51 protein-coding genes (2 of these 51 cut by a window edge) are annotated in these 57,671 nt (G+C 60.2%); 31 read left to right on the top strand and 20 right to left on the bottom strand.

The window, feature by feature from the left end:
* On the top strand, window positions 1-220 hold the final stretch of the coding sequence (locus DTP52_RS23270) for a mandelate racemase/muconate lactonizing enzyme family protein (RefSeq protein WP_109755440.1). The gene continues 950 nt to the left of window position 1, outside the view; 220 of the gene's 1,170 nt are visible here — the last part of the coding sequence; its start codon lies beyond the left edge, outside the window; the stop codon is at window positions 218-220.
* Window positions 221-322: 102 nt separating this feature from the next.
* Window positions 323-1,630: a C4-dicarboxylate transporter DctA gene (gene dctA / locus DTP52_RS23265; protein ID WP_109755439.1), complete on the top strand. Its 1,308-nt coding sequence runs from the start codon at window positions 323-325 to the stop codon at window positions 1,628-1,630.
* 103 nt (window positions 1,631-1,733) lie between these two features.
* Here dctA and DTP52_RS23260 read toward each other — a convergent pair whose 3' ends face one another.
* Entirely contained in the window at window positions 1,734-2,360 is a 627-nt protein-coding gene (locus tag DTP52_RS23260; protein ID WP_178082499.1) for a TetR/AcrR family transcriptional regulator, read from the bottom strand.
* Between the two features lie 100 nt (window positions 2,361-2,460).
* On the opposite strand from DTP52_RS23260, the gene DTP52_RS23255 reads away from it, so the two are divergent.
* Both DTP52_RS23255 and DTP52_RS23250 read left to right on the top strand, forming a co-directional pair.
* Window positions 2,461-3,219, top strand: coding sequence for an SDR family oxidoreductase (locus tag DTP52_RS23255; protein ID WP_109755438.1), 759 nt, complete (start codon window positions 2,461-2,463; stop codon window positions 3,217-3,219).
* 231 nt (window positions 3,220-3,450) lie between these two features.
* Entirely contained in the window at window positions 3,451-4,206 is a 756-nt protein-coding gene (locus tag DTP52_RS23250) for an NADPH-dependent F420 reductase (RefSeq protein ID WP_109755471.1), read from the top strand.
* Window positions 4,207-4,262: 56 nt separating this feature from the next.
* Here the strand turns inward: DTP52_RS23250 and DTP52_RS23245 are convergent, their stop codons facing one another.
* Window positions 4,263-5,180 (bottom strand): LysR substrate-binding domain-containing protein, encoded by a 918-nt coding sequence (locus DTP52_RS23245; RefSeq protein WP_109755437.1) that lies wholly within the window; start codon window positions 5,178-5,180, stop codon window positions 4,263-4,265.
* A 190-nt stretch (window positions 5,181-5,370) separates the two neighbouring features.
* Between DTP52_RS23245 and DTP52_RS23240 the strand changes: the two genes are divergently transcribed.
* The 5 genes from DTP52_RS23240 (at window position 5,371) to DTP52_RS23220 (ending at window position 10,398) form a co-directional block, all read left to right on the top strand.
* Window positions 5,371-6,120, top strand: a complete 750-nt coding sequence (locus DTP52_RS23240) for an SDR family NAD(P)-dependent oxidoreductase (protein WP_109755436.1) — start codon at window positions 5,371-5,373, stop codon at window positions 6,118-6,120.
* Window positions 6,121-6,214: 94 nt separating this feature from the next.
* Window positions 6,215-7,516: an MFS transporter gene (locus tag DTP52_RS23235; protein ID WP_109755435.1), complete on the top strand. Its 1,302-nt coding sequence runs from the start codon at window positions 6,215-6,217 to the stop codon at window positions 7,514-7,516.
* Window positions 7,517-7,533: 17 nt separating this feature from the next.
* Complete coding sequence (locus tag DTP52_RS23230) at window positions 7,534-8,382, top strand: transketolase (RefSeq protein ID WP_109755434.1); 849 nt, start codon at window positions 7,534-7,536, stop codon at window positions 8,380-8,382.
* Window positions 8,379-9,401: a transketolase family protein gene (locus DTP52_RS23225; RefSeq protein ID WP_109755433.1), complete on the top strand. Its 1,023-nt coding sequence runs from the start codon at window positions 8,379-8,381 to the stop codon at window positions 9,399-9,401. Before DTP52_RS23230 ends, DTP52_RS23225 begins: the two co-directional genes overlap by 4 nt.
* Before the next feature lie 52 nt (window positions 9,402-9,453).
* The gene (locus DTP52_RS23220) at window positions 9,454-10,398 is read left to right on the top strand and encodes an alpha/beta hydrolase (protein ID WP_109755432.1); all 945 of its coding nucleotides are present in this window, start codon (window positions 9,454-9,456) and stop codon (window positions 10,396-10,398) included.
* 55 nt (window positions 10,399-10,453) lie between these two features.
* Here the strand turns inward: DTP52_RS23220 and DTP52_RS23215 are convergent, their stop codons facing one another.
* The 3 genes from DTP52_RS23215 to DTP52_RS23205 all read right to left on the bottom strand — a co-directional run bounded on the left by DTP52_RS23215 (window position 10,454) and on the right by DTP52_RS23205 (window position 13,859).
* Complete coding sequence (locus DTP52_RS23215) at window positions 10,454-11,902, bottom strand: APC family permease (RefSeq protein ID WP_109755431.1); 1,449 nt, start codon at window positions 11,900-11,902, stop codon at window positions 10,454-10,456.
* Window positions 11,903-12,105: 203 nt separating this feature from the next.
* The gene (locus tag DTP52_RS23210; protein ID WP_109755430.1) at window positions 12,106-12,846 is read right to left on the bottom strand and encodes an IclR family transcriptional regulator; all 741 of its coding nucleotides are present in this window, start codon (window positions 12,844-12,846) and stop codon (window positions 12,106-12,108) included.
* A 44-nt stretch (window positions 12,847-12,890) separates the two neighbouring features.
* Window positions 12,891-13,859, bottom strand: a complete 969-nt coding sequence (locus DTP52_RS23205; RefSeq protein ID WP_109755470.1) for a helix-turn-helix domain-containing protein — start codon at window positions 13,857-13,859, stop codon at window positions 12,891-12,893.
* A 215-nt stretch (window positions 13,860-14,074) separates the two neighbouring features.
* Between DTP52_RS23205 and DTP52_RS23200 the strand changes: the two genes are divergently transcribed.
* The 3 genes from DTP52_RS23200 (at window position 14,075) to DTP52_RS23190 (ending at window position 17,614) form a co-directional block, all read left to right on the top strand.
* Complete coding sequence (locus tag DTP52_RS23200) at window positions 14,075-15,448, top strand: aspartate aminotransferase family protein (RefSeq protein ID WP_109755429.1); 1,374 nt, start codon at window positions 14,075-14,077, stop codon at window positions 15,446-15,448.
* A 42-nt stretch (window positions 15,449-15,490) separates the two neighbouring features.
* Entirely contained in the window at window positions 15,491-16,945 is a 1,455-nt protein-coding gene (locus DTP52_RS23195; protein WP_109755428.1) for an aldehyde dehydrogenase family protein, read from the top strand.
* Between the two features lie 105 nt (window positions 16,946-17,050).
* Window positions 17,051-17,614 (top strand): cytochrome b, encoded by a 564-nt coding sequence (locus tag DTP52_RS23190; RefSeq protein WP_109755427.1) that lies wholly within the window; start codon window positions 17,051-17,053, stop codon window positions 17,612-17,614.
* Between the two features lie 99 nt (window positions 17,615-17,713).
* Here DTP52_RS23190 and DTP52_RS23185 read toward each other — a convergent pair whose 3' ends face one another.
* The gene (locus DTP52_RS23185; RefSeq protein WP_109755426.1) at window positions 17,714-19,051 is read right to left on the bottom strand and encodes an alginate export family protein; all 1,338 of its coding nucleotides are present in this window, start codon (window positions 19,049-19,051) and stop codon (window positions 17,714-17,716) included.
* Window positions 19,052-19,288: 237 nt separating this feature from the next.
* Between DTP52_RS23185 and DTP52_RS23180 the strand changes: the two genes are divergently transcribed.
* The 12 genes from DTP52_RS23180 to DTP52_RS23125 all read left to right on the top strand — a co-directional run bounded on the left by DTP52_RS23180 (window position 19,289) and on the right by DTP52_RS23125 (window position 28,506).
* Window positions 19,289-19,672 (top strand): DUF6152 family protein, encoded by a 384-nt coding sequence (locus DTP52_RS23180; protein WP_109755425.1) that lies wholly within the window; start codon window positions 19,289-19,291, stop codon window positions 19,670-19,672.
* Between the two features lie 74 nt (window positions 19,673-19,746).
* Window positions 19,747-20,511, top strand: coding sequence for a hypothetical protein (locus tag DTP52_RS23175; protein ID WP_109755424.1), 765 nt, complete (start codon window positions 19,747-19,749; stop codon window positions 20,509-20,511).
* A gap of 44 nt (window positions 20,512-20,555) precedes the next feature.
* Window positions 20,556-22,052, top strand: a complete 1,497-nt coding sequence (locus DTP52_RS23170; RefSeq protein ID WP_249411853.1) for an alpha/beta hydrolase domain-containing protein — start codon at window positions 20,556-20,558, stop codon at window positions 22,050-22,052.
* A 21-nt stretch (window positions 22,053-22,073) separates the two neighbouring features.
* Window positions 22,074-22,556: a DUF6644 family protein gene (locus tag DTP52_RS23165; RefSeq protein ID WP_109755422.1), complete on the top strand. Its 483-nt coding sequence runs from the start codon at window positions 22,074-22,076 to the stop codon at window positions 22,554-22,556.
* A gap of 39 nt (window positions 22,557-22,595) precedes the next feature.
* Window positions 22,596-23,084 (top strand): DUF6644 family protein, encoded by a 489-nt coding sequence (locus tag DTP52_RS23160; RefSeq protein ID WP_109755421.1) that lies wholly within the window; start codon window positions 22,596-22,598, stop codon window positions 23,082-23,084.
* Window positions 23,084-23,818, top strand: coding sequence for a DUF6162 family protein (locus DTP52_RS23155; RefSeq protein ID WP_109755420.1), 735 nt, complete (start codon window positions 23,084-23,086; stop codon window positions 23,816-23,818). Before DTP52_RS23160 ends, DTP52_RS23155 begins: the two co-directional genes overlap by 1 nt.
* Complete coding sequence (locus tag DTP52_RS23150; protein WP_109755419.1) at window positions 23,815-24,747, top strand: metal ABC transporter solute-binding protein, Zn/Mn family; 933 nt, start codon at window positions 23,815-23,817, stop codon at window positions 24,745-24,747. Before DTP52_RS23155 ends, DTP52_RS23150 begins: the two co-directional genes overlap by 4 nt.
* Window positions 24,748-24,761: 14 nt before the next feature.
* Window positions 24,762-25,442 (top strand): metal ABC transporter ATP-binding protein, encoded by a 681-nt coding sequence (locus DTP52_RS23145; RefSeq protein WP_232200779.1) that lies wholly within the window; start codon window positions 24,762-24,764, stop codon window positions 25,440-25,442.
* Entirely contained in the window at window positions 25,439-26,344 is a 906-nt protein-coding gene (locus tag DTP52_RS23140) for a metal ABC transporter permease (RefSeq protein ID WP_109755417.1), read from the top strand. Before DTP52_RS23145 ends, DTP52_RS23140 begins: the two co-directional genes overlap by 4 nt.
* Window positions 26,341-27,327 carry a metal ABC transporter solute-binding protein, Zn/Mn family gene (locus DTP52_RS23135; RefSeq protein ID WP_256594276.1) on the top strand — a complete coding sequence of 329 codons (987 nt, stop codon included), beginning with the start codon at window positions 26,341-26,343 and terminating at the stop codon, window positions 27,325-27,327. Before DTP52_RS23140 ends, DTP52_RS23135 begins: the two co-directional genes overlap by 4 nt.
* A gap of 55 nt (window positions 27,328-27,382) precedes the next feature.
* The gene (locus tag DTP52_RS23130; RefSeq protein ID WP_232200777.1) at window positions 27,383-27,673 is read left to right on the top strand and encodes a hypothetical protein; all 291 of its coding nucleotides are present in this window, start codon (window positions 27,383-27,385) and stop codon (window positions 27,671-27,673) included.
* A gap of 8 nt (window positions 27,674-27,681) precedes the next feature.
* Window positions 27,682-28,506 carry a DUF4198 domain-containing protein gene (locus tag DTP52_RS23125; protein ID WP_109755415.1) on the top strand — a complete coding sequence of 275 codons (825 nt, stop codon included), beginning with the start codon at window positions 27,682-27,684 and terminating at the stop codon, window positions 28,504-28,506.
* A 37-nt stretch (window positions 28,507-28,543) separates the two neighbouring features.
* Here the strand turns inward: DTP52_RS23125 and DTP52_RS23120 are convergent, their stop codons facing one another.
* From DTP52_RS23120 to DTP52_RS23075, 10 genes are all read right to left on the bottom strand, one after another.
* Window positions 28,544-28,951: a hypothetical protein gene (locus tag DTP52_RS23120; RefSeq protein WP_109755414.1), complete on the bottom strand. Its 408-nt coding sequence runs from the start codon at window positions 28,949-28,951 to the stop codon at window positions 28,544-28,546.
* Window positions 28,948-29,934, bottom strand: a complete 987-nt coding sequence (locus tag DTP52_RS23115; protein ID WP_109755413.1) for an MDR family oxidoreductase — start codon at window positions 29,932-29,934, stop codon at window positions 28,948-28,950. The genes DTP52_RS23120 and DTP52_RS23115 overlap by 4 nt, the downstream gene beginning before the upstream one ends.
* Before the next feature lie 84 nt (window positions 29,935-30,018).
* Window positions 30,019-30,852 (bottom strand): oxidoreductase, encoded by an 834-nt coding sequence (locus DTP52_RS23110; RefSeq protein WP_109755412.1) that lies wholly within the window; start codon window positions 30,850-30,852, stop codon window positions 30,019-30,021.
* A 317-nt stretch (window positions 30,853-31,169) separates the two neighbouring features.
* Window positions 31,170-33,806, bottom strand: coding sequence for a M10 family metallopeptidase C-terminal domain-containing protein (locus DTP52_RS31500; protein WP_109755411.1), 2,637 nt, complete (start codon window positions 33,804-33,806; stop codon window positions 31,170-31,172).
* Between the two features lie 125 nt (window positions 33,807-33,931).
* Window positions 33,932-35,239, bottom strand: a complete 1,308-nt coding sequence (locus DTP52_RS23100) for a TolC family protein (protein ID WP_109755410.1) — start codon at window positions 35,237-35,239, stop codon at window positions 33,932-33,934.
* Window position 35,240: 1 nt separating this feature from the next.
* A complete protein-coding gene (locus tag DTP52_RS23095) occupies window positions 35,241-36,551 on the bottom strand; it encodes an HlyD family type I secretion periplasmic adaptor subunit (protein ID WP_256594275.1) in 1,311 nt (436 codons plus the stop codon).
* 19 nt (window positions 36,552-36,570) lie between these two features.
* On the bottom strand, window positions 36,571-38,286 hold the full coding sequence (locus DTP52_RS23090) for a type I secretion system permease/ATPase (protein ID WP_109755408.1): 1,716 nt from the start codon (window positions 38,284-38,286) through the stop codon (window positions 36,571-36,573).
* Between the two features lie 284 nt (window positions 38,287-38,570).
* Window positions 38,571-39,863, bottom strand: a complete 1,293-nt coding sequence (gene fabF, locus DTP52_RS23085; RefSeq protein ID WP_109755407.1) for a beta-ketoacyl-ACP synthase II — start codon at window positions 39,861-39,863, stop codon at window positions 38,571-38,573.
* A 52-nt stretch (window positions 39,864-39,915) separates the two neighbouring features.
* Window positions 39,916-42,996 carry an efflux RND transporter permease subunit gene (locus tag DTP52_RS23080; RefSeq protein WP_109755406.1) on the bottom strand — a complete coding sequence of 1,027 codons (3,081 nt, stop codon included), beginning with the start codon at window positions 42,994-42,996 and terminating at the stop codon, window positions 39,916-39,918.
* Window positions 42,993-44,102 carry an efflux RND transporter periplasmic adaptor subunit gene (locus DTP52_RS23075; protein WP_109755468.1) on the bottom strand — a complete coding sequence of 370 codons (1,110 nt, stop codon included), beginning with the start codon at window positions 44,100-44,102 and terminating at the stop codon, window positions 42,993-42,995. Before DTP52_RS23075 ends, DTP52_RS23080 begins: the two co-directional genes overlap by 4 nt.
* A gap of 207 nt (window positions 44,103-44,309) precedes the next feature.
* Between DTP52_RS23075 and DTP52_RS23070 the strand changes: the two genes are divergently transcribed.
* Both DTP52_RS23070 and DTP52_RS23065 read left to right on the top strand, forming a co-directional pair.
* A complete protein-coding gene (locus DTP52_RS23070; RefSeq protein ID WP_109755405.1) occupies window positions 44,310-45,770 on the top strand; it encodes an efflux transporter outer membrane subunit in 1,461 nt (486 codons plus the stop codon).
* A 44-nt stretch (window positions 45,771-45,814) separates the two neighbouring features.
* A complete protein-coding gene (locus DTP52_RS23065) occupies window positions 45,815-46,600 on the top strand; it encodes an SDR family oxidoreductase (RefSeq protein ID WP_109755467.1) in 786 nt (261 codons plus the stop codon).
* A 125-nt stretch (window positions 46,601-46,725) separates the two neighbouring features.
* Here DTP52_RS23065 and DTP52_RS23060 read toward each other — a convergent pair whose 3' ends face one another.
* The 4 genes from DTP52_RS23060 to DTP52_RS23045 all read right to left on the bottom strand — a co-directional run bounded on the left by DTP52_RS23060 (window position 46,726) and on the right by DTP52_RS23045 (window position 50,132).
* Window positions 46,726-47,997 carry an OmpP1/FadL family transporter gene (locus DTP52_RS23060; protein ID WP_109755404.1) on the bottom strand — a complete coding sequence of 424 codons (1,272 nt, stop codon included), beginning with the start codon at window positions 47,995-47,997 and terminating at the stop codon, window positions 46,726-46,728.
* Window positions 47,998-48,047: 50 nt separating this feature from the next.
* Window positions 48,048-48,872, bottom strand: a complete 825-nt coding sequence (locus tag DTP52_RS23055; RefSeq protein WP_232201563.1) for a thioesterase family protein — start codon at window positions 48,870-48,872, stop codon at window positions 48,048-48,050.
* Window positions 48,873-48,985: 113 nt separating this feature from the next.
* Complete coding sequence (locus DTP52_RS23050) at window positions 48,986-49,606, bottom strand: TetR/AcrR family transcriptional regulator (RefSeq protein ID WP_109755402.1); 621 nt, start codon at window positions 49,604-49,606, stop codon at window positions 48,986-48,988.
* A gap of 100 nt (window positions 49,607-49,706) precedes the next feature.
* Window positions 49,707-50,132 carry a VOC family protein gene (locus tag DTP52_RS23045; protein WP_109755401.1) on the bottom strand — a complete coding sequence of 142 codons (426 nt, stop codon included), beginning with the start codon at window positions 50,130-50,132 and terminating at the stop codon, window positions 49,707-49,709.
* 101 nt (window positions 50,133-50,233) lie between these two features.
* On the opposite strand from DTP52_RS23045, the gene DTP52_RS23040 reads away from it, so the two are divergent.
* The 5 genes from DTP52_RS23040 to DTP52_RS23020 all read left to right on the top strand — a co-directional run.
* A complete protein-coding gene (locus tag DTP52_RS23040) occupies window positions 50,234-51,112 on the top strand; it encodes a LysR substrate-binding domain-containing protein (RefSeq protein WP_109755400.1) in 879 nt (292 codons plus the stop codon).
* 246 nt (window positions 51,113-51,358) lie between these two features.
* Entirely contained in the window at window positions 51,359-52,123 is a 765-nt protein-coding gene (locus DTP52_RS23035) for an ABC transporter substrate-binding protein (RefSeq protein ID WP_109755466.1), read from the top strand.
* Window positions 52,124-52,460: 337 nt separating this feature from the next.
* Window positions 52,461-53,714: a multidrug efflux RND transporter periplasmic adaptor subunit MexE gene (gene mexE / locus DTP52_RS23030; RefSeq protein ID WP_109755399.1), complete on the top strand. Its 1,254-nt coding sequence runs from the start codon at window positions 52,461-52,463 to the stop codon at window positions 53,712-53,714.
* Between the two features lie 15 nt (window positions 53,715-53,729).
* Window positions 53,730-56,909 carry an efflux RND transporter permease subunit gene (locus tag DTP52_RS23025; protein ID WP_003202298.1) on the top strand — a complete coding sequence of 1,060 codons (3,180 nt, stop codon included), beginning with the start codon at window positions 53,730-53,732 and terminating at the stop codon, window positions 56,907-56,909.
* Window positions 56,906-57,671 carry the 5' portion of an efflux transporter outer membrane subunit gene (locus DTP52_RS23020; protein WP_109755398.1) on the top strand. The gene runs 656 nt beyond the window's last position, so the window shows 766 of its 1,422 coding nt (coding positions 1-766); its start codon is at window positions 56,906-56,908; its stop codon lies off the right edge, out of view. The genes DTP52_RS23025 and DTP52_RS23020 overlap by 4 nt, the downstream gene beginning before the upstream one ends.

Here is a 57,671-nt window from a genome sequence, read left to right as displayed (position 1 = left end):
TGTGGTTCCTCATGGTGGTCACCAGATGTCCCTGAACATCGCAGCCGGACTGCACTTGGGCGGCAACGAATCTTACCCTGACGTGTTCCAGCCCTTCGGCGGTTTCGCTGACGGCATCCGGGTCGAAAACAGCTATGTCGGGCTGCCGGATATTCCAGGTGTCGGCTTCGAAGCCAAGTCCGCTCTGTACGCAGTCATGCGTGAGCTGGGAGAAGGCTGATCACCCTCGATCTGCGGTTTCTTTGAAAGAGGCCGCAGACTTAGGCGTCACCCAGTGACGCCAAGCCACATGCCCATCACAAAAATAAAATGAGGTGCTTACGTGGAAACTTCCAAGTCCCGCTGGTACAGCCAGCTGTATGTCCAAGTGCTGATCGGCATCGTGATCGGTGCAGCAATCGGTTACTTCGTACCTGATATCGGAGCCAAGCTCCAGCCCTTCGCCGATGGCTTCATCAAACTGATCAAAATGCTATTGGCACCGATTATTTTCGGCACCGTGGTCGTGGGTATCGCAAAGATGGGCAGTATCAAAGAGGTCGGTCGGATTGGCGTAAAAGCGCTGATCTACTTTGAGATCCTATCCACCATCGCCTTGGTCGTTGGTCTCATCGTCGTCAACATCGTCAAGCCCGGCGTCGGCATGAACATTAACGCCAGCGCGCTTGATGGAAGTGCTGTCAGCAAGTACAGCCAGGCTGCCAGTGAACAGGGTGGCATCATTGATTTCTTCCTCAACATCATCCCCCCGACGTTCCTTGGCGCATTTTCCAATGGCGTCATGCTCCAAGTCATCCTGCTTTCGATATTGATGGGTATTGCTCTGGTTCAAATGGGCGAAACCAGCAAACCGTTGATCAACACCATAGATCTGTTCCTGCAAGGGCTGTTCAAGATCGTTGCCATGGTCATGCGCTTGGCGCCCATTGGGGCTGGTGCAGGTATGGCGTTCACGATCGGCAAGTACGGGATTGGTACCTTGCTGTCACTCGGTCAGTTGCTGGTCGCGCTCTACATCACAACCCTGGTTTTCATCGTGGTTGTGCTCGGTTCGGTTGCCAGATGGTCGGGTATGCCGTTGATGCAATTTCTCCGCTATTTCAAGGATGAAATTCTCATCACGCTTGGCACCTGTTCAACAGAAGCCGTGCTGCCACGAATGATGGTGAAACTTGAAAAGCTTGGCTGCAAAAAATCGGTGGTGGGCATGGTGCTGCCTACGGGTTACACCTTCAATGCAGATGGCACCTGCATCTATCTCACCATGGCCGCTATCTTCATCGCCCAGGCGACCAATACCCCCCTGAGTTTCATGGATCAGATGATTCTGTTAGGCGTATTCCTGCTGACATCCAAAGGCTCGGCCGGTGTGGCGGGTGCGGGGTTTGTGACGTTGGCTGCAACGCTGACAACCATCCACTCCATTCCTCTGGTAGGGCTCGTCTTGCTCTTGGGCATTGACCGGTTCCTGAACGAAGCGCGGGCCGTGACCAATCTGATCGGCAATGGCATCGGCACCATCGCCATTGCCAAGTGGGATAATTCGTTCGATGTCGAGGCCTGCGAGCGTGAAATTGCTGCCATGAAAAATGAAAAGGCGGCACGGAAGGCATTGCTGGCGCAAAAATAATCTGTAAGCGATCCGGTCATTGCGCGTCAAAAGCGGCTATGACCGGTAGTGCCTTCCAGGTCTCGTTCAACACATGAGGCCTAATGTCCGCAATCAACGCGACCTACGAGGCGCTGGACGGACAAAGTGGCATGGAGGAAGGCGCGTTACTCTTTTTCAGACTTTCGGGGCTGCCAGCACACAGACCATCCATCACCAAGTTCATCAGTCTTGCGAGACGCGAGCGCCATTCGCTCTGGGCATCCATTTGCCATATTCCAGCGATGGCTAGAAAGAAGTCATCGTTGGTTATCCCGCTGCGAATCGTTCCGGCCTTTTCATTTGCCCTCAAAAGCAACTCGGCTGCCGCCTGGACGGGAGCGTATCCGCACTTTCCCGGGAACTCATAAATGGACGCAGCTTGTTGTATGGCAGTCGCAAGCCCTGCCTTCGTCATCGCATATTCAGCAAGGCAGTCCATCCATTCACGGAGGGCCTCTTTAGGTGGTTTGGTCGCGAGGAACTGTTCCGCCAACGCTGCCACCTGCTGCATCTCAAATTGATAAACCTCGAATACCAGCTTCTCTCGGGTGGCGAAATGGCGATAGAACGTGCCCTGCCCCACACCAGCCTTCTTGGCGATCGTGCTCAAGGGAACCGCAGGATCGCGAGTCAGCTCAACCACCGCGACCTCCAGTATCCGTTCGCGGTTTTTCTTGGCGTCAGAACGCATCACCAGCTCGTCAGTCATGAGCAAAGTTTTCCTTCAATGCATTGCTAAGCGGACAGCTGTCCGGTATTTTCTAAAAGTGGACACTTGTCCGATTAACCGTTTTCCCTTGGAGTTTACTATGAACGGCACTGGCAACACGATTCTGGTTACTGGCGGCACCTCGGGCATCGGCCTCGGTCTGGCGCTCAGGCTTCATCAGGCGGGCAATAAAGTCATCATCGCTGGACGTCGCAAGGCTCTGCTCGACAAGATCGCGTCGGAGCATCCAGGTATTGAATCAGTATTGCTGGACATCTGCGATCCGCACTCCATCCAGCGCAGCAGCGAAGCGCTTGCGATCAGCCATCCAAATCTCAACGTTCTCATAAACAATGCCGGGATTATGCAGTGGGAGAATCTGACTGAGCCGCAAGGCCTGCGCACAGCCGAAGATATCGTGACAACGAACTTACTTGGCACGATTCGCATGGTGTATGCATTTACTCCCCAACTGCTCAAACAACCCAGCGCAACCATTATGAACGTCAGCTCGGCCCTGGCATTCGTTCCACTGCCTGCCACACCGACCTACAGCGCCACCAAGGCAGCGGTTCATTCGTTCACTCAAAGTCTTCGAGTACAGTTGGAGGACTCCTCCGTCGAAGTTATCGAGCTTGCGCCGCCGGGTGTGCGCACCACTTTGCTCGGGCAGGAAAATGACGAGCACGCGATGCCTCTGGAGGAGTTTTTGGATGAAATCCTTGAACTGCTAAAGATCTCTCCGACCCCATCAGAACTCGTTGTTGAGCGCGCCAAACCATTAAGGTTTGCTGAAGCGACGGGTTCACATGACGAAGTGTTGAAAATGCTTGCGGCGTACAAACCTCCGGCAGAGTGACATTGACCTTGTGGGTATTGCCTTATGCGGTCATTCGGCTAACCAGATGAGATCGCTCCAGGCAACCACATGCACACGGATCGTGCATTGTTTACCAACAGCATGACCTCTCATTCTTGAAAAGTCGTATTTACCAGAGTCAGACGACAGGCGTGCGCATCCCAGGTTGCAGGCTTCACGGTGCGCTAATTCATTCGCATACCCAGCCAGACAGTCACTTAAATATTGGTTATAGGTAAGGAGGTTCTTAAAGTGAAAATCGGAATTATCGGTGCCGGCAATATTGGGGCTACCCTAGCCCGCAAGCTCGCTGCGTGCGGCCATGAAGTTAAGCTGGCAAACTCGAAAGGCCCTCAGAGCATCCAGAACCTTGCCAATGAAATCGGCGTGCACGCGGTGACCAGGGAAGATGTTGTTTCCGAGGTAGACGTGATCATCCTCTCGATCCCCTTCGCGAAATACCCAGATCTCAAACAGACGCTGAGTAGTGTCCCCAAGAAAATCGTCGTAATTGACACATCCAATTATTATCCCGGGCGCGATGGGGCAATCAAGGAAGTTGATGACGGCAAGCCCGAGAGCATTTGGGTAAGCGAGCAGATCGGCCACCCGGTCATCAAGGCTTGGAACGCGGTCCTCGCAGCGACCCTTGCCGACAATAGGCAGGCAGACGGGGCTGCAGCACGCATCGCCTTACCGGTAGCCGGGGATGACACTCAGGCTGAGTCAATAGCACGGCATCTCGTTGAGGATACGGGCTTTATCGCACTTGCCGCCGGTAGCCTTGAAGATTCGTGGCGTCAGCAACCAGGTACACCCGCCTATTGCACCGAGCTGACATTGCCGGAGCTGAAATTGGCGCTGCAAGCGGCAGACAAGGCGCGAGCGCCTCAAAACCGCGACGCATTGATCGCCAAGTTTATGACTCCCGGCAGTCAGTTCACACACGAGCAAATTGTTGCCACCAACCGCGCTATGACAGCCTGACTATCGTGTTCGATTGCTGAAAATCATGGTGGTCGCCCTTCGTACGACCACCCCCTTTAAAACACGAAGCTATGCCCCAACTCCCCTTCCATCCAACCCAAGAATCGCCTGACCCTGGGGAAACTGGAATGAGCCTTCGGGAACACCAGGTGGTGGGCGGCCACCGGAGAACTCAAGGCTTCGGGGGCGACCTCAACCAGCGAACCATTGGCGAGGTATTTTTGTGCCAGCAGTGTGCTTTCGAGGGCGAATCCCAAGCCGTGGCTCGCCGCTTCCAGGCTCATGTAGGATCGGTCAAAACTCAAGGCGTAGGGTTTTTCAGGGCGTGCCAGGCCATGCTGGGCGAACCACTCAGGCCATCGGAGCAAGGTCGCTTCGGAAAGGATCAGGTCTTCAGCCAGGAGATCGGTTGCGTTTTTTACCGCGCAGCGCGCGATCAGCTTGGGCGAAGCCAGCACAGCGAAGCTCTCGTTGCGCACGGTGCGCACTTCATAGCTGGGCCAATTCGGCCGACCGTGGCGAATATCGACATCGATCTTGTCCTGGCTGAAATGCAGCGACTCATAGGAGCAAGACAAATTGATTTGGATGTCCGGGTTGGTCAAGCGAAATGACTCCAACCTTGGCATCAGCCAGAGCAAGCCAAAGCTGGGAGAGGAATGCAGCCGCAGGCAATCCAGACTGACGTCACTCGCTGCCCGCTCGGTGGCGACCTCGAGGCTCTGCAACAAACCGGAAATGTCCTTCAAGTACTGCTCACCGACCGGTGTCAGCGTCACCCCACGGGCTGCCCGCACGAATAACTGTCGGCCAATCATGACCTCCAGTTTGGCCAGTTGGTGGCTGATCGCTGACGGCGTGAGGTCCAGCACTTCGGCGGCTCTTGCCAGGTTGCCAAAACGGGCGGTCTGCTCGAAGGCTTGAATTGCTCTCAGCGGTGGCAGGTTGGATGAAGGGGTATCGTCCTGGCGCATCGGTATTCAGCCTATTGTTTTTGGTCTCGAACGGGTAAGTGCCATTCAAGCATTTGCGATCCGCGTTGACGAGTGCTGAATTTTATTCATCTAGCAGTGACGTTTGCGTTATTGCTCGACATGTCGAGGGAGCCCACTCTGAGTCATCGATCGCTGAATCGAACCATAAAAACAATCAGAGGTACCCCTCATGCTTCTTCAAGACAAAGTCGCGATTATCACTGGCGCCGCATCCGAACGTGGTATCGGCCGGGCAACGGCTGTCACCTTCGCCAGACACGGTGCTCGCGTCGTGATCCTGGATCTCGACGAGGCCGCCGCCCGTGATGCCGCGGCCACCCTCGGCGAAGGCCATCTGGGCCTGGCTGCCAACGTCGCCGACGAAACGCAAGTCAAAGCCGCCGTCGCCAAGGTTATCGAGCGCTACGGCCGTATCGACGTACTCGTCAACAATGCCGGCATCACGCAGCCGATCAAGACCCTGGATATACGCCCAAGCGACTACGACAAGGTCCTGGATGTCAGCCTGCGCGGCACGCTGTTGATGTCCCAGGCGGTCATTCCGCTGATGCGCGCTCAGGCTTCGGGCAGCATCGTCTGCATGTCATCCGTATCGGCCCAGCGTGGCGGCGGCATTTTTGGCGGCCCACACTACAGCGCAGCGAAAGCCGGCGTGCTCGGGCTGGGCAAGGCCATGGCGCGCGAATTCGGCGCAGACAACATTCGCGTCAACTCCATCACGCCAGGCTTGATCCATACCGACATCACCGGCGGGCTGATGCAGGATGAGCGCCGCCACGCGATCATCGAAAGCATCCCGCTGGGTCGTCTGGGCGCCGCGCAGGATGTCGCCAATGCGGCTCTGTTTCTCGCCAGCGACTTGTCCTCTTACCTAACCGGCATCACGCTCGATGTAAACGGCGGCATGTTGATCCACTGACGACAGGTGTAAGCACCGCCGCCCATTAAGTTCTGGATCGAAGATACGTCGGGCTCAAGCCCGGCGTTCTATAAAAACAAGAGATCAGACCATCATGATGACCACCATGACGCTCGACGCTGTGTCCACAGTGCGCTCAAGCGCGTATCGCAAAACCGCCTGGCGACTGATGCCTTTCCTGATGCTGTGCTACCTGTGCGCTTACCTGGACCGGGTAAATGTCGGGTTTGCAAAGCTTCAGATGATGAGTGACCTGTCCCTGAGCGAGACCGTATACGGGCTCGGCGCCGGTATGTTCTTTCTTGGTTATTTCCTCTGCGAAGTGCCAAGCAACCTCATTCTCCACAGGGTCGGTGCCCGTCGCTGGATCGCGCGCATCATGATCTCGTGGGGCATCATCTCCGCCCTCTTCGCCTTCGTGGAAACGGCCTGGCAGTTCTATACGCTGCGCTTTCTGCTCGGTATCGCCGAAGCGGGTCTCGCCCCGGGCTTGCTGCTCTACCTCACTTACTGGTTCCCCTCTTACCGCCGGGCAAAAATGACCGTGTTGTGGTTCATTGCCATCCCCCTTTCAGGAATGATCGGCGGGCCGCTCTCAGGCTACATCATGACCAAGTTCGCAGGCTTTCACGGTTGGGCGGGCTGGCAGTGGATGTTCGTGATCGAGGCCATTCCGACCGTCATCGTTGGCCTGATGGTGCTGGCTTACCTCAAGGATGGCGTCCACCAGGCGACCTGGCTCACCGATGAAGAAAAAGCCCTGGTCAGCAAAGAACTGGCCGAGGACAACAGCCGCAAAGTCACCCATGCATCGGTCGGGGCGTTCCTGCGGGACCGCCGCCTGTGGATTCTCGCTTGCATCTACTTTTGCGTGGTCATGGGCCAGTACGCGATCACCTTTTGGCTGCCGACGCTGATCCGTAACGCAGGCGTTGCCGATCCGATGCACATCGGATTGCTCACCAGCCTCCCTTACTTGTGTGCCATCGTCGCGATGGTGCTCATGGGCCGCAGCGGCGACAAGCACCAGGAGCGCCGCTGGCATCTGGTCGGGCCAATGATTGCCGGCGCTTTGGGCCTCACGTTGGCTGCGGTGTTCGGCGGCAACCTGATGCTGTCGGTGTTGTTCTTGTGCCTTGCAGCAGCAGGCGTGTTGTCGGCGTCTTCACTGTTTTGGATGCTGCCTACCACATTGCTCGGTGGCGTCTCCGCCGCAGCGGGGATCGCCGGGATCAACAGCTTCGCCAATCTTGCGGGGTTCTGCTCGCCGTACCTGATTGGATGGATCACCACCACGACCGGTTCGAGCGCCATCGGCATGTACCTGATTACCGGTGTGCTGTGCATCGGTGCCTGCTTGGTGCTGCGCATTCCCGCCGCTTCGGTCAATCGTTGAGTTAACGGAGAATTTCCATGACTGCCACTTTATCCCGCGCCTCCACCACCACCCTGGTGCAACGGGCCCATAACATTCGCCGCCATGCCTTGCGCATGGGGCAAGTCCAGGGCCAGGGCTATGTCGGCCAGGCGCTGGGCGCCGCAGACTTGCTGGCTGTGTCGTACTTTCACGCCTTGAACTACAAGCCCGAACATCCCGAGTGGGAACAGCGCGATCGTTTTTACCTCTCCATCGGCCACTACGCGATCGCGCTGTATGCCGCTCTGATCGAGGCTGAAATCATTCCACTGGATGAGCTTGAAACCTACGGTTCGGATGACAGCCGCCTGCCCATGTCTGGCATGGCCGCCTACACCCCCGGCATGGAGATCACCGGTGGCTCGCTGGGCCAGGGGCTGGGCATCGCCGTAGGCGCCTGCCTGGGTTTGAAGCGCAAGCAATCCGCCTCTTTCGTTTACAACCTGTTATCGGATGGCGAACTGAATGAGGGCTCCACCTGGGAAGCGGTCATGTCAGCCTCCCATTGGAAACTCGACAACCTGATCGCCATCGTCGACGTGAACAATCAGCAAGCCGACGGGCACTCCAGCGAGGTGCTGGCATTCGAACCTATCGTTGATCGATGGCAAGCCTTTGGCTGGTTCACCCAGCGAGTAGACGGTAATGACCTGGACGCCCTGGTCAAGGCGTTCGACGCCGCCCGCAGCCATCCCACCGCGCAACCGCGCGTCATCATCTGCGATACCAAGATGGGCAAAGGGGTGCCGTTCCTGGAAACCCGCGAAAAAACTCACTTCATTCGCGTGGACGAGCATGAATGGGATGTGGCCCTGAACAACCTCGAAGAAGGCAAAACAGCATGAACAACTCACACAACACTAACGCTCAGGTGCCCGCGGTCGCGAAGAAAAAACTGACGACCTCGGCGATGATTGCCTCGATTGCCGCTGAAGGTCAGGCCACCCAATCGGCGCCCTTCGGTCACGCCTTGGCCGCACTCGCGAACCAGCGCCAGGATATCGTGGGTTTATCGGCTGACTTGTCCAAATACACCGACCTGCACATTTTTGCGAAGGCGCACCCCGAGCGTTTCTACCAGATGGGTATGGCTGAGCAGTTATTGATGAGTGCGGCAGCGGGCATGGCGCGGGAGGGATTCGTGCCCTTCGCCACCACTTACGCGGTATTTGCTTCGCGCCGGGCCTATGACTTCATCTGCATGGCGATTGCCGAGGAAAATCTCAACGTCAAAATCGTTTGTGGTTTGCCAGGACTGACCACCGGATATGGCCCCAGCCATCAGGCGACTGACGACTTGGCGATCTTCCGCGCCATGCCGAACCTGATGATCGTCGACCCCTGCGACGCCCTGGAAATCGAACAGGCGGTTCCTGCCATTGCCGCCCATCAAGGGCCCGTCTACATGCGGTTACTGCGGGGCAACGTACCGCTGGTGCTCGACGAATACGGTTATAAGTTCGAGATCGGCAAAGCCAAGACTCTGCGCACGGGCAACGAGGTTTTAATCATTTCCACTGGTTTGATGACAATGCGTGCTTTGGAAGCGGCCAAGGAACTTCAGGCTGACGGCGTGGATGTCGCAGTGCTTCACGTCCCCACCATCAAGCCTTTGGACGAGCAGACCATTCTGGCCGAGGCGAGAAAGCCGGGACGACTGGTCGTGACGGCGGAAAACCACTCCATCATCGGTGGATTGGGCGAAGCCGTGGCGACCGTGCTGTTGCGCAATGGCGTCACGCCGACGTTCCGGCAAATCGCGCTGCCGGACGCCTTTCTCGATGCTGGAGCGCTTCCGACATTGCACGATCGCTATGGGATTTCCACCCAGGCTGTGTGCGCGCAGATCAAGGGTTGGTTATAGGGTTTAAAACCTGCGGGGGCTGAATAAGCCCCTGGCAAGGAGGAAGTACCCCTTGAACACGGATCACCTGCTTGACCCCGATTATGGTTTTTTCCTTGAAGAGCCTTCCAGTCAATGGACCCTCGCCGCTCTCCCCGGTATCCGAGACCGAGTAAGCGCCAACTCGAAAACTCCCGAGATGTCGCGCGGCGAACAGCGCTGGACAGGCGCTACCCCTGGCGCCGATAGCGTGCGCATGTGTATTTACCGGCCTGCCCCGGCCTTCGAGGACCAGCTGCTCCCGGCTATCCTGTACTTGCATGGTGGAGGTTTCGTCCTGGGAAGCCCGGAGATGGTCGACGACTACCTGGCCGATCTCGCTGGCCAGTTGAGAACGGTGATCGTCGCGGTCGATTATCGACTGGCCCCGGAGCATCCGTTTCCTGTTCCGCTGGAAGACTGTTACACGGCGCTGGGCTGGCTTTTGCAGCAAAGCCATACGCTGGGCCTTGATCGACAAAAAATCGTCATCATGGGCCACAGTGCCGGAGGCGGCCTGGCCGCAGCGCTGGCCCTACTGGTTCGGGAGCGACACCAATACTCCGTCGCAGGCCTGGTCATGATTTACCCGATGCTCGATCACAGGACCGGCTCGGCGGCAGCCCCCTCGGCCAATCCCACAACCGGCGCATTGAGTTGGAGGCCGCAAGCCAACCAGTTTTGCTGGCAATGCCTGCAAGGGCCCTACGCCCCTGGGGACGAAAAAGCCTTCCTGTTTTCCCCCGCGCTCGCAGTCGATTTGCAGGGTTTACCCCGCAGCTTTACTGGTGTTGGGGGCTTGGATCTGTTTCTGGAGGAAAGTGTGGACTTCGCGCTGAAACTTTCGCGCTCAGGCGTGCCCAGCGAGCTTCACGTCTACCCGGGCGTCCCGCATATGTTCGATCAGTATCCGGGGCGGATGACAGATCAGTGCAGGAACGACGTCGCGATTGCGCTCGGGCGAATGTGGGCAGCATGAGCACGGGGCCTGTCCGACGTTCTCCAAAGCTCAGTCCCTGAGCCATTTGCGGCTTTCAGAGCTTGTGGCTGCCCAGTACCAGGTACCGCTGTGGCGATGCCTTGCGCAGCCGCGCCGCCAGAAACACACCTGCCAGCAGCGCTGCGGGAATGATCGCGCAGAGACCATAGGACAAGGCCTTGCTAGCGCCCGTCAGCACATCGAAATGCACCACCGCGATAACCAGGACCGCCAATAACGCAAGGCAGGAGAAACCGGGGAAAATCCGCCCACGCCAGATCCCCAGCTTGAGCTCGGGATGGCGCTGAGCGAAGACCCATACCGCCGCGGAAGTGAGCGCCATCAGCAAGATCACGCAAAGCGTCGCCAGGTTGGACAGCCAGGCGAACAATTGCAGGATCGGATCGGCGTCCATCGCAGCGAAAATCAGCACGACCACGGCGGAGATCAAGCTCTGCAACGCCGAGCCCATGTGCGGGCTCTGGTGCACACGATGGGTGGTTCCCAGCCGGCTGGGCAGCAGACCGTCACGGCCGATGGCATAGAAGTAACGGGCCGCGGCATTGTGAAAGGCCAGCAGTCCGGCGTAGATGCTGACCATGAACAGCACGCGGATGACCTGGGTCAGCTGCGGGCCGACAAAGTGGTCGGACATGCCATAGATAAAGGTCGTCGGATCCTGCAACGCCTGGAGCGTGGCGACGATTTTGTCCGCCCCTACGCCGATCACCATCGACCAGACCGATAGCGCGTAGAAACCACCGATCAGCAGCACCGAACAGTAGGTGGCAATCGGGATCGTGCGTTGCGGGTTCTTGGCTTCTTCGCCGTAGATGGTGGTGGCCTCGAAGCCGATGAACGCGGCGAAGCAGAACAGCAAGCCGATTGACGGGGTGCCGCTGAGTACGTGGCTGCGATCAAATGCGTCGAGATTGATGCCACTGTCACCGCCCGTCCTGAGAATGGCGAAGTCCAGGAGCAGGATCGCCAGGTATTCGGCGATCACGATGACCGACAACACCCGGGCCGACAGGTCGATCTTGCGATAGCCAAGGATCGCAATGCTGGCCATCGCCATCAGCGAATACGTCCACCAGGGCAACACCAGGCCGAACACACTCTCCATCGTGCCGCTGACCACGCCACCGAACATGCCATACAGGCCCACCTGAAGGATGTTGTAGGCGAACATCGCCAACACCCCCGCAGCCCCGCCAGCCAAACCACCCAGGCCGCGAGCAGTGAATGCATAGAAACCACCGGCGTTGGTGACATGCCGGGACATGGTGGTGTAGCCCACCGAGAAGGCCAGCAACACCAGCAGGGCCAGGATCAGCAATGCCGGTGTACCGGCGCCGTTGCCCAGCATGATGCCTATGGGGAAGCCGCCAGCGATGACACTCAAGGGACTCGCCGCCGAAACCACGAAGAAGATGATGAAGCCGACACCCAGGGCCCCACGCTTGAGCTCCGTGGAGTTGTTGACCGGGAGAGATACACTCATGTTTTCTTGACCTTATTGTATGAGGCAGTCGCTGTGGGATCGATGCAGTCAACCGCTCACCGCCACCGAATAGCGTTGTTGTTCTTGTTGCACGCTGGATTCGATCCTATGCCTCTCCCTGAACGCTCCACTATCCCAAATCGGTAACCAGAGTTCGCTCGTCAAAAAAACCGAAGGGCTGTCATCCGTCCCCCGCTATCACCTCATTGCAAAGCGATGCGCGCCGTCAGTTCCGCCGCTGCGCCGGTCACCAGGTCGCACAGGTAGCCCGGTTGAAAAGCACGGAACCGCTCACTGCGTCCAACCAGGGTCATGCTGCCAAGGACGCGCTGCTTTTCGTCGAAAATCGGCGCGGCGACGCCACTGCGTCCCGGGTGCAGCTCGCTTTCGCTGATACAGTAACCCTGCTTGCGAATGGCGAGCAGGCTCTTGCTGAACGGCTTCCACGCCAAGCCCTGCTGCTGCGGTTCGGTTGGCTTCGCGTGAACGTCATAGATGCGGCGGATCTGGCGCGGCAGCAGATACGCCAATACGACCCGGGAAGTCGCGCTGTGGAGCAGATCGATCGGTCGCCCCCTGTCGCCACCGACCGGGCCGGCATCGGAACCCCGCTGGATCAGCACGTTGACCACTGAATCACCATGCCATTCGCTGACCAGCGCATCCAGGCCGGTATCGTCGACCAATTTATCGACCAGGTCCCGGCTGCACGCCAGCAACGGATCGTACTTCGTCATCTGATGCTCCAGCGTGACGATTCGCGGGCCGAGTGCGTAGCCGCGCGGTAATCGCTTCAGGAAGCCCGCATCGCCGAGCTCGCGCAGATAACGATAGGCGGTCGCGGGTGTAAAGCCGAGCTCCTGGCAAATGGTCTCCACGTCAATGACCGGCTGATCAGGCCGAAACAGGTCGAACACCATGAGCAGGCGGCGAAGGCTATTCATCTTTGCTACATCCTTGTGCAGTCGACACCATGCTCGGTAGATGCTCAGGCGCGCGCGCAATCGGCGATGGCCGCGCGGGTGGTATGGGAAGGCAATTCTGCGAACAGTTCCTGGTACTCCGCCGCAAAATGGCTGAGGTGATAGAAGCCCCATTGGGCCGCGGCATCGCCGATCGAGAGGTGCGCGGCCTGGGTGGACATCAAGGTCCGACGTACACCGTTGAGCCGCACGGAGCGCAAGTAATTGATGGGTGTCGTCTCGGCAACCGAGCGGAAGCTGTTCTGCACGGTACGTCGACTCACCTGGAGTCGCTGGCACAACTCGTCCACGCTGGGCACGTTGTTCAATTCCGCGGTCGCCAGGCGATGGCATTTCTCGACAATGAAGCTGCGTGTGGAGCTTGGAAGACGCTGCTGCTTGTCGCAGGCCGGGTCGGTCATCAGTTGCAGCAACTCGCCGAGCATGGCCTGTTCCAGTTCCAGCTCCCGATCTTGCGTATTGCCAAGATCTTCGTTCGAGAGCGCCTGGGAGAATACAGCCAGCATTCGACGTCGAGCATCTGCATAGCGCTGCGTGGAGACCCTGATCACCGGTTGACGCAGCAACTGGCTGATTTCCTTGGCCGACGCCGTTTGCGCCAATGCCTGCTCGAACAGTTCACGTTCGAAGGTAATGGCCAGCAGTTCCATGCCCATCGGCATGTGAAACATGAACTCCTCGCCACCGTGAAGAAAGAACAGGCTGCTGTCGTCCACTTCCCGCCCCTGCATCCGAATCGAACCCGGAACGGTGATGGGCACGGCAAAGCACATCTTGCCCCGGGGCGCCACGCCATGCTGCACCACGCGTTGGTTGATCTGCTCACGGAATATGTGGCAACGCGCCGTCGTCAACTGTATGAGCGAACTCTCGATCGAGCCAGCGGTTAACTGGCTGTAGTCCTGATTCCACTCCTGGACGGTAGCGGCGTGGACATGGATGTCACGAAAGTGGCTGATGTTCTGAATTTTCATGATGACGAAAGCCTCGGCCAATATTCTTCTTTTTAGGTTGCCTTCTTGTGCGATATTCTCACATTAAGAGAATTATGCAAATTTCTTTACGCAAGGAGCCGCTCATCGAAATCAGCGTTCGAGGCGACCCTCCCAATGTGCCGATTCGGGCTACCGGCCAGGCGGAAGCGACGGGGATGATCGAGACACTGAAACCGACATCCTGAGAGACCGTCATGAGTGAAACCAAGCTTGAATCCCTCCACTTCGCGGATGCCCCGCGGATCATTTCCACCATTCCCGGTCCCAAGACCACCGAGGCCCTGGCGTTGTCGGCGCGTACCGAGTCGATGGCCCGCGGCGGCGGACGCATGCCCGTGGCCATGGACCGGGCGTTCGGCGCGACCTTCAAGGACGCTGATGGCAACACCTATATCGATTTGTCCGCAGGTGTGGGCGTCAGCAGCGTAGGTCGCTGCCACCCGAAAGTGGTGCAGGCCATCCGCGAACAGTCCGAAGTGCTGATGCACGCCCTGGAAGTCAACAGCACCCGCCGCACCGAGTTGGCCGCCAAGCTCTCCGAGATCGCGCCCGACGGCTTGCGCGGCGATTGCATTACGTTCTTCACGCAAAGCGGTAGCGATGCGCTGGAAGCCGCGATCAAGTTCGCCAAACGCGTCACCGGACGGCACCAGATCATCGCCTTCCATGGCGGCTACCACGGCGTGTGGAACGCCTCCGGTGCGCTGACCACCGGCACGGCCTACCGCAAGGGCTACGGTGCCCAGATGGGCGGCGTCATTCACGCCCCCTACCCTTATGCCTACCGCTTCCCCTTCGACACCACGCACAAAAGCGCCGAACAGATCGCCGGCGACTACGTGGATTACCTGCTGAATACCCCTTACACCGCCGCCGATGACGTGGCCGCCGTGATCGTGGAGCCGGTACAGGGTGAAGGCGGCTACGTGCCTCCCTCGCCAGAGTTCCTGCAACTGCTGCGCAAAGCCTGCGACCTCAGCGGCGCGCTGTTGATCGTCGATGAAGTGCAATCCGGCGCGGGGCGTACCGGCAAGATGTGGGCGGTCGAACATTCCGGCGTGAAACCCGACATGCTCACCTTCGGCAAGGGCATTGGCAGCGACCTGCCGATGGCGGGCCTGATCATGCGTTCGGACCTGGCAGCCGCGATCCCCGACGGATCGATGCCCAATACCTTCGCCGCCAACTCGCTGTCCGCGGCAGTGGCGCTGACCAACATCAGCATCCTGCAGGACCCGGAGCTGGATCTGCTCAATCGCGCGCACACGCTGGGCCTGGAGGCTCAGGAACGTATCCGTGGCTTCAAGAGCCCCTTCGTCGGCGAGGTTCGCGGTCGTGGCCTGATGATCGGTATCGAGCTGGTCGAAGACCCGGTCACCAAGGCACCGCTGGAGGGCGCCAAGATCGGTCAACTCATGGGTTACCTGCTGAACCACGGCGTGCTGATGATTCCCTGCGGTCGCTACAGCAACGTGATGCGCGTCATGCCCTCGCTGACGATCACACGCTCGCTGTTTTTCAAGGCGCTGGACATCTTTGGCGACGCCCTGGCCTCCCTCGAAGCATGAGGCGTGCCCCACCGATCACTCACATTACGCAGGGCCCCTGACATGACTCAGCACCTGAATCACTTCATCCAAGGAGCGTCCTTAGAAGCCTCCGACGGTGGACGCATGACCCTCATCAACCCTGTGACAGAGCAGGTGTACGGTAGCTCCGCATGCGGCACGAGCGCGGATGTGGACCGCGCCGTGGAGGCAGCGCGCAGCCAACTCGAGGGTGGCGCCTGGAGCCAGCTCGACGGCGCCCAGCGCGGTCGACTGCTGTCGAAGCTGGCTGACCTGGTGGAACGCGACACCGACTTGCTGGCCGATCTGGACGCCAACGCCATCGGTCGCTCCCCGGTCGAGCCGCGCCGGATGGACCTGCCCAACGCGGTCGCCAACCTGCGCGCCGCTGCTGGCTGGGCCAACCAGTTGGAGGGGCGCACCATTCCCACCGGCGGCTATTTCGGCAGCAAGACCCTCTCGTACACGGTGCGCGAGCCGGTGGGCGTGGTCGGTGCCATCGTGCCCTGGAATTCGCCGCTGATGATCACGGTCTGGAAGCTCGCCGCTTTGCTGGCCGCCGGCTGCACCGTGGTCATCAAACCTTCGGAAGAGACACCGCAATCGGCCCTGCACCTGGCCGCGCTGGCTCAGGAAGCGGGCTTCCCTGACGGTGTGATCAACGTGGTTACCGGCTACGGTGCACAGGTGGGTCGCGCCTTGTGCGAACACCCGCACGTGGCCAAGATCAGTTTCACCGGCAGCCCCGAGGCCGGACGCGAGATCCAGCGCACCGCCGGCGTGCTGTTCAAGCGTGTGGCACTGGAGCTGGGCGGCAAGAGCCCACAGATTGTCTTTGATGACGCGTCCTTCGACGACGCGTTGCGCGGCTGCGCGCTCGGCTTGTTCGTCAACCAGGGCCAGGTCTGTGCCGCCGGCTCGCGTATCCTGGTACAACGCAGCATCGCCGATCGCTTCGCCGCAGCGCTTGCCGATGCTGCTCGAGCAGTCAAGGTAGGCGATCCTCGACAGCCCGACGTGCAGATGGGGCCAGTGGCCAAGAAAGCACAGTTCGAACGGGTCAACCGTTACATCCGGCTGGGCATCGAACAAGGCGCCTCCCTGCTGGCCGGCGGCGTATCGAACCCCGAGCGGGGCTGGTTTGTGCAGCCGACCATCTTCGCCAACGCCCGCAACGACATGGCGATCGCCCGAGACGAGATCTTCGGCCCCGTTGGCACGGTGATCACGTTCGACAGCGAAGATGAGGCGATCGCAATGGCCAACGATTCCACCTACGGCCTGGCGGCCACGATCTGGACCAGCGACCTGGTGCGAGCGCACCGCGTTGCCGCGGCGGTAAAGGCCGGTGCCGTGGGCATCAACTGCTGGAGCCCGCTGGACGCCAACCTGCCCTGGGGCGGCGTCAAGTCCAGTGGCATTGGCCGTGAAGGCGGGTTCAGCGGCGCGTTGGCCTATACCGAAGAAAAGGTCATCACCGTGTTGCTGCCTAACTGAGAACAAAAAACCGCACTGACCGGACCACCCTCCAAGCCCTGTGTCGTAGAGGGTGGCCGTTCAAATGTGCATTCCGATGCCTTGATGATCGATGGAGAGACTGCGATGAATCCGGTAAATCAAACAACAATTGATCGGTATCCGACGTCCCTGCGTATGTTGCACTGGGTGCGCGCCGTGCTCATCGCCGGCCTCCTCTGGGCTGGCTGGCACATGACCGGGATGAATGATGAAGTAGCAAGCAAATACGAGCTCTATTACCCGTGGCACAAATCCTTTGGGGTGTTGATGCTGTTGGTGGTCCTGGTCCAGATCACCCTGCGCTGGCGCACCCCCAAGCTTCCACAACCGCTGGAAACACTGGCTGGACATGAGCGGTTTTTGTCACAGCTGGTGCAACGTGCCATGTACGTACTGATCGTGATCGTGCCGTTGATGGGTTACTCGATGTCGAGCACCTACACGATGAGCGACGGGGTATTCTTTTTTGGGGTGAACCTGCCGGAGCTGCTACCGAAAAATGACGACTGGTTCGTCGTCTTCCAGTGGCTGCACAAAGTGCTCGCCTATACCCTGCTCGGCCTGATCGTGCTGCATGTCGCCGGCGCCCTCAAGCACCGCTTCTTCGACCCGGACCCTCGCAACGACGTCCTGCGCCGCATGCTGTGACCGTCCCGTCTTAATCACCTTTCCCGCCGGAAAGCGCCACCGCTGGTGGCGCCTACGCATCAAACTCCCTGCAACAGATGCCGCCAGCGGCGACTCAGATCAGAACGTCACCCACACGATGAACTGCAAGTAAGTGTTGGTTGATGCGCTCCCGCTCTGCAAACCACCGTCCTCGAGCCACTTCTTTGGCTTGTAGAAACCCACCAGAGGCGACAACGTGATGTTGTCCGTCACCATCCAGTCCAGGTACAGGTCGACCTCACGGGCGCTGAAGTCTTGAGCATCCCGGTCGGAGAGTTGGTGATAGTGGAAGTACATCGCGTTGAGTGTCAGCTTGTCGGTCGGCTGCACCGAGAACAGCACATCGTTGATTTGCATGTTCGAGGTCACTGAACCGGCATAGTTCGCGGCTACTTCACCCTGGTACCGCTTGCGGAAGCCGCCCTGGAACAGGAAGTCCCAGCCTTCGGAATAACGCGAATAACGGTAACTTACCGCCGGTTGCCATTTGACGTCGGCAAAGGTGTAGCCCGCGTCGAAGAACATCGCCCGCTGCGACCCCGAACGTTTTTCCTGGCGCGCCACCTCGAATGCAAAATCAGCGTTCTCGATGCCGGCATTGCCCTGGCCACGGATGCTGTAGATATCCATGCCCTTGCGCTCACTCCGATCGGCGAAGGTATATCGCTCGTTGACATCCAGCCCGTGCACATAGGTCGAACCAATCGAGCCGATGGGCGTCGTGTAGTCGATGGTGGCGGCCGCCACTTCGGTCTCCGACTGTCCTGGATTGTCCGACTTCAACCACATCAGACTGCCGTGAAGCCCCTGCGTACCGCCCAGTTTCAGGACGGCCGTATTGCCAAAGGCCAATCGCGGCCCCAGGTAAAAGGCGCCGCCGCGATTGAACCGACCGTCCGCCACACCTGGGATGGGGCTGAAGGCCTTGCCGGGAGCGAACCCGTCGTCGGTGATCAGGAAACCGTCCACCGTCACGAGCTGCCGGCCAAAGGAGAAATCAACGCCGTCCGTACCCAGGGCGGGAATCAGGTCGCCTGACTTCCAGCCCAGATAGGCGTCTTCTACCGCCGTTCTTCTTTCATTCCCGGCAGTGATCGCTCCCGCGTCCCCGTCGCCCCATGAGCCCGTGCTGATCAGGCTGAACCCGCCGTAGATCGAGCCGGGACCGATCTTGTCCGTCGTGCCGTTTAGACCGTACTTTGCGAAGCCTTCCTGCCATCGCATCCTGCCGGGTTCCTCCTGCGGGTTGGCGAGGTAGTTCTTTTCACTGCCGAACCAGCCAAATCCAGCCCAGAGGTCGGCATTCAGGACGGTAGCACCATCGTCTTCGTTGTAGAGCTCGTAGGCCTGTGCCTGCGGCCCCAATGTACAGAGTGCAACCAGAGAAATTAATGGAGCGTAGTGGGGGGTGCGCATGACGTCTCTCCTGTTTTTATATTTATGAGGCGAGTCATGAGTGTTCCGATTCGGGCCGCCCATGCGGTAGCCCAAATCAGCATGTGCACAGGGCGGCGCCCCTATTCCCTTGGTCCCATCGCTGCCCACTGAAAAACCTGTCCTGGGATTTGAATGGTTGCCGTTTTGGGCTACGGCCTGCGCAGGTGTCCCCCCTATGCTGGGGCCATAAGAACGCATAAGAACGAGGCATCCGTCATGACCCCATCCCCGCTGTTACGTCAGGGGCTTTGCCTGCTGACCATCGTCGCTTGCAGTGCCCTACCGTCCCTGGCCACCGCTCACCACTCATTCGCGCTTTTCGACCAGACCAAGATGGTCACGGTCCAGGGCGTGGTCGAGCGCTTTGCCTGGACCAATCCGCACATCACGATTTACCTCGATACGCCCGGCCCGCCCCCCCAGCGCTTCAAGATCGAGACGGGCAGTGTCAACGCGCTGCAGCGCGCAGGCTGGAACGCTGATTCGATCAAGGCTGGCGAAAGCGCCGAGGTGTCCTTCAGACCGCTGAAAAACGGTGATCCGGGAGGACTGCTCGTGGAGATCAAGATCGGTGACGTCGTGCTCACGGGCGGCGGTTAGGCGAAGTCCCTCCTCCGCTTCATGACTACCGAACTCAACCGAACCAGACAGGCCAGCAGCGTGGAGACGTTTCAATGAAACCGACACGAACCTTGAGCGCAGCAACGATCTTCCTCGGCGTCGTCCTCGTGACCGTCGCCGGGATGTGCAACGCGGCAGCGTCGAAAACCCAGCACGACAAGCGCCCGGACATCAGCGGCACCTGGGAAAGGACTCCGGATGATTGGTTCGGTGAGAACCCGGACGAGCCAGTGCACCCGGGCGGACCGATGGACCTGAAGGAACCCTATGCCAGCCAATACGCCGAGCTGAAGAAAAAACAGGCCGCCGCGAACGAAGCCGGGACGCCGCTGGCCACGACGAGTTCCAAGTGCCTGCCCGAGGGCATGCCGACGTTGATGGCGGCGCTCTTCCCGATCCAGATCATTCACGACGACAAGCAAGTGGTCGTCCTTGGCGAATATCTCCAGCAGGTACGCCGGATTCTCTTGAACGAGGCAATGCCGCCCAAAGAGAAGCTCGACCCCAAGTACCAGGGCCATTCGCGAGGCCACTGGGAAGGCGACACGCTCGTCGTGGAGACACAACGTGTGCGAACGGACGTGACGTTCTATGACGTTCCCCATGGTGCGGACATGAAGATCATCGAACGCATCAGGCTGCGGGGACCGGACCACTTGGAGGACCAAGTCGTGATTGAAGATCCACAGGTGCTCAACACCCCGTATCGCTTCACGTTCGACTACAAGCGCTCCGACTACGCCATTCAAGAATATGTCTGCGAGAACAACCAGATCGTGATCGACAGCGAGGGCAAGGCGTCCCTCAGCCGTGAGTGAAGCCCTATCAATGACCCCTTGGAGGTGAGCGGATGGAACGATCGATGACCATCAGCATCCTGCGACCAACGCTGCACGGCGTCCTGCTGTCGCTGATGCTGACCTCGAACACCTTCGCCGAAGTGCCCCGCATGCCCACAGTCGTTGCCGTGCCGCCCTCCAGTGTGCCACCGCTGTCGTCGGCGAAACGTCCGGGTACCGAACACAGCGACCTCGACATGTACGACTACGTCGAAGAGGAGTTTTACCTGCAAGGCGTCGCCCCGGCCATCACCGCCGCGGGCAAAACCCTCTTCGAGGCGCCCTATACCACGCGCATTCTGGTGCGCAAGCCGGCAGACCCTGCGCACTTCAACGGCACGGTGGTGATCGAGCCGTTCAGCTGGTTTGGCGAGCGCGCCGCAGGGTGGATCCTGACCCGTGATTACTTGCTACGGCGTGGCTACGCGTACGTCGGCTACACGCTGAACATGAACAAGCCGGCCGTCGACCCCAAGTTCATCTCGGACACCCCGGCCGCCGAGGCCGAGCAGGTCGCCCAATACGGACGGATCGTGAACTTCGAATTCATGCGCCGCTTCGACTACGCACGCTATGCGCCGTTGGGCACCTATTACGATCCGGAGCGCTTCACTCGCGGTGCAGGTCCCGATCCGTTCGTTCCACAGTCCCAAGGCATTGCCGCACAACTGGCGCTGCTGCTCAAGACCAATGCGGCGCAAGGCCCGTTGGCAGGCCTCAACGTGCAACGCGTCTATGTCAATAGCTGGGCCGTGACCGCGCAAGTCTGGATGGACTACCTCGACCAGGGCCGGCACCAGCAATGGCGCATGCCTGACGCAAGGCCACTGATCGATGCCTACATGACAGGCCGCATGGCCTATGGCGAGGTGGGCGGCGATGTCATCCGACTGCCGCGGCAGATGCCCGACGGCGTGCCGTTCGTGACCGTCTACAGCCAATCGGAACTGATGCATGACGTGATCGAAGGCATCGACCTGCCGCCGGATACCGACAGCCCGCAGCTTCGCTACTACGAAGTGACCGGCATACCGCATCTGCGGCTGGCCGACCTCGGCACGGAGCATACCGAACTGTTAGCTGCCGACATCGGCAAGGGTGACGACCCACGGTGCCGGACGTTGTACGACGAACCGGCGGAACTGGTCGTTTCGGCGCTGCTCGATGGCATGGACCAATGGGTGCGCGCGGGCAAAGCCATGCCGAAGGCGCCGCGAGTCCTGCGCGAAGGCAAAACCGTCGCACGCGACCCCGCCACAGGCAACCTGCAAGGGGGCGTGCGCCCGCCGTGGATCCAGGTGCCCAGCGCGACCTACCTCACGGACCAGGAGACCGGTTGCGGCCTGATCTACGACACCAAGGTGCCCTATTCCAAGGAAGCGCTTGGCCAACGTTACGGCAGTTTCAGCCACTACGAACAGGCATTCGAAGACGCCAAGGGCCTCTCGATCAAGCAGGGCTATCTCCTCCCGGAGGATGCAAAGGGCCTGCGTCCGATCGCAAAACCCCAAGACTTCTAACCCCACGCGGAAGCAAAGCAAATGTCACCAGAACTCATCATCGCCTGGATCTACGCGACACCGTTGAGCACCGCCATCAGGGACCTGTCCTGGGTCGTGCCCACCATCCAGAGCGTTCATATCGTCGCCATCGCAATGATCTTCGGTGCCGCCGTGATCTCCGACCTGCGGCTGGCCGGCGTGCTCGCCACGGACGAACCCTTGCGCGGCGTCATTCGCCGTTATTACCCGTGGATGCGCGCCGCACTCATCGTCCTGCTCCTCACCGGGTTGGTCATGATCATCGGCGAGCCTGACCGCGTACTGGTCAACACGACGTTCTGGCTGAAGATGTTCATGGTCGTTGCCGTGTTCACCCTGGCCTGGTCAATCCGACGTCCATTGCTGCGTCCCGCTGCTCAGGCACAAGGCGATAACGAGAAGCCGCCCATCAAGGCACTGGCCTGGCTGTCGATCGCCCTATGGTGCGGCGTGATCTTCTGCGGCCGCTGGATCGCCTACTGATCCCAGCGTTTTCAACGAACGTTTTCTCAGGTATTTGCCATGGACATTCAATCGATACTGCAAGCCCTCGAGGGCACCCCGATCGCAGCCTATATCAGAGAGTCGGGCTCCATTTTTCCAAACCTGGAGTCGGTGCATGTGATCGGCATCGCCCTCGTGTTCGGGACCATAGCCGTCGTCGACTTGCGCCTGCTCGGCGTCGCCTCCCATCGTCGAAGCGCGCTACGACTGATTCGGGAACTGCTGCCATTTACCTGGGTTGCTTTCGCAGCCTGCGTGATCACCGGCTTGCTCATGTTCGCCTCCAATGCCACCACCTATGCGCAGAACAGCGTTTTCTGGTGGAAGATGGGGCTGTTGGCGCTGGCCGGCCTCAACATGGGGATATTCCACCTGGGCGCCTATCGCCGGATCGCCGAGTGGGACACCATCCTGCCGCCTCCCAGCCAGGCCCGTATCGCCGGATTCAGCTCGCTGGCACTGTGGGTGGGCGTGATATGCCTTGGCCGCTGGATCGGGTTTGTCTGATGGCTCACCTGTCGCGAACCAGCCTCGGCGATGACGCAAACGACGCGGTCCATGTCGTGCGTCCGGCTTCCAGCCGCTGGGAATCGCTGGCCCTGCTGTTTGCAGCCCTGGCAATCATCGCCAGCGTGACAGGTTATGTGCTGCTGCGCCCACAGCACGCCGGCCCGCCGACACCCTTGAGCTGGCAGGTGCGCTCCTTCGATGGCCTCGGTGCAGTCGACCAGGCCATCCACAGCGCCCTGCTGCCCGCCGGTGAAGAAATCATCTGGAACAATAACGACACCGGCGGTTGGATCAGCCTGGAGCAAGCCCAGAAGATCTTGTTGCCGCCGTTCTACCGAGACGCCTTCTGGAAGACCAATGGCGAGGTGCACTGGCAGTTGATTTTGCCTGGCACCCACCTGCCTCATGCCGGTTCCGTCGATGATCACGACGACGCCGACGCCCCGACGCCCCCCAGCGACGTCTCGAAAGCCACCCTGGGCCAGGGCGCCACGGTCTACTACGGCTCCGCCGGCCGCGCGCCCGGCCAGAGCGCCTACCTGCTCGTCATTGGGCACGCCCATGCCGGCGTCATGTGGGCCAACCAGGCCACGATCTGGATCCACCGCGACCCGAACGCACCTTACCCAGACATCGTCAAGCCCGAATCGCTGGTCGGCCAAGGTTGGCGCCAGGTCATTCCTTACGACGGTGCCAGCGAAGTCGAACGTGTAAAAGGAAACCAGCCATGACCGTTTCTACCAGACACCGCGCACTGTGGCGCAGTTGCCTTGCGCTGCTGGTGCTGATACCTGCCCTTGCATTCGCCGACCCGACTGCCCCCTTGGACAAGAAGCTCAAGATCGGTGTCACCCTGCACCCCTACTACAGCTTCGTGGCGAACATCGTCGGCGATCGGGCCGAGGTCGTTGCGCTCATTCCGGCGCAAGCGAACCCGCATAACTATCAGCCGCAACCCGACGACATCACCCGTGCGATGACCCTCGATGTCTTGGTCGTCAACGGCATCGGCCACGATGAATGGGCCTTCCAGATCATCAAGGCCGCCGGTCGCGGGGCAACGCTGCCGATCATCCAGGCCAATGCCTCGGTCGCCCTCATTCCCATCGGCGGCGACCAGGACGGTGCCAAGGTGGTCAATCCGCATACCTTCGTTTCCACCACGGCAGCGATACAGCAGGTCTTCGAGATCACTCGCAGGCTGGGGGAGCTGGACCCATCCAACGCTGCTGCGTATCGACAGAACGCCCTGGCCTATGCCGCGCGCATCCGAGCACTACGGGCTGGTTTCATGACCCGCTTCGCCGCGTTGGATCTGTCTTCCTTCCGCTGCGCGACCACGCATGCCGGCTACGACTACATGATGCAGGAGTTCGGCCTGTTCGTGAGCGCCGTGATCGAGCCCCGTCACGGCGTCGCGCCGACTGCGCGGCAACTGGCCAACACCATCGACGCAATCAAGAAGGCCAATGTGAAGGTGTTGTTCGCCGAGAAAAACTTCTCCCTCGATCTCGCCAAGCCTATCGAGGCCGCCACCGGCGTGAAGGTCTTCTCGCTGTCTCACATCACCGGCGATACCTACAGCGCGGACGAATTCGAGGTGGCGATGCGCGAAAACCTCGAGACCTTGGCCGAAGCCGTCGAGTTCACGCAGCGATGAAGGAGAAACAAGCGATGTGCGGTCCCGCCATAGTGTTCGACAACGTCTCCCTGCGGCTGGGAGGCACGCAAGTGCTTGAAGACGTCAGTTTTCGGGTGGAAGCCGGGGCGCTGCACTGCCTGGTCGGGCCGAACGGTGGCGGCAAGACTTCACTGGTGCGTGCGCTGCTGGGCCAGATGCCGCATTCGGGAGCGGTCCGCTTCGAGGGCCAGCTCACGACCCCGGTGGGCTATGTCCCGCAATTGCCAGACTTCGACCGCAACGTGCCGATGACGGTCAACGATCTCATGGCCCTTCTCGGTCAACGCCGGCCGGCCTTCCTGGGCGCCAACCGATCCGCCAAGTCGGCCAATGCCGAGGCCCTGTCTCGTACCGGCATGGCAGGAATGGGCACCAAACCCTTTGGCAGCCTGTCCGGTGGGCAACGTCAGCGAGTATTACTGGCCCAGGCGATCAGCCCGGCGCCCTGGCTGCTGATCCTCGACGAACCGACTGCCGGCATCGACGAATCGGGGGTGCGGCTGGTGGAGGCGCTGGTGGCCGAATTGCACGGCCGTGGCGTCACCATCCTGTGGATCAACCATGACCTGGAACAAGTCAGGCGCATCGCCCAATCGGTGACGGTTATCAACCGCAGGGTGCTGTTCCATGGCGCCCCCGACCAAGTCGCTTACTCGCAGGAGGGGGCCCAATGAGCGCCCTGTACGACTTCATTCGCAACTACCTGCAGGCGCTCGCCGCCAGTGGCATCCTGCCGCAGCCGTTCGAGTATGAGTTCGTGATCAATGCCCTGCTCTGCGCAGTGCTCATCGGCCCCCTGCTGGGCGTGCTGGGCACGATGGTAATGATCAAGCGCATGGCGTTTTTCAGTCAGTCCGTCGGCAATGCCGCGATGACCGGCGTCGCGATTGGCGTGCTGATCGGTGAATCCTATACATCCCCATACTTCTCGATGTTCGGCTTCTGCTTGCTGTTCGCGCTGACGCTGAAGTACACGCAGCATCGCACCACGTTGGCCAATGACACGCTGATCGGTGTGTTCCTGTCCATCTCGCTGGCGGTCGGTGCCTCGCTGTTGCTGTTCGTGTCGGCAAAGATCAACACCCACGTGATGGAAAGCGTGCTGTTCGGCTCCATCCTGGCGGTGGACCACACCGACATGAACGTGCTGCTTGGCGTAACGGCGCTGTGTGCCTTGCTCGGACTGCCGCTGTACAACGGGATGTTGTTGGCCAGCCTCAATCCGAGCCTGGCCCATGCTCGCGGTGTGCGGGTGCGAAGCGTCGAGTACCTGTTTGTGGTGCTGGTCACCCTGGTGACGGTCGCTTGCCTGAAAATCATCGGCGCCGTGCTCGTCGAAGCCCTTCTGCTCATACCGGCGGCGGCAGCACGTAACATCAGTCGTTCGCTCCCGGGGCTGGTGGTGCGCGCCATCCTGATTGCGACCTTTTCCTGCGTGGTGGGAATCCTGGCGCCGATGCAATTCCACATCCCCGTACCTACGGGCGGGGCAATCGTGATAGTCGCCGCCCTGGTGTTCGTCGTCACCACCGTCATGCGCGCTACCGCGTCACGATTCAGGGGGGCCAGCGTATGAACTTCTACAGATCCTGGCTGACGATGCTGACCCTGTTGCTGGGCCTGCCGTTTTCGGTCTTTGCCGATAACGCAAGGCAGCAGGTGCTTGTCGCGCTGCCTGCCGTGTATGCGCTCACCTCGGCACTCAGCGACGGCACGGCCCTTGAGGTCGTTCGTGTACCGGCAGGCGCGGCAGTGCCCATGGAAAGCCAGGCCAACGCACTGTCACGCCTGGACGCCGCAGTGTTCCAACAGGCCGAAGCCGTGGTCACCCTCAGCAGTCTCTGGCGCGCGGATCCGCTGTATGCGACGGCGCGCCGCCACAATCTACGGATCATCGAGATCGATGCCTCGCGCTCATGGGACACGGTCAAACCCAGCGTGGCGGTGACCCGCGTACCGTCGAACGATGTTCCCTGGGCCGCGGCGAGCGATGTTGATGAAGGCCAGTCCCCGTACGCCTGGCTCGGCCCCGTCAACGCCATGCGCATGTCGGCGCTGGTCGCCGCCGACCTGGAGCGCCTGGCCCCCGCCGATGCGCCGCGAATAAAGCGCAACCTCGCCGCACTTGAAGACCGCTTGCGCCGGCTCAAGGCCGACTACGGTGCCCGGCTGACAGCGGTGTCGGATCTACGCGTGCTGTCGCTGGCCAATGAGTTCACCTACCTGTTCGGCGAATTCGGCGTCTTTGTCGACGGCTGGTTCGTCCGACAGGACATTGACTGGAGCGACGCTGACTACGCCGCGCTGACCCACTACCTGCGCGAGCGCGATATTCGCGTGGTGGTCCACAAGTGGGCACCGGACGCCAAGATCATCAAAGCCATCGAGGACGGGGGGGCGCGGTTGTTGGTACTCGATACGGGCAACCCGGGAATACTCGCCGACACGGCCAACGGATACGAGGCACTCCTGGGCTCGAACCTGGAAGCCTTGCTGGCGGCCTTCGTCGCGACTGGCAACGACAACACGAGAGGCGACGGCCAGTCGCCTGCCCAATGATCGATCTTGACGGCGAGGCGTTATGAAACCCATAGGTTCAGCAACACGGATAACGATGGCAGGCGCCCTGGTGTTCTGCCAGGTGACCTTCGCTCATGGCCCCGTCTTCGATTGCTACATCGAGGGGGATAACCAGGTGAAGTGCGAGGCGGGCTTCACCGATGGCAGCTCGGCCGCCGGCCGAAAAATCCATGTCCAGGACCCGAGCAACAAAGTGTTGCTCGAAGGCGAAGTCGGCAAGGACAACGCCTACACGTTCCAGCCCCCCGCCGGAAATTACTCCGTGGTGTTCCTCGGTGGCGCCGGCCATGAGCTCACGATTCAGTCTTCCGACATTTCAAGGTGAAAGCGACCATGACGTTCAAACGAAAATTGCTCCAAGCCCTTGCCGCTACGACATTCACTGGCTTGGCCGGCGCTGCACACGCCCATTTCCAGATGCTTTACGTGGAAGAAACGGCACTGCAGCGTGCGGAAAACCTCGAGTTCGCGCTGGTGTTCACCCACCCCTTCTCCGGCGGCCCCACCATGGCCATGGGTGCACCTCGCGCCTTCAGCCACAGCAGCTCCCACGGCGAGGAAAAAATCGACCTGAGCAAATACTTGCGTCCCGTCGAGTGGCAGAGTCGCGACAACCGGACCACGGCCTATCGTGCCTCGATTCCACGGGAGTTGGTGCGTTCACTGGGTGACCATATCTTCGTACTCGAACCCGAGCCATATCTGGAAACCGAGGAAGATGTCTACATCCAACAGTTCACCAAGTTGATCGTGAACGTGGGTGGAGTTCCCGGAAACTGGTCAGAGCCACAAGGGTTGCCGGTGGAGATCCAGCCACTGAACAAGCCTTATGCCAACTGGACCGGCGGCGTGTTCCGCGCCGTGGTGCTGGCCGATGGCAAGCCTGTTCCGTTCGCCGAAATCGAAATCGAATACGTCAACCACTCCATCGATCTCGAAAAAAACGCCTTCGGCCAGCAAGACTATGTGACGGCACCTCAAGCTTCATTCAAAGCCCTGAGCACCTACGCGGACGCCCAAGGCATCGTGACCATTGGCCTGCCCCGGGCCGGCTGGTGGGGCATTGCGGCGCTCGACATCGGTGCGACGAAAACCCACAAGGGCAAACCGCTGTCGCAAGATGCCGTGCTGTGGGTGCAGGCCAGGGACATGAAGTGACAATGCGCGGCAAATCCCGAGGCTCACCCTCAAATGTTCACCGGTGAGCCCTGGTCCGGCCTTCGGCACCTGCGATGACCAGGAAGGCCAGCGCCAGGGCAACTTCGACCAGCACCGCCGGCAGGATGCCCGACTCGACATTGCCCACGGCCCACTCGACCAGCCCCAACAGTGCAAGCAGCGAGCACGTGGTGACAAATCCCGCCACTACGGCGGTTCGCCCTGGCGACGGCGGCGCATTGCGTACCAACAGCAGCGCAACCCCAATGCCCGCGTAGAGCGGTGCAGCACGCCGGCCTACCAAGCCCGTGGTAGCGCCATCGAAGACCACGCCCCAATTGCCCAGCAACGTGGCCGGCGCTAACAACCAGATGATCGCCAACGTAAAAAACAACAGCGCCGAAAAACTCGCCAGGTAGCGGAAAGCGCGGGAAGCATTGTTCATGCGTTCACGTCCACGACAGTACGCCCGCGCACCTTTCCTTCCAGCACCCGACCCGCAACGGTCGGAACCTCTGCCAAGCCAACCATCTGGGTGGTGCGGGCCAGCCTGCTCAAATCAAGGTCCTGAGCGAGCCGCGACCATGCTTGCAGACGTACCTCCTGCGGGGCATTGACCGAATCGATACCGGCCAGGGTCACGTTGCGCAGGATGAAAGGCAACACCGAGCCAGGCAGGTCCGCGCCCTGGGCCAGGCCGAAGGCAGCGACAACGCCGCGATATTGGGTGTGTGCCAAGGCGTTGGCCAGGGTATGGCTACCCACCGAATCAATGACACCAGCCCAGCGTTCCTTGGCGATCGGTGCGCCCGGCTGCGACAAAGTATTGCGGTCGATGACCTGCGTCGCACCAAGGTCGCGCAGGTAGTCGCCCTCCTCTTGCCGTCCGGTCGAGGCGATCACTCGATAGCCCAGGCCCGACAACAGTGCGATGGCCACCGAGCCGGCGCCGCCGCTGGCGCCGGTGACCAGGATATCGCCACGATCAGGGGTCAGCCCGCCATGCTCCAATGCCAGGACGCTGAGCATCGCCGTGTAGCCTGCGGTGCCGATAGCCATGGCTGCCTGGGTCGAGAATACTTCCGGGATTTTTACCAGCCAGTCACCGTTGACCCGCGCCTTCTGCGCAAAGCCACCGTGGTGGGTCTGGCTCAGCCCCCAACCGTTGACCAGCACACGGTCGCCGACCTTGAACCCCGGATGGCTGGACGTCTCGACGATACCGGCGAAGTCGATGCCCGGAATCAGCGGAAACTGGCGAATGACGGGAGAACGTCCGCTGAGGGCCATGGCGTCCTTGTAGTTAACGGTCGAAAACTCGATCGCGACGGTGACGTCACCGGGCATCAGGTCCTCGTCCTTGAAGTCAACCAGATGGGTCGAGATCGTTTCGCCGGTTTTGGTCGTGAGCAGCGCCTTGAATGTCATTGCTTTTGTCCTGTTCGTTCAAACGGATCGTCATCGCTGCCCTGTAGATGCAACAGACACAGCAAAGGGTATGGCCAGGCCGGGTCAGTGTGCCTGAGAAGGCCGTTTGGTTTCGAGTTGCAACGCCCTGCGGATGCCCGTGTCCAGCAAGCGCGCCGGGGCAAAACTGCGCATGAACTGCAGCTGGCCGGCCGCTTTGCCAGCGGTATAACGCAACTTCGGGCGCTCGGCGCGCGCGGCCTGGAGTACCACTTCAGCCACCACGTCGGGGCTGTCGGCGGTGGCCATGGCCTGTTGCACCACTTTCGTCACGTTCATTCGAATGTCTTCATACACGTCGAGTTTAGCGTCGGCCTGGAGGTTGTTGCTCTCGAATTGAGTCTTGGTATAGCCGGGCTCGACGACCGTGACCCTGATGCCGTGTGTGCGCAATTCGTGATCCAGCGCTTGCGAATAACCTTCCACCGCATGTTTGCTGGCTGAATAGAGGGCCGCGTAGGGAACAGGCACGACGCCGAGGATGGAACCGATATTGATGATGCGACCCGCACCTTGGCGTCGCATGTGTGGCACAACCGCGCGAGTCATGCGTACGATACCGAGGAAGTTGGTGTCGAAAAGGGCCTTGGCCTGCTCGACAGAACTCTCCTCCGCAGCGGCGGGCGCGATGCCGAAACCGGCATTGTTGACCAGCAGATCGATCCGCCCCTCCAACGTCAGCAACTCCTGGATGACAGCTTCGACGCTGGCATCGTCGGTGACATCAAGCACCAACAGTGGCCCCCCCTTTTGCCCCGCCCGCCCGCCGCGTCGACTCGTGCCATAGACGCTGTAGCCTGCCGCGACGAGTTTGTGGGCGATGGCCTCTCCGATGCCGGATGAAGCGCCGGTCACTAACGCGACGGGTTTGTTGATCATCATGAGTTTCCTTCCGGTTATCGAGGTTATCCGGTCAGAGATCGCAACTGTGGGCTGGCATGGCTCCGACGTCAGTGCGTGTCATAGACTGGCAGCCTTATGATGATGAGCATAATCGTAGCGGTCAATATTTTTGATGCTGATTGACATCAAAAAAATGCCGGTAGCAGCCTTGCTCCCGGCACTTGGATAAATCAGTACACATGAAATCAATGATTAATCAGGCGGTCGACGACCTTGTGGCGAATAAGCTTGCTCGCGCTTGAACGCAAAGCGGTCCGGCCCTGGACTGTTTCCCACAGGGCCGAACCGCTCTATCAAGCGATCAGATCGTTGGCAGTGAGGGTATTGACACCCACCAGCTGGATTTCAAAATCCGCTCCCAGGTCGCCGTTGACGTTGCCATACAGCACCTGATCGACGAAGCGCAGCTGTCCGGCAGCAGTGAAGTCATTCGAATCGATGAAACTGAACGTATCGCCGAACGTGGTCAGGATATTGGCATCCAGTTTCGACAGATCAAGCTTATCGCCTTGCAGGCTGTTGAAATCGGAAATGAGGTCACTATCAAAACCTTTGCCCAGCTCACTCAGCGTGTTGAAAACAAATTGGTCGGCTCCGGCTCCACCATTCAGGCTGTCCCTACCTATGCCGCCAATCAGTGTGTCATTGCCTGCCCCACCGTCCAGCGCGTTGTTTCCAGCGTTGCCGATCAGCACGTTGTCCAGTTCGTTACCGATCCCTATGAAGGCAGTACCGGTCAGCGTGAGGTTCTCCAGATTGGCACCCAGGATCCAGCTCACAGACGAGATCACCGTATCGATCTCGCTGCTCAATGTGGTGGTTTCTCTGACGACGTCCTGAGAGTTATCAATCACATAGGTGTCGTTACCAGCGCCGCCAATAAGCGTATCGATACCGCTGCCGCCGTCCAGTGTGTCATTGCCAGAGCCACCGCTCAGCGCGTTATTACCGGCATTACCGATCATCACGTTGTTCGAGGCGTTGCCACTGCCGTTGAGGTTGGCACTGCCAATCAGTGTGAGGTTCTCCAGATTGGCACCCAGGCTCCAGTTGACCGACGTGCGCACGGTGTCGATTTCACCGACCAGGGTACTGGTCTCGCTGATGACATCCTTGAGGTCGTCAACCGTGTAGATGTCATTGCCCGTACCGCCACTCAAGGTATCGGCACCCGCGCCACCATCGAGGTTATCGTTGCCCGCCCCGCCCTGAAGATTATTCACGGAGGCATTGCCAATCAGGCTGTTGCTGAGGTCGTTACCGATTACGGTGAACGCCCCGGCCCCGCTCAGGATGACGCTTTCGACGTTGCGCAGGTTGCTGAGGTTCAGGTCAACGACGCTGCTCGACGCGCTCGCGGCGTAAGTGAGAGTCAGGCTGTCGCGCCCCTGATCGACATCCTCTTGAACCAGGCTCAGTTCACCGACCTGATCGAGCGTATAGGCGTCATTCCCCGCGCCACCGATCAGCGTGTCCAACCCGGCGCCACCGTTCAGCACGTTGTTGCCGGCGTTGCCGGTCAACACATTGTTCAGGGCGTTGCCGGTACCGCTGAGCTGGGCTGTGCCGGTCAGGATGAGGTTTTCCAGGTTGGCGCCCAGCGTCCAGTTCACCGAAGAGCGCACGGTATCGATTTCGCCGGCCAAGGTGGTGGTTTCGGTGACGATATCCTTGAGGTTGTCGACCACGTAAGTGTCATTGCCAGCCCCGCCGACAAGGGTGTCGATACCGCTGCCACCATCCAGGATATTGGCGCCGGCGTTACCGTTGATACGGTTGTTCAACGTGTTCCCCGTACCGTTGAGATTGGCGCTAGTGCTTAGCGTCAGGACCTCGATGTTGGCACCCAGGGTGTAATTGACTGACGAGATGACAGTGTCAGTTTCGCTGGCCAAGGTGCTGCTTTCCTGTACCACATCACCGGCATTATCAACGACGTAACTGTCGTTGCCCGCCCCCCCGATCATCGTATCTTTGCCGGCACGACCGTTCAGAACGTTGGCCAACGCATTACCGATCAATGTGTCGTCGTTGGCCGAACCGAATGCGTTTTCGATCTTGGCGCCGTAAGCGATTGCCAGCCCTTCATTGAAATCGGCCTGGGTAGTGAGGTCTGTGAACGCTTGGCCGATTTTGCTGAACTGGCCTTCATTCAGGTTGATGCGGACCGCTTCCAGCTGATTGAAAGCATCGATCGAATCGGTGCCGCCAGCGTCCCAGATAGTCTCGAAAACTGACTGCCCAGCAGCCCAACTATACGAGTTATTGCCAGTTTGCCACTGAGTGTTTGCGCCATAGAGACTCTGAATGGCCGCGATATCCAACAGCATGGGCGTGGTTGGCTGATAGGAATACGCAGCGTCGTAACTCATGACCGTATAACGGACATCATCGAACTGAGGGGCGAGCACCGTCGGGTTTGACAGGAGTTGGGAAAACGGATGTTTGAGACCCAGCGCGTGACCGATCTCATGGACAAAGACCAGGTAGTCGTAAGTGCCTTTGACAGGGGTCGGGTTGTTCGTCACCGGTCCGATCCAGACATCACCGGCGCTAGGAGTTTCATCGGGGAAATAAGCCCAGGCAGCGGTGTCGTCGTCCATGTTCTGGTAGCCGCCGAAGCGCAGGTCTCCCACATTGGCAGCAGATTCGCCGACCTGTGTGAACTTGATATTGGCAACCGAACTCCACATGCCGAGCGCACTGACGATACTGTTCTGCTGGGCTGACGTCAGGACGTAGCCGGCCTCATATTCATTGTCATCGCTGTAGTCGGCGGCGAATAATGAACTGGTCGTCATGAAGCTGTACGTCAGCGGGGTCGTCCCTGAACTGCCCATCCAATAGCTACCGACCAGCAAGCTATCAACTTGCGCGTTGCCGGTCCGTGTAGCGGACCATGTAGAAGAATAACCAAGTGGGCTAGGCATGCGAAGCTTCCTGTAAGCAATCTGCGGCCTTCCAGAATGCGGCCGCTACAAAGGGGGTTATTTTGCATTAGAAACAGCAAAAGTGATATCACTTAGCCACTTTTCTATATCTTGAGTTGAGTCACCTACGGGGCAACCAACCACTCATTGGCCCGGCGAATATCCCCATCTCCCAGCCTTCCACTCCAGCGATGCAGCACCAGCAAACTGGTCACGAACTTGTATTGGGACTGATAGAAATCACGCCGTGCACGAAACTCTTCCTTGATGCTGTCCAACACATCGACAGCATTCTTGACCCCATAGCCGAACGCTTTTTCGGTGGCGGCCCGTGACTTTTCAGCCGACTCCAGCGCGCGCCGTGTTGCCTTGATCCGGCTGAGTTCGGCCGTCATGCCGAGATAAGCGGTACGGGTTTCCTTGACGACCTGGCGACGCAAGGCTTCCAGCTCTTGCTGGGCGGCCTCCCTGTCACTTTCGGAACTCGATACCCGTGCCCGGGTGGAGCCCCCACTGTAGAGCGGCATCTGCAAGTCGAGAGAAGCAACGAGGTTGTCCGAGCGAGGCGTCACTGCGCCTTCATAGCCGATATCACTGCGTTGCGCCGTCAAGTTCAGGCCCAACCGAGGAAGATGACCCGCCTTGTTTTCGTCTATTGCCGCCTCGGCGGCTCGGACGCTGTGCTCCCGGGCATGCAGTGCCGGGTTGCTGTCGAGCGCAGTCTGCACCCAGTAGTCTTGCGCTTGCGCCGGCAGGCTGAAGGCAGGATTGTCGCCGATGCGCTTGAACTGCTCGCTGACATCACGCCCCACCAGTTCGGAAATGGCCTCACGACTGACCAGGACTTTATTGCTGGCTTCGATCTCGTCGGCCTTGAGCGCATCCACTCGCGCTTCAAGATCCAGTGCGTCGGTCACCATCGCCATCTGCCGCGCGTACAAGGCCTTGACCCGCTTGAGGTTGCGCTCGGTCGCCTCCAGCTCGCTGCGCACCAGCGACAACTCGTCCTCTGCCGCAAGAACGGCGAAGTAGCGCTCGGACAGATCAATGCTGGCCTGCACCTGGGTATCGGCCGACTCGTAGCCACTTTGCCGGGTCAACTCAATGTACTTCTGGTAACTGCGCCAGACCTGCGGATCGTAGATCACCTGATTGAGCACCACGGCCATGCGCTTGCCGTTGTACTGGATACGGTTCAAGTCGTCATCGCGCCGGCTGCGGTTGACGCTGCCGCTGGCGTTGAGCTGCGGCAATAATTGACCAAAGGCCGCACGCTCCTTGCCCTCGCCGCTTCGGACCAGGGCTTGCGCCCGCAGCACGCGCGGATCAGCCCCCTGCGCTTCCTGATGCAACTGCCACAGGTCAACATAAGTATCGTCAGCGAGCGCTCCCAGTGGCATGAGGGCCAGGCACAGGGTGATCAGGAACTTCATCTCAGTCCTCGATCAGCGAACGGGCGAACACATTGCTGGCAGGCTGCATCAAGTATTGCAACAGCGTCCGCGCCCCCGTATTGACCAGCACCTCGACCGGCATCCCCGGAACCAGGGTCAGGTTGCCCAGCGTCTGACGCCCCTTGTCCGTCAGGGCCACGCGCGCCAGGTAATAAGCGGTGCCGGTGTCCTTGTTGATCAAGCGGTCGGCGGAAATCTGCACCAGTCGCCCCTCGATGACGGGCGTGGTGCTGCTCTTGAACGCGCTGAAGCGAATGTCCGCCAGCTTGCCCAATGCGATGCGGTCGATGTCCATCGGCGACACCTGCGCCTCGACGATCAGTTCCTCGTTGGCCGGGACGATGTCCAGCAGCGCTGTGCCGGGGCTGACCACGGCGCCTAGGGTGTGGACTGTCATGCCCATGACCATGCCTGACTCGGGCGCGAGAATATCGGTACGCTGATCACGGTCCTGCAGGGTCGCCAACCGCTCGCGCAGTTCATACACCTTGGTCCGCGCATCGCCCAACAGGCCGGCGACTTCACTGGCGAAGGCCTTTTTCAACTGCAGGATCTTCAACCTCGCTTCATCGATATTCACCCGCGCCTGCGCGATCCCGGACTGGCTTTCGGCTACTTCGGTTTGCAGCCTGGAGAGGCTGCGCTCTTGCTCGCGTAGCCGTTGTTTGTCCACGTAGCCTTCGGCAAGCAACGCCCGCAAATCGACTATTTCTTCTTGATAGGAGGCCGCCAGCATCTGCTTGCTGGCGATGATCGCCTTGAGTCCGCGGATCTGCTCCTCGATTTGTCCGATGGTCTTCTCTTGCAGGCCGATTTCGCCCAGCAACGAGGTTCGTCGGGTTTGGAAAATCCGCGCTTCACTGTCGCGAGCCTCTTGTACTCGCGGGTCAGTGGGATCCAAGGCAGGCACCGCCACAGGTTCGGGCTGCCCGTCGCGCTCAGCCTCCAACCGCGCCTGCAATTGGAGCGCGGCGATCAACTGGCTGCGTGTCGTTTCCACTTCCGAACGCGCCTGGGTGTTGTCGAGCACCAGCAACACATCGCCGGCTCTTACCAGGTCACCGTCATGCACGCGCAGTTCGCGCACGATGCCGCCTTCAAGGTGCTGCACCGTCTTGCGGTAGCTTTTGACCGTGACCACGCCCGGTGCGAGTGCCGAGCTGTCGAGCGGGGCCAACGCAGCCCAGCCACCGAAAAGGCCAAAGGTGACCAGCAACATGAGGTAGCCGATGCGTCGAACCGGCCTGTCATCGACGGGCAACGTGTTGGATGAGTGCTGACTGTTTTGCATGAGATGGCTCATCCGCTTCCTACGATTGAATCCCAGCAGCCTGGCGGGCCGCGGGCGTCGTTTCCCGCAGTCGCGCCAGGACCTTGTCACGCGGCCCGAACAGACTCAGTTCGCCATGATTGAGGACCAACAATTTATCCACCTGCGCCAACACCCCGGCTCGATGGGTGATGACAAACACCGTGGCCCTGCTCTGCCTGAGCTTTTGCAGCGCCTCGGCAAGCATTTTTTCGCCGGCATCATCCAGGTTGGAGTTCGGTTCATCGAGCACTACCAGGCGCGGCTCACCATACAAGGCGCGCGCCAGGCCGATACGTTGCCGCTGGCCGCCGGACAACCCACCGCCATTGGCGCCGATCAGGGTGTCGTAGCCATCAGGCAGTTGCAGCACCAGTTCATGCACACCGGCCATGCGCGCTGCGGCGACCACGGCAGATGCGTTCAGCGGGCCGAAGCGGGAGATGTTCTGGCTGATGGTGCCCTCGAACAGCTCGATGTCCTGCGGCAGATAACCGATGTACTGGCCCAGTTCCTCCCGACGCCACTGGCTGATATCCGCACCATCCAGGCGCACGGTGCCGGCCAGGCTTGGCCAGACACCCAGCAACGCCCTGGCAAGGGTCGACTTCCCGGCACCGCTGGGACCAATGATGCCCACTGCTTCGCCCGCAGCCACCTGAAAGTCCACACCACGAATAATCGGTTTGCGAGCATCCGGCGATCCTGCCGAGAGTCCCTCGACGCGAATCGCCCCTTCAGGCGCCGGCAACGACATGCGCTCGGGCTCGGCGGCAATCTTGAATAGCAACTCGTGCAACCGGGCATATTGCGCGCGGGCACCCAGAAAACCTTTCCATACGCCGATCAACTGATCGATGGGCGCCAACGCACGCCCCAGCAAGATCGAGCCAGCAATCATCAGCCCGGAAGAAATCTCGTGATTGATCGTCAAATAGGCGCCCAGGCCCAGTACCAACGACTGAACGATCTGTCGGAATGTCCTGGACACCGATGTCATGGTCGCGGCGCGGTCACTGGCCACGCTTTGCAGCGCGAGAATCCTGTGGGTTCGCCCGCTCCAGTGCTGGCGCAGGCTGGCAAGCATGCCCATGGACTCCACCACTTCGGCATTGCGCAAGCTCTTGTTGGTGAAGGCGGTGGCCGTCATCTGCTCACGGTTGGCAGCCTGCAGCGGCCCGTGGGTGAGCTTTTCATTGGCGAAGGCCAGCCCCCCCAGCAACGCGGCACTCACGAGCCCCATCCAGCCGTACCAGGGATGAAACATGAACATGACGGCCAGGTAGATCGGGATCCACGGCGCATCGAAAAACGCAAACAGGCCGTTGCCGGTCAGGAACTGGCGCAACCCGTTCAGGTCGCTCAACGGCTGGGCCGTGGCATTCATGCCACTGGTATTGAGCGCCTGCTTGAAGCTGGCGTCGAACAGACGTTGGCTCAGCAACGTGTCCAGGCGGGTGCTGATCCGCACCATAATCCGCGAACGAACCCACTCCAAACCACCCATCGTGATCATCAACAGCAACATGATCAGCGTCAGCATCAACAGCGTCGACAGGCTGGCGCTTCCTACCGCGCGGTCATACACCTGCAGCATGTAGAACGAAGGAACCAGCATCAGCAAGTTGACGAAAAAACTGAAAAAACCAACGGAAAGAAAACTACCTTTGCAGACGGCAAGGGCGCCTTCCAGTTCGGTTCTGGCGTGGGCTGGCATGGTTCATTACCTGAGGTCCGATTCTGCTCAAACCTGAAAAATCACAAGGGCACAGGCGCGCGAACGCCTCGAATATCTTTGGCAGGACACCCCGGGAGCGCCCGCACAATCGGATCTACCGCGATGTATCGGCACGTTTGGGCAGTTCTTAAGAAAAAAATGGCGCCACTGGCGAATGTGGGAGCAGGCTCGCTCCCACAGGATGAATGCAGGTATGCCGACCTAGGCGAGGTACCCTGAAATCCCCCTCGTAAAAACTACATCGCGGAACGAAAGATCAATACTCAAGCCTCAGGCACCCAACGGCGCAACAGCAGGCTGGCATTGACCCCGCCGAATCCGAAACCATTGGAGAGCGCGTGGGTGATCGGCATCTTCCTGGCCTGTAAACCTACCAGATCAAGCCCGGTAGCGGCCTCGTCGGGATGAATCAGGTTCAGGGTGGGCGGGACGATCTGGTCACGAAGCGCCAGCACCGTAAAAATGGCTTCAATACCGCCAGCCGCCCCCAGCAGATGTCCGGTGGCCGACTTGGTGGAGGTGATCGCCACATCGCAATCGCGCCCGAACACTGAGCGGATCGCGGCCAGCTCACCATTGTCGCCAACCTGGGTGGACGTCGCATGGGCGTTGATATGTTGCACATCCAAGGGGCTGACAGCGGCCTGGCGCAGCGCCTGCTCCATCGCGCGCCGGGCACCGTTGCCGTCTTCCGGGCCTGCCGTCAGGTGATAGGCGTCGGCACTGGTGCCATAACCCACCAGTTCCGCCAGGGGCTTGGCGCCACGTGCGAGGGCGTGTTCCAGTGATTCGATCACCAGCAACCCGGCCCCCTCGGCCATGACAAAACCGTCGCGATCACGATCGAAGGGCCGCGAGGCCTCTTGCGGACGCTCGGCAAAACCCGTGGACAGCGCGCGAGCGGCGGCAAAACAACCCAGGGTCACGCGGTCTATCGCCGCTTCCGTCCCGCCGCATATGGCGATATCCGCTTCATCGCTCCTGATCAGCCTCGCCGCGTCGCCAATGGCCTGCACCCCCGCCGCACAGGCTGTCACCGGTGCCCCCAGAGGGCCTTTGAAACCATGCCGGATGGAAACGTGCCCCGCCGCCATGTTGGCGAGGAAGGCAGGTGCGGTGAACGGGGACAATTTGCGCGGGCCGCGGGCATCGGTGGTGCGTACGGCACCGGCAATCGCGCCAAAACCGCCCACGCCTGAGGCGATGATGGTTGCCGTCCGCTCCTGGTCGGCGGCATGGGTCGGTTGCCAGCCTGCCTGTTGCAACGCCTCTTCGGCAGCCACCAGCGCGAACTCGATGAAGCGATCCATCTTCTTGCGATCCTTGGCCGGGATAATGCGCTCCGGATCGTAACCGGCGATGACGTCCTCTTCCAACGACGGCACCTGGCCGCCCACGGCCACCCCTGTCCCCTCGGTGATATCGCCAGGCAGGATACGAATGCCGGAGCGCCCCGCCAGCAACCGCTGCCAGACTTCTTCTACGCCACAACCCAGTGGGCCGACAATGCCCACGCCGGTGACAACGATGCGTTTTTGACCTTGGGAAGTCTTCATTGGAACCTCTTCATGTCTCAGTCAATGTCCACAAAATAACGAACACGCCGGTTTACGCCTGCGGTGCCGTTTGCGTGTGTGCTGAATGGTCAGGACGGATCTTGAACCAGATGGAATACATCGCCGGTAGAAACACCAGCGTCATGATGGTGCCGACGAACGTGCCGCCGATCAGCGTGTAGGCCAGCGTGCCCCAGAACACCGAATGCGTCAGGGGAATGAAAGCCAGGATGGCCGCCAGCGCCGTCAGCAAGACCGGCCGGGCCCGTTGCACCGTGGCCTCGATGACCGCGTGAAACGGATCCAGCCCTTCCTGGGCGTTGTGATGGATCTGCCCGATCAGGATCAGCGTGTTGCGCATCAGGATGCCCGAGAGTGCGATCAGGCCGACCAGGGCGTTGATCCCGAATGGCTGCTGGAAGATCAGCAGGGTCGGCACTACGCCAATCAGGCCCAGCGGGGCGGTGAGGAACACCATGATCATGGCCGAGATCGAACGCACCTGCACGATGATGATCAACAGCGTCAGGGCCACCATGATCGGCACCAGGGGCACGATCGCCTTACCGGCCTTGCCCGATTCCTCGATGGCGCCGGCCTGCTCGATCCGGTAGCCGCTCGGCAGGGTGTCGATGACCGGCTGCAGCGCCTTCAGGATTGCATTCGAGACGTCCGGTGGCTGCAAACCTTCGGCAATGTCGCCGCGTACGGTGATGGTCGGGGTGCGATCACGACGACGAAGAATCGGATCCTCCATGCGCACATCGACCTCACCCACCTGGGACAGCGGAATGCGCTGGCCCGCCGCGCCGACCAGGGTAAACCCTTCTATCCTGGCCGGATCGAGGCGAATATCACCGGCAGCACGGCCGACCACCTGCACCGAACGGATGTCCTCGCGAACCGCCGTGATCGGTACTCCTGCAAGCAGGAACTGCAATTGCTGCGCGACAGCATTCGACGTCAGCCCTACCGCCTGCAAGCGATCCTGGTCCAGGGTGAAATGCAACGTCGGCGTCAGCGGCCCCCAGTCGGTATTGACGGTCCGCATCAGCGGGCTCGCCTGCATGACATCCCGGACCTGGCCGGCGATCTCACGCAATTTCGACGGATCAGGTCCCATCACCCGGTAGGCTACGGGAAATGGCGAATACGGACCGAACACCAGTTGCGTCACCCGGATACGCGCCTCTGGGGCAAGCCCCTCGGCCGCCGCCTCGCGCAGACGGAACTTGAGGGTCTCGCGCGCCTCCTGACTGTCGGTCAACACCACGATCTTGGCGAACGAAGGATCGGGTAGCTCCGGTGCCATCGCCAGGTAGAAGCGTGGCGCGCCCTGGCCGATGTAGGCCGTGACGATTTTTGCCTCATCCTGCTTCTGCAACCAGGCCTCGACCTTGGCGGTGGTGGCACTGGTCTGCTCGATGGAGGTTCCATAGGGCATTTGCACTTCGATCAGCACCTCCGGGCGGTCGGAGGTCGGGAAGAACTGTTTCTTGACCAGGCTCATACCGAGAATCGCCACGACGAACGTCACGATCACGCTGCCGGCCACCCACCATTTGCGGGCGATGATGCGGGTCAGGACCCGGCGAAAACGATTGTAGTGACGGGTGTTGTAGATGGCCGCGTGGCCGCCTTCGACCTGTTTGATATCCGGCAACAGCTTCACCCCCAGGTAAGGGGTGAACGCCACGGCCACCACCCAGGAAGCGATCAGGGCAATGCCGACGATCCAGAACATGTTGCTGGTGTACTCACCGGCGGTCGACTGGGCGAAGCCGTTAGGCATGAATCCGATAGCCGTCACCAGCGTACCGGACAGCATCGGTGCGGCTGTATGGCTCCAGGCATACGCGGAGGCCTTGATCCGGTCGTAGCCCTCCTCCATTTTTACCACCATCATTTCAATCGCGATGATAGCGTCGTCCACCAACAACCCGAGCGCCAGGATCAGCGAGCCGAGAGTGATGCGGTCAAAGTTCTTTCCCGTGGCCGCCATGACCACGAACACCACGGCCAGCGTCAACGGCACGGCCGCCGCGACCACGACTCCGACACGCCACCCCATGCTGAGAAAGCAGACGATCATCACCACCAGCAGCGCGACAAAGAACTTGACCATGAATTCGCCGACGGCCGAGTCGATGTTCACGGACTGGTCGGTGACCTTGGTGAGCGTCATGCCCAAGGGCATGGCGTCATTGATCCTCGCCGTCTCCGCGTCCAGGGCCTTGCCCAGGTCCAGGCCGTTCCAGCCTTCGCGCATCACGACGCCCAACAACAGCGCTTCTTCGCCGTTATTGCGCACCAGGAAAGTGGCCGGATCTTCATATCCGCGCTCGACGGTCGCGACGTCCGAGAGCTTGAGCGTGCGTCCTTGGATCGCAAGGGGGGTGTCACGGATTTTCGCCAGTTTATCGAAGGCGCCGTCCACCCGGAGGAACACCTGTGGCCCGTTGGTTTCGATGGAGCCGGCGGGCGTGAGCACGTTCTGGCTGTTCAGCGCGGCGAAGATGTCCTGGGGCGAGACGCCCAAGGTGGCCAGCCGGTCATGGGAGAAGGAAACAAAGATGCGCTCGGCCTGCTCACCGATGATGTTGACCTTTTTCACTCCCGCCACATGCAACAGGCGCTGGCGCAGCGCTTCGGCATCGCGCACCAACAGCCGCTGTGGCTCGCCTTTGGCTTTCAGGGCGAACAGTGCGAACGTCACATCGGAAAACTCATCGTTGACCATTGGCCCGATAACGCCCGCCGGCAATTTGAGCGCTTCGTCCTGGAGCTTTTTGCGCGCCTGATAGAACTCCTCCTGCACTTGCGAAGGTGGCGTGCGATCGACCAGTGACACCATGGTGAAGGCCAGGCCGGGACGGGTGTAGGTTTCCGTGCGGTCGTACCACTTCAATTCCTGCAGGCGCTTTTCAAGCGGCTCGGCGACCTGGTCCTGCATCTCCTGGGCAGTCGCACCCGGCCATGCGGTGATGACGGTCAACTGCTTGACCGTAAACGGCGGATCCTCGGCACGCCCCAACTGGAAGAACGCCAAGGTTCCCGCGACGGCAATCAGAAAGATCAGGAACACGGTAATAGAGCGCTCGCGAACGGCGAGTGCGGACAGGTTGAGGCTCATGGACGGCCCCCGGCAACCTTCACGTCACCCGGTTGAGCCAGTCGCACTTCCTCACCCTCATGCAGCAGATGGGCACCGAGTCCGACAATACGCTCGCCAACATTGAGCTGGCCGGCGACGCGCGCGGCGTCATCGCTCAAACCCAGGACTTGCACAGGTCGCCAGGTGACTTTCGCCGGTTCGCCGTTTATGACCCACACGCCAGTGCCTTTGCCCGAGTCGAAAACCGCAGCGATCGGCACTTGCAGCGCCTGCCGCTGCGCGCTGTCTTCGGAAATGCGCAGCGTGACCGTCGACCCCAGCGGCGCATTGGCCAGCGGCCCCTCCAGCACGTACCGCGCCTCGAAGGTACGCGTCACGCGGTCAGCCGAATCCGAGAGCAGTCTCAGCCTCGCGGTGACCGCTCCCGTGGTAACGCCATAAAGGGTCGCTTGTGCGGTGGCGCCTGCGGCAGGACGCAAGGTCTCGGGCAATTGCACAACGGCTTCGCGCTGCCCTGCCCGCGCCAGTCGGACCACGGTTTGTCCGGGGCTGACGACTTGCCCGGGCTCGGCAAGCGTTTCCATCACAACGCCATCGGCATCCGCGAGCAGCACGGCATAACCAGAGGCGTTATGGGCGACGTCCGCCTGGGCTTGCGCGGCGCTCAGTTGTGCCTTGGCGGTATCGGCAGCAGCCTTTATCTGGTCGTAGCCCGATGCGGAAATAGCACCCGCGGCGACCAGATCGCGGTAGCGCGCCTCGTCGTCGGCGGTCTGCTTGGCCCGGGCTCGCGCGGCAGCGACCGCCTCTTGCTGGGCGCGCGCCTGCAACCCGAGGTCGATGGGGTCCAGGCGCATCAACGGCTGTCCTCGCTTGACGGCTTGCCCGCTATCGACCAGGCGCTCAAGCACCTTGCCCGAGACCCGAAAGCCCAGGTCACTCTGGACCCTGGCCGCAACGATACCGGTAAAAGATCGCGAGAGATCGGACGAACCCTGGACTTCAGAGACCCGCACCAAGGGGGCAAGCGTACGCGGATCTTTAGCGGTGGATGGGTCGCCACACGCCGTCAGGACGAGAGGCAACAAGCAGACGGCAAAGGTGACAGGTCGAAGCCGGAGCATAGGTTCCCTTACTTGAGCAATGAGGACAGGAGCCACATTCTCAATCTCGTGACCAATACTGTCAATGGTCACATATCGCTAACGGCTTAGCCGCTAAAAACCCTCCCTGACGTTCTTTGCCAGCCAAGAACTATGTGGCTGAGCCGCAATTGACAGGAAGTGACCATAATATAGTATGGTCACAAACCACCCTTCTCCAGGTATCCCATGTCGCCTCTCCTCCCCCTTACCCTTTTGGTGAGCGCCAGCTTGATGGCAGGCTGCGCGGTCGGTCCGGACTACCATCGTCCGGACGCTGCGCTTTCGCACCGTTTCCTGGGGCAGTCGTCTGTCGAACAGAGGCCCAGCGCAACGCGAACCAACCTTGTAGCCTGGTGGGAAGGCTTTGGTGATCCGGTATTGACCGAGTTCATCGCCAAGGCACTTGAACAGAACCTGGACCTGGCTCAGGCGGCGGCGCGAGTCGCGCAAGCACGGGCGGGCCTGGGGGCAGCCAATGCCGCGTTGTTGCCCTCGGCAACCATCAACGGTCAAGCCGCGCGCGCCTATCAGTCAGTGCAAACCCCACTCGGCCAGGTGTTGAACTCGACGCCTGGGTATGATCGGTATGGAAGTTCCTACGAGGTCAACCTCAACGCCAACTGGGAGGTGGACCTCTTTGGCGGTCTGCGCCGCGGACGCGAGGCGGCACTGGCCGAGTACCAGGCTAGCGAGGCAGGCGCCGCCGCCACACGACTGGCTGTCGCCGCACAGACCGCTGATATCTACATCACTCTTCGCGGGCTGCAGACCCGGCTGGACATCGCCAACCGACAAGTCAAAACCCAACAAGACCTGTTGGAAAAAGTCCGATTGCTTTACAGCAAGGGCCTCGCCGCCAGCTATCAGGTGCACCAGACCGAGGGGGCGCTGGCGCAAGTCCAGGCAACAGTGCCAGTGCTGCAAACCGGTCTGGATGCCGCGATGAACGCATTGGATGTCATGCTCGGCACACCGCCAGGCACCCATCGCCAGCAACTGGCAACTGTCGGGAACATCCCTGCGGCACCACAGATAACCGCCATGGGCACGCCGGCCGATCTGCTGCGCCGCCGGCCAGACCTCATCGTGGCAGAGCGCCGCCTCGCAGCCTCCAACGCGCGCATCGGCGAAGCCATCGCCGAGTACTATCCAAAATTCTCTCTCAGCGCCTTGCTTGGCAGCGCCACGGCGGTTTCCGCCGGCAACTTGTTCAGTGGCGACGCCAGTCAGGCAGCCGGCGTATTGGGATTGCGTTGGAGGCTGTTCGACTTTGGCCGCATCAACGCTCAGATCGATCAAACCAAGGGGCAGGAAGCCGAAGCACTCGCCGCTTACCGCCAGTCCGCGCTGCGCGCCACCGAGGACGTCGAGAACGCGTTTTCCGCGCTGGTCAATCGAGAAGCCCAGGCCACCACCCTCACCCAGGGTGAAGCTTCGTTGACCCAAGCTCGGCAATCGTCGTTCATTGCCTATCAGAAAGGTACGGCCAGCCTGATCGATGTCTTGAATGCCGACGAGACACTGCTGCAAGCGTCCGATTCCCGAGCGCAAGCGCGAACCGAATCAGCACGGGCGGCGGTCGCGGCATTCCGGGCGCTCGGAGGTGGCTGGCAGCCACCTGACGCCCTGCCGGTGGCTGCCAGATGACTGACGCCCCTTTTCTTTCAACTCAACAACCCGAGATCAGCGAGATGAAACCGAACGATAACTCCTGGGTGCTCATCACAGGTGCTTCAAGCGGATTTGGCGAGGAGTTTGCCCGGCAATACGCCGCCCAAGGGAAATCTCTCGTCCTGGTAGCACGCAGGCTGGAAAAGCTCGAATCGCTATCAGCGCAATTGCGCGAACGTTTCGGCGTTGATGTCATTGTCGAGCAAGTAGACCTTTCCTCGATCCCGGCAGTCATCGAACTGCACCAGCGGCTGCGCGAGCGCGAAGTCGTGATTGATGTGCTCATTAACAATGCGGGGCATGGCTTGCAGGGACCTTTCCTGGATCAGCCCCTGGACCAGGCCCTGGCCATGATTGATTTGGATATCGCCAGTCTGACAGCCCTTACACGACTCTTCGCGGTAGACATGCGGGCCCGCAAACGTGGACACATCCTGATGGTCGCAAGCCTGTTGTCCTTTCAGGGTGTGAAGAGTTTCGCTGTTTATTCTGCAGCGAAGGCCTATGTACTTCGTTTCTCGGATGCGCTTCATCGTGAACTCAAAAACGACGGCATCGTCGTGACCGCACTTTGCCCTGGGATGTCGGACACCGGGTTTGCAGAAAGCGCCAGGCAAACGCTCACGCCAGCCTTGAAAATGGTCATGATGCAGCCCCAGCCCGTTGTGGCAGCGGGAATCCGTGCATTGCAAGCCGGACGCATGAGTGTCGTACCAGGCTTTGGCAACAAGGCTGTTACCGTCCTGACCTGGGCCACACCTCGCCGGTTTCACCAGGGTCTTATGGCACGCATCATGGGTGTCTGAGCAGGCCATGCAGCAGCCCTTGCAACACTCTACGCAATCACCATCATCAATATCTTCGTCACAGTCGACTCGCCCACACCAAACGCCGGGTAGCATGCGCTCCCGGCTTTTAGAGCAGCACTCAATCAGAAGCGATAGCTGAGTGAAGTGCCAAACCCGCTCGCACTGTTTTTGTACTTGGAGCTGTAGGCGCCGCGGGTCACCGACGCATCGTTGACCGATACGCTCTCCTCCCAGAGATAGGAATAAGCGACGTCGATCGTGACATCTTCCACTGGCGTCCAGCCGGCCCCGAAGCTGAGCACCTTCCGGTCGCCGGTAGGAATACGTGGTCCGCGGTTGGTATTGTTGGCAGGCGATTGGTCAACCGAAAAGCCTGCACGCAGCACCCACTGATTATTCAACCGATACGCCGTACCGATAGCGTGGGCCCACGTGTCATGCCAATTCTGCTCTTCACTGATGGTACCCAACTGGCCGCTCAACAACGGCGGCAACCCCGAGTTTTCGATGGTCAGCTCCTTGAAGCGACTCCAACGTGTCCAGGTGCTGCCCAGGTAAAGCGTCCAGTCCGTGTTGAGCTGGTGAGTCACCGAGAAGTCCACCGCCTCCGGGGTATCCACATCCAGCGAAGCGTCATAGCTGCGCCCACTAACCCCTACCAGGCTGAAGATGCCGTCGCTGACTTTGGTCTTGGCATCCAGGTGATAGCTGACCTTGGAATGGTACGTCAGCCCCAAGCGGGTTCGATCTGTAGCCTGCACCAGGACGCCAGCATTGAAACCCAGGGCCGTGTCGTCGCCTGTGCTTTTGAGCTTTGCGTCATTGCGGCCAGGGCTGAGTGGATTGGGCACCATGCCTGATATCTCACCGCTGATACGGTTAATCGTGGGGCCGAACCCGATCGACACGATGTCGTTGAAGGCGTAGCTGATCGTAGGCTGAAACGTGAGTGTCTTGACCTCGCTCTTATTTGCGTAATAACGCCCGGCAAAATCGCTGCCGTAATCGGTAATCAAACCGAACGGCACATAAAAACCAACGCCGAACGCCCAGTGCTCATCAACGGGTTTGACGTAATAACCCATCGGCACCGTGGTCGTTGGCACCATGTCATCGCCGTCCTGACCGCCGAAGGTGCTGCGGGTCTGGCTTATGTCGGATTTCGCGAACAGCGTCGCCGCTCCCAGGCTGAACTGCTCCTTCTTCAAGCGAGACATCCCCGCCGGATTACCGAAGACCGTGCTCGCATCTTCGGCGGAAGAAGAACGACCGGCAAATCCCGAGCCCATCCCACTGATGCTTTGTTCATTGAGCGCGAAGCCGCTGGCAAATACATGGGAAGTTGCGAACACAAAGCAGAGACCCACCGGGGTCTTGAGCAATATTTTTTTCATTATTAGAACTCTGGAAACGTAGCGCGGGTAATGGGAGCAGTGGTTTTGTATTACGTGAAGATCGCCACGGTCTGGCGTGCCCAAAGCACACGCCGGCCGCTTTCGTCCCAGATTTCCATGTCCTGGAGCGAATAGCCTTCCAGCGCTTGCTGGCTAAAGGAATTGATCAGGAACCACTCACTGGCGACGGCCGGCTGCGGCAGGTCAATCATCCAGGACGCAGAACTGATGGCAGCGGGTTCGGTGAAGCAGGTCATGGCCGCTGGCGGCAAGCTGTCAGCCAATGCAATCAAGGCGACCGCCGGATCTACGCCCCGAGCATCCAGGTGGCGTACCCACATCAGTAATTCCGGATTATCAGCGCCGGATACCGGCAGAGAACCGCCCGCAGGGCGCATCTCAAAGTTATAGGCGCAGGCCGGCGCGATCTTTCTGTCCAGCTTCAATGGCGCGTACCGGGACGGCCCCTCTACAAGCGGACGGCCCCAGGCATCATGGGCAATACAACTCGCCCGCGGCTGTGCGAATAGTAGGGTCGTGCGCAACGCCAGGTCGTCGCCCGACAAGCAGTCGACCGATACGGAGGTGACGGATCGTCCTTGACGCAACACGCTGACATCGAATGTCTGGGCCTGCGTGACCGGGCCTATGAACGACACCTGGGCGGACTTGAATGGAGGAAAACCTGTCGGACGCTCAAGCAAAACCGCTTGCAGAGACAGCGCAGCGGACAGCCCGCCAAAGATCGTACGGCCCTGCTGCCAGTTGGGTGGAGACACAAATGGCGCATCCGGATCGAATTGCTGCAGCAATTGGGCGAAGCTCGTCATGTCGACGTTCTCAGGACTAAGAGCAATACGCCATATCTTATTCATGTGACCATTTGTGTCAATAGTCACAATCAAGATAAACAATTACCTTTGTCAGCCCATCATGACCGAGCACTGAAATCGATTGGAATGCGTTGCTTGGAATCGTCAGCCCAAGGTCACGGCATGAGGCTACGCAAGATGAGGTTGGCGGTGAGCGTGGGAGCCTCTTCGATGACGTCAAGGCTGTACTGCAGCAGCAAAGGGTTGACGAAAGGCCGAAGCGCCAAGTGGATCGCGTCTACTGTCTCGTCCAGTGGCGTCTTGCGTTCAAACTCACCGAGTTCTCGCCCCTCGCGTACGACTTGCAATACGAAGCCTTTGATCCGGGCGTCGTAACCCCGTGAACTGGGCCAGTGCTCCGAGGCAGAGAACGCAGCAATGTCGTAGAGCTTGCGATCATTGAAGAACAGGTTCACGCCCGTGGTAACCAGGGTTTTGACCAGGCGTCGAAAACGCTCCGTCGACGAGAGTCCTTCTTCGTTGATGGCCTGCTCCACAGCTGCAACGATTTCGGCCAGGCAGCGAGTACAAATAGCTTCGCCAATCGCCTGCTTGGAGTCGAAAAACTTATAGATGTATGCCTTGGAAAACCCGATGGCCTTGGCCAAGTCAGAGACTGTGGTCTTGCCGTAGCCGTATTGACTGAAATGCTCATTGGCCGCCGCGACGATCTGGTCTCGGATGTCGTGATCGGCCGGGCCTCGGGTGCTGGGCGAAGGTAGGGATGACTGGTTCATGGGGGCAGCTTACGCATCCTGAAGTCGGTTGACAACTTGTGACCAGGTCGTGATTTCGTCACATTTTGCCCATTCCCCAGAAATTGCCCCCCTGCGCCTGCTATTTGGCGAAAAGCTGGCTCATATCCTTGAACGCCTTGAACTCCAGCGCATTACCGCAAGGATCGAACAGAAACATCGTGGCCTGCTCCCCCACCTGCCCCTTGAAACGTATGTAGGGCTCGATCACGAACTCGGTGCCAAAGGATTTCAGCCGCTCGGCCAACGCCTCCCACTCCTGCCATCCCAAAACGATGCCGAAGTGAGGGACCGGCACGTCATGCCCATCTACCGGGTTGCTGTGGACGCTCTCTTGAGAAGCGGTCTTTGGCTGTTCATGAATCACCAACTGGTGGCCATAGAAGTTGAAGTCGACCCAATGGGCACTGGAGCGGCCCTCTTGTAGCCCAAACACTTCGCCATAAAAGGCCCGAGCGCCTGGAAGGTCGTAGACAGGGATTGCGAGGTGGAAGGGAGAAAGGCTCATCATGGCTCCTGTTGCTTTTATAAGGACCGGACCATCGTAAGGCCGGGCTAAAAACAAGAAAAACAATATATTTCTCTCAATAACACAATTAATATTTATGAATGATAAAAGAACTCAAGACCCTTATTGCCGTAGCGCGGGAAGGTACTTTCGCTGCCGCAGGCAATAAAATCGGCCTCACACAGGCCGCGGTCAGCGCGCAGATCCAGCGCCTGGAGGCCGAACTCGGCTTCGAGATCTTCGACCGCAAGGGCCGCTCGGCCCACCTTAATCGGATGGGCCATCAAGTACTCCTGCAAGCGCAAGAGTTGCTGCGTCTCTACGACAATCTCGGCACAAGCACTGCCGGGCTTGCACCTAGCGTCCTGGTGAACATCGGCGCTATCGCGTCGGTGCAGCGCTCCTACCTGCCAGACGCGCTCGCCAGGTTTCACCAGCAATGCCCGCAATGCCGCACGCGCGTGCTGCCTGGCGTATCGATGGAGTTGCTCAACCTGGTGGATGCCGGGGAAATCGACATGGCCGCCATCATCCGCCCGCCTTTCTCGCTGCAAAGCGATCTGCGCTGGAGGCCCCTGGCACTGGAGCCCTATCGACTGATCGTACCAAGCGCACTACCCGGGGAGGACTGGGCCGAACTGCTTGGCGGTCAACCCTTCATTCGCTATGACCGTGCATCGTTCGGTGGCCGGCAGGTGGACCGCTTCCTGCGCAAAATGCACTTCACCTTGCATGAAGTCTGCGAGCTGGATGAATTGGAGGCGATTATCAAGCTGGTTGGAAACGGCGTTGGCGTGGCCCTGGTGCCGCAAACCGCGACTCACCATAAATGGCCGCAGGGTGTACGCGCCCTCGACCTCGCAGAGCACACCTTCCACCGTGAGATCGGCCTCGTCCACCGGGCTCGACAAAGTCTCAACGAACCCGCAGGAAGACTGGTGCAACTGATCGCGGAGCAAGCCCAGGCCAACCCGGTATGAATCCCCTGCATCGACCCAGACAAAAACCAATGCGCAGGGCTCAAGGTTTTTGTCGAGCGGATGATCTATACCTTCAAGTACACGCAGCCAGGCCAAGACAACATACTGGCGTGTCCTGATAAAACGACCGCGGCGCCCCGCTTCAAGTGCGCTGCGTCACATAAGACGTCGGCCTGCAAGACGCTGTTTGCGCGCCAAGCATCCTTTGAATGGCGTACCCCCCTTCCAATGCCTGAAGTACCGATCATGAGCCTGAGCAAACGCGCTTTGAATGCCCCCACCAGAACACTATCCAGGCTTTGTCTATTACTGCCGCTGTTGGTTGCACACAACGCGCGCGGTGAACCCCTGGAGATAGAACTGCACATCCTCGACGCGCCGCCGCTGACGTTCGTCAATGACCCCAGGGGGCACGGAATCGTTGGTGATGTCGCCGTCGCGGCCATGACCAAGGCCGGGTACACCGTAAAAATCCATGTGCTGCCCTGGGCCAGGGCTCAGAAACACGTCAGCGAAGAACACGACCACTTGATCACACCCCTCTCGCGCATACCCACTCGTGAGGATCGTTTTACCTGGATCGCCTCGATCATGCCCATGGAACGAGCTTTTTTCAGCCTTGAGCGGCGGGTGAACAGCTTCGCCCAAGCGAAAGAAACCTACCGCAAGATCGGCGTCGGCCTGGGCAGTGCGCAGGAAGATATCCTGCGCACCGAAGGTTTCAGCGATGAGCAGATCTATCCGCTGGCCATTGGCGACAACCCCGCCCAGCTGCTCTTGATGGGGCGCATCGATGCCTGGTTCAACGGCGTGCCCGAGAGTCGATACATCTGGCCGAAGGTGTCTAAACGCAAACTGCTCATGAGTCGGGTCGGCAGCAGCGCCGATCTTTACCTGGCCTGCTCGAAACAATGCGCGCCCAAAATGGTCGAGGATTTACGCGAAGCGGTTGAAGCGCTTCGGGCGGATGGGACGCTCAAGCAAATCCATGACCTCTATTTGCCGCAATAGGCCGCGACCCATCAATACATTTGATAGCAAAGAACCCAAGCTAGCCCTGAAACGGTGCAGTGTGTTCAAGGTTTGCGTGAGTCATTGCGGCAAGGGAGCTTGCTCCCGATTGGGCGCCAGGAGCTCATAAACAGGGGCTGCCAGGCAGCCCGGCGGGAACAAGCGCCCTCGCCACGGTTCCTCGGCTTCCAAATAGTGGCACACATCGCCGGACTAGAGGCCTTGTCGATGGCTTATATCATTCTGAATGATAGTTACCTTTGCTTCATTCGATTCGTTCCTCTGCCTTGCTCCACGCATCATCCGCCCATTCTCAATACATTGGCGGATGCTATCCATGGAACATTCACTTTCAAAACTGCGTTTTCCTCTCGCGCTGCTGGCGGTACTGGTGATGAGCGCCTGCGGCAAGACTCCCGACACGGCAGCTTCCATGCCGCCAGCCAAAGTCAGTGTGGCCAAGGTACTGGAACAACCAGTCAACGAATGGGATGAATTCACCGGACGCCTTGAAGCGCCGGAAACCGTCGAAATCCGTCCGCGGGTATCCGGACAAATCGACGAAGTGGCCTTCACCGAGGGCGCGCTGGTCAAGAAAGGCGACCTGCTGTTCCAGATCGACCCGCGCCCCTTCCAGGCTGAAGTACGTCGTCTCGAAGCCCAACTGGCCCAAGCCCGTGCCACCGCCACCCGCAGCGAGAACGAAGCCCAGCGTGGCGAACGCCTGCGTCTGAGCAATGCCATTTCCGCCGAGCTGGCAGACTCGCGCACCAGCGCCGCCCAGGAAGCCCGCGCTGCCGCTGCGGCGATCCAGGCACAACTGGACCTGGCCAAGCTGAACCTGAGCTTCACCCGTGTCACCTCGCCCATCACTGGTCGCGTCAGCCGGGCAGAAATCACCGCAGGCAACCTGGTGACCGCCGACGTCACCGCGCTGACCAGCGTGGTCTCCACCGACAAGGTCTACGCCTACTTCGACGCCGACGAACGTGTCTTCCTCAAGTACACCCAACTCGCCCGCCAAGGCCAGCGCGGCCAGGCCACGCCGGTCTACATGGGCCTGTCCAACGAGGACGGCAATCCACACCTGGGCCAGATGAATTTCGTCGACAACCAGGTCAACCCGCAGACCGGTACGATCCGTGGCCGGGCCGTGTTCGACAACAAGGACGGCACCTACACCCCTGGCCTGTATGCCCGACTGAAGCTGGTGGGCAGCGGCACTTATTCCGCCGTGCTGATCAACGACGAAGCCGTGGGCACCGACCTGGGCAAGAAATTCGTGCTGGTGATGGACGCCGAGAACAAGCCGGCCTACCGCGCCGTCGAGCTGGGGCCGAAGATCGAAGGCCTGCGCATCGTGCGTAACGGCCTGAGCAAGGACGACACCATCATCGTCAAGGGCCTGCAGCGGGCTCGTCCAGGTTCGCCGGTCACACCTGAAACCGTGCCGATGGCCAGCGACGAAACCATTGCCGCCCTCGCACAACAACGTAAAGCGCTAGAAGCCAGCAACCTGCCCCAAGTCGCGCCATCCAAGGACGCGTCAGGGGCGGCAGGCAAACTGGCCGCTGCGACCCCACGCGGTTAAGGGACTGAATCCAAGATGAAATTTTCCCAGTTCTTCATTTCGCGGCCGATCTTCGCAGCGGTACTTTCGCTGCTGATCCTGATCGCCGGCGCCATCTCGCTGTTCCAATTGCCGATCAGCGAATACCCGGAAGTCGTGCCGCCGACCGTGGTCGTGCGCGCAAACTTCCCAGGTGCCAACCCCAAGGTCATCGGCGAGACCGTGGCCGCTCCTTTGGAACAAGCCATCACCGGCGTCGAGAACATGTTGTACATGTCCTCGCAGTCCACCGCCGATGGCAAGATCACCCTGACCATCACCTTCGCCCTGGGCACCGACCTGGACAACGCCCAGGTGCAGGTGCAGAACCGCGTCACCCGGACCGAGCCCAAGCTGCCGGAAGAAGTGACCCGGATCGGCATCACGGTGGACAAGGCGTCGCCCGACCTGACCATGGTCGTGCACTTGACCTCGCCGGACAAACGCTACGACATGCTCTACCTGTCCAACTACGCCCTGCTCAACATCAAGGATGAGCTGGCGCGCCTGGGCGGCGTGGGTGATGTGCAGCTGTTCGGCATGGGTGACTACTCCCTGCGGGTCTGGCTGGATCCGAACAAGACCGCTTCGCGCAACCTGACCGCCACCGACGTGGTCACCGCGATCCGCGAACAGAACCGCCAGGTGGCTGCCGGCGCCCTGGGTGCGCCGCCAGCGCCCAATGCCCAGGCTTTCCAGCTGTCGATCAATACCCAAGGGCGCCTTGTGAATGAGGAGGAGTTCGAGAACATCATCATTCGTTCCGGCGCCAACGGTGAGATCACTCGCCTGAAAGACATCGCCCGGGTCGAACTGGGCTCCAGCCAATACGCTCTGCGTTCGCTGCTGGACAACCAGCCGGCGGTGGCGATCCCGATCTTCCAGCGTCCAGGCTCCAACGCCATCCAGATCTCCAACGATGTTCGCGAGAAAATGGAAGAGTTGAAGAAGGGCTTCCCGGCCGGGATGGACTACAGCATTGTCTATGACCCGACGATCTTCGTCCGCGGTTCCATCGAGGCAGTGGTGCACACCCTGTTCGAAGCGCTGATCCTCGTGGTGCTGGTGGTGATCCTGTTCCTGCAGACCTGGCGTGCATCGATCATTCCGCTGGTGGCTGTACCGGTGTCGCTGATCGGTACGTTCGCGGTGATGCACCTGTTCGGCTTCTCGCTGAACGCCCTCTCATTGTTCGGCCTGGTACTGGCGATCGGTATCGTGGTGGACGACGCCATCGTGGTGGTGGAGAACGTCGAGCGAAACATCGAACTGGGGCTCACCCCAGTGGAAGCGACCAAGCGCGCCATGGGCGAAGTGACTGGTCCGATCATCGCCACCGCCCTGGTGCTGTGCGCGGTGTTCGTTCCGGCGGCGTTCATCAGTGGCTTGACCGGACAGTTTTATAAGCAGTTCGCCCTGACCATCGCCATCTCGACAGTGATTTCGGCGGTCAACTCCCTGACCCTGTCGCCAGCCTTGGCTGCCGTGTTGCTCAAAGGCCATGACGCGCCCAAGGACCGTTTCTCGAAGTTTTTGGACAAGCTCTTCGGTGGCTGGCTGTTCCGTCCGTTCAACCGTTTCTTCGAGCGTGCCAGTCACGGTTACGTGGGCACCGTCGCCCGAGTGATTCGTAGCAGCGGCATCGCCCTGGTGCTCTATGCGGGCCTGATGGTGTTGACCTTCTTCGGTTTCTCCACCACCCCGACCGGTTTCGTGCCCGGCCAGGACAAGCAATACCTGGTGGCCTTCGCCCAATTGCCGGACGCCGCGAGCCTGGACCGTACCGAAGACGTGATCAAACGCATGTCGGACCTGGCCCTCAAGCAACCGGGGGTTGAAAGCGCCGTGGCCTTCCCGGGCCTGTCGATCAACGGCTTCACCAACAGCCCGAACGCCGGCATCGTGTTCGTGACCCTCAAGCCCTTCGACGAGCGCAAGGACCCGAGCATGTCGGCCGGCGCCATCGCCGGAGCCTTGAACGGCCAGTACGCCGGGATCCAGGAAGCCTACATGGCGATCTTCCCACCGCCGCCAGTACAGGGCCTGGGCACGATCGGTGGTTTCCGCCTGCAAATCGAAGACCGAGGCAACCTGGGCTACGACGAGCTGTACAAAGAAACCATGAACATCATCACCAAGAGCCGCAGCGTGCCGGAACTGGCCGGGTTGTTCACCAGCTACACCGTGAACGTGCCCCAGGTCGATGCTGCCATCGACCGTGAAAAAGCCAAGACCCACGGCGTGGCCGTCAGCGACATCTTCGACACCCTGCAGATCTACCTGGGTTCGCTGTATGCCAACGACTTCAACCGTTTCGGCCGCACCTACCAGGTCAACGTCCAGGCCGAGCAGCAGTTCCGTCTCGAGTCGGACCAGATCGGCCAGCTCAAGGTGCGCAACAACCGTGGCGAGATGATCCCGCTGGCGACCTTCATCAAGGTCAGCGACACCTCGGGGCCGGACCGCGTGATGCACTACAACGGCTTCATCACCGCTGAAATCAACGGTGCCGCCGCCCCGGGCTACAGCTCCGGCCAGGCTGAAAAAGCCATCGAGAAACTGCTCAAGGACGAATTGCCCAACGGCATGACGTACGAGTGGACCGACCTGACCTACCAGCAGATCCTCTCGGGCAACACCGCGCTGTTCGTGTTCCCGCTCTGCGTACTGCTGGCGTTCCTGGTGCTCGCGGCCCAGTACGAAAGCTGGAGCCTGCCATTGGCGGTGATCCTGATCGTACCGATGACCCTGCTGTCAGCGATTACCGGGGTGATCCTCTCCGGTGGCGACAACAACATCTTTACCCAGATCGGCTTGATCGTACTGGTGGGGCTTGCCTGCAAGAACGCGATCCTGATCGTCGAGTTCGCCAAGGACAAACAGCTCGAAGGCATGAACCCGCTGGCGGCGGTCCTCGAAGCGTGCCGCCTGCGTCTACGGCCGATCCTGATGACCTCCTTCGCCTTCATCATGGGCGTGGTGCCCCTGGTGTTCTCCAGCGGCGCGGGTGCGGAAATGCGCCATGCCATGGGTGTGGCGGTGTTCTCCGGGATGCTCGGCGTGACCTTCTTCGGCCTGCTGCTCACCCCCGTGTTCTATGTACTGATCCGCAACTTCGTCGAGCGCAGCGAGGCCCGCAAGGCGGCCCGGGCTTTGAAACTGGAGGCGCAACAATGAGTTTGAAAGCGTTCATGCCGAGCTTGCTGGTATTGGCACTGAGTGCCTGTGCCGTGGGCCCGGACTACAAGGCCCCGCAAACGGAGGCGGCGAACATCACCACCGCCACCGACGGCGCCGCCGGCCAGAAGAATTTCGACCGCGCCCGTTTCGAAGGCATCTGGTGGCAGCAATTCGACGACCCGACGCTCAACGCGTTGGTGACTCGCTCCCTGGAAGGCAACCGCGAGTTGCGCGTAGCCTTCGCCCGCCTGCGGGCAGCCCGGGCGATTCGCGATGACGCCAGCAATGACGCCATGCCCACCATCACTAGCCGCGCCAGCAGCAACCTGGGCAAAGGCCAGGTCCCGGGGCAGACCACCGACCGGGTCAATACCGAGCGTTACGACCTGGGCCTGGACATGGCCTGGGAGCTGGACTTGTTCGGACGCATCCAGCGCAACCTGGAAGCCACCGATGCCGACCAGCAGGCCGCCGAAGCCGATCTCTATCAGTTGCAGGTGACGATGATCGCCGAGCTGGTGGACGCCTACGGTCAACTGCGCGGCGCCCAGCTGAGGGAAAAGATCGCCCTGGCGAACCTGAAGAACCAGCAGGACTCGCGCAAGATCACCGAAAGCCTGCGTGATGCCGGCGTCGGCGACCAGCTCGACGTGGTCCGCGCCGATGCCCGCCTGGCCTCGGTGGAAGCCAGCGTCCCGCAGTTGCAGGCCGAACAAGTGCGCCAACGCAATCGCATCGCCACTTTGCTGGGTGAGCGCC

The organism is Pseudomonas sp. 43mfcvi1.1, assembly GCF_900115935.1.
GTDB classification, from domain to species: Bacteria; Pseudomonadota; Gammaproteobacteria; order Pseudomonadales; family Pseudomonadaceae; genus Aquipseudomonas; species Aquipseudomonas bijieensis.
This window is presented reverse-complemented; position numbering and strand designations above follow the sequence as displayed.

Coding starts and splice junctions, on each gene's coding strand:
- DTP52_RS23130 (WP_232200777.1), top strand. CDS start 27,383: ATGGCAGGCGCCCTGGTGTTCTGCCAGGTGACCTTCGCTCATGGCCCC.
- DTP52_RS23200 (WP_109755429.1), top strand. CDS start 14,075: ATGAGTGAAACCAAGCTTGAATCCCTCCACTTCGCGGATGCCCCGCGG.
- DTP52_RS23120 (WP_109755414.1), bottom strand. CDS start 28,951: ATGAACAATGCTTCCCGCGCTTTCCGCTACCTGGCGAGTTTTTCGGCG.
- DTP52_RS23035 (WP_109755466.1), top strand. CDS start 51,359: ATGAGCCTGAGCAAACGCGCTTTGAATGCCCCCACCAGAACACTATCC.
- DTP52_RS23095 (WP_256594275.1), bottom strand. CDS start 36,551: ATGCAAAACAGTCAGCACTCATCCAACACGTTGCCCGTCGATGACAGG.
- DTP52_RS23185 (WP_109755426.1), bottom strand. CDS start 19,051: ATGCGCACCCCCCACTACGCTCCATTAATTTCTCTGGTTGCACTCTGT.
- DTP52_RS23070 (WP_109755405.1), top strand. CDS start 44,310: ATGTCGCCTCTCCTCCCCCTTACCCTTTTGGTGAGCGCCAGCTTGATG.
- DTP52_RS23045 (WP_109755401.1), bottom strand. CDS start 50,132: ATGAGCCTTTCTCCCTTCCACCTCGCAATCCCTGTCTACGACCTTCCA.
- DTP52_RS23055 (WP_232201563.1), bottom strand. CDS start 48,872: ATGAATAAGATATGGCGTATTGCTCTTAGTCCTGAGAACGTCGACATG.
- DTP52_RS23065 (WP_109755467.1), top strand. CDS start 45,815: ATGAAACCGAACGATAACTCCTGGGTGCTCATCACAGGTGCTTCAAGC.
- DTP52_RS23255 (WP_109755438.1), top strand. CDS start 2,461: ATGAACGGCACTGGCAACACGATTCTGGTTACTGGCGGCACCTCGGGC.
- DTP52_RS23230 (WP_109755434.1), top strand. CDS start 7,534: ATGACTGCCACTTTATCCCGCGCCTCCACCACCACCCTGGTGCAACGG.
- DTP52_RS23125 (WP_109755415.1), top strand. CDS start 27,682: ATGACGTTCAAACGAAAATTGCTCCAAGCCCTTGCCGCTACGACATTC.
- DTP52_RS23080 (WP_109755406.1), bottom strand. CDS start 42,996: ATGAGCCTCAACCTGTCCGCACTCGCCGTTCGCGAGCGCTCTATTACC.
- DTP52_RS23050 (WP_109755402.1), bottom strand. CDS start 49,606: ATGAACCAGTCATCCCTACCTTCGCCCAGCACCCGAGGCCCGGCCGAT.
- DTP52_RS23060 (WP_109755404.1), bottom strand. CDS start 47,997: ATGAAAAAAATATTGCTCAAGACCCCGGTGGGTCTCTGCTTTGTGTTC.
- DTP52_RS23205 (WP_109755470.1), bottom strand. CDS start 13,859: ATGAAAATTCAGAACATCAGCCACTTTCGTGACATCCATGTCCACGCC.
- DTP52_RS23025 (WP_003202298.1), top strand. CDS start 53,730: ATGAAATTTTCCCAGTTCTTCATTTCGCGGCCGATCTTCGCAGCGGTA.
- DTP52_RS23240 (WP_109755436.1), top strand. CDS start 5,371: ATGCTTCTTCAAGACAAAGTCGCGATTATCACTGGCGCCGCATCCGAA.
- DTP52_RS23075 (WP_109755468.1), bottom strand. CDS start 44,102: ATGCTCCGGCTTCGACCTGTCACCTTTGCCGTCTGCTTGTTGCCTCTC.
- DTP52_RS23115 (WP_109755413.1), bottom strand. CDS start 29,934: ATGACATTCAAGGCGCTGCTCACGACCAAAACCGGCGAAACGATCTCG.
- DTP52_RS23190 (WP_109755427.1), top strand. CDS start 17,051: ATGAATCCGGTAAATCAAACAACAATTGATCGGTATCCGACGTCCCTG.
- DTP52_RS23100 (WP_109755410.1), bottom strand. CDS start 35,239: ATGAAGTTCCTGATCACCCTGTGCCTGGCCCTCATGCCACTGGGAGCG.
- DTP52_RS23245 (WP_109755437.1), bottom strand. CDS start 5,180: ATGCGCCAGGACGATACCCCTTCATCCAACCTGCCACCGCTGAGAGCA.
- DTP52_RS23260 (WP_178082499.1), bottom strand. CDS start 2,360: ATGACTGACGAGCTGGTGATGCGTTCTGACGCCAAGAAAAACCGCGAA.
- DTP52_RS23175 (WP_109755424.1), top strand. CDS start 19,747: ATGAAACCGACACGAACCTTGAGCGCAGCAACGATCTTCCTCGGCGTC.
- DTP52_RS23135 (WP_256594276.1), top strand. CDS start 26,341: ATGAACTTCTACAGATCCTGGCTGACGATGCTGACCCTGTTGCTGGGC.
- mexE (WP_109755399.1), top strand. CDS start 52,461: ATGGAACATTCACTTTCAAAACTGCGTTTTCCTCTCGCGCTGCTGGCG.
- DTP52_RS23195 (WP_109755428.1), top strand. CDS start 15,491: ATGACTCAGCACCTGAATCACTTCATCCAAGGAGCGTCCTTAGAAGCC.
- DTP52_RS23225 (WP_109755433.1), top strand. CDS start 8,379: ATGAACAACTCACACAACACTAACGCTCAGGTGCCCGCGGTCGCGAAG.
- DTP52_RS23215 (WP_109755431.1), bottom strand. CDS start 11,902: ATGAGTGTATCTCTCCCGGTCAACAACTCCACGGAGCTCAAGCGTGGG.
- DTP52_RS23235 (WP_109755435.1), top strand. CDS start 6,215: ATGATGACCACCATGACGCTCGACGCTGTGTCCACAGTGCGCTCAAGC.
- DTP52_RS23150 (WP_109755419.1), top strand. CDS start 23,815: ATGACCGTTTCTACCAGACACCGCGCACTGTGGCGCAGTTGCCTTGCG.
- DTP52_RS23170 (WP_249411853.1), top strand. CDS start 20,556: ATGACCATCAGCATCCTGCGACCAACGCTGCACGGCGTCCTGCTGTCG.
- DTP52_RS23180 (WP_109755425.1), top strand. CDS start 19,289: ATGACCCCATCCCCGCTGTTACGTCAGGGGCTTTGCCTGCTGACCATC.
- DTP52_RS23090 (WP_109755408.1), bottom strand. CDS start 38,286: ATGCCAGCCCACGCCAGAACCGAACTGGAAGGCGCCCTTGCCGTCTGC.
- DTP52_RS23145 (WP_232200779.1), top strand. CDS start 24,762: ATGTGCGGTCCCGCCATAGTGTTCGACAACGTCTCCCTGCGGCTGGGA.
- fabF (WP_109755407.1), bottom strand. CDS start 39,863: ATGAAGACTTCCCAAGGTCAAAAACGCATCGTTGTCACCGGCGTGGGC.
- DTP52_RS31500 (WP_109755411.1), bottom strand. CDS start 33,806: ATGCCTAGCCCACTTGGTTATTCTTCTACATGGTCCGCTACACGGACC.
- DTP52_RS23040 (WP_109755400.1), top strand. CDS start 50,234: ATGATAAAAGAACTCAAGACCCTTATTGCCGTAGCGCGGGAAGGTACT.
- DTP52_RS23110 (WP_109755412.1), bottom strand. CDS start 30,852: ATGATCAACAAACCCGTCGCGTTAGTGACCGGCGCTTCATCCGGCATC.
- DTP52_RS23165 (WP_109755422.1), top strand. CDS start 22,074: ATGTCACCAGAACTCATCATCGCCTGGATCTACGCGACACCGTTGAGC.
- DTP52_RS23160 (WP_109755421.1), top strand. CDS start 22,596: ATGGACATTCAATCGATACTGCAAGCCCTCGAGGGCACCCCGATCGCA.
- DTP52_RS23210 (WP_109755430.1), bottom strand. CDS start 12,846: ATGAATAGCCTTCGCCGCCTGCTCATGGTGTTCGACCTGTTTCGGCCT.
- DTP52_RS23155 (WP_109755420.1), top strand. CDS start 23,084: ATGGCTCACCTGTCGCGAACCAGCCTCGGCGATGACGCAAACGACGCG.
- DTP52_RS23140 (WP_109755417.1), top strand. CDS start 25,439: ATGAGCGCCCTGTACGACTTCATTCGCAACTACCTGCAGGCGCTCGCC.